Source organism: Candidatus Acidulodesulfobacterium acidiphilum, from assembly GCA_008534395.1.
In the GTDB taxonomy this organism is placed as follows: Bacteria; SZUA-79; SZUA-79; order Acidulodesulfobacterales; family Acidulodesulfobacteraceae; genus Acidulodesulfobacterium_A; species Acidulodesulfobacterium_A acidiphilum.
In genome coordinates this window covers 173,015-230,685 of the sequence record SHMQ01000001.1, presented here as the reverse complement: position 1 = coordinate 230,685, position 57,671 = coordinate 173,015, and the positions used below count along the sequence as shown (strand labels likewise).

Annotated in this window: 52 protein-coding genes, 2 pseudogenes and 1 riboswitch (2 of these 55 running past the window's edge); of the genes and pseudogenes, 9 read left to right on the top strand and 45 right to left on the bottom strand. The window is 36.1% G+C overall.

From position 1 onward, the window contains the following. Positions 1-137, bottom strand: the beginning of a protein-coding gene (locus tag EVJ48_01205) for a helix-turn-helix domain-containing protein (GenBank protein ID RZV40565.1). 229 nt of this gene lie to the left of the window's left edge; 137 of the gene's 366 nt are visible here — the first part of the coding sequence; it begins with the start codon at positions 135-137; the stop codon falls past the left edge of the window. Between the two features lie 199 nt (positions 138-336). On the opposite strand from EVJ48_01205, the gene EVJ48_01200 reads away from it, so the two are divergent. Genes EVJ48_01200 through EVJ48_01190 form a run of 3 tightly spaced genes read left to right on the top strand, consistent with a single transcriptional unit; the run spans position 337 to position 2,710 of the window. Continuing rightward, the gene (locus EVJ48_01200) at positions 337-696 is read left to right on the top strand and encodes a hypothetical protein (GenBank protein ID RZV40564.1); all 360 of its coding nucleotides are present in this window, start codon (positions 337-339) and stop codon (positions 694-696) included. A 20-nt stretch (positions 697-716) separates the two neighbouring features. After that, positions 717-2,264, top strand: a complete 1,548-nt coding sequence (locus EVJ48_01195; GenBank protein RZV40563.1) for a hypothetical protein — start codon at positions 717-719, stop codon at positions 2,262-2,264. Next, positions 2,261-2,710, top strand: a complete 450-nt coding sequence (locus EVJ48_01190; GenBank protein RZV40562.1) for a hypothetical protein — start codon at positions 2,261-2,263, stop codon at positions 2,708-2,710. Before EVJ48_01195 ends, EVJ48_01190 begins: the two co-directional genes overlap by 4 nt. A gap of 207 nt (positions 2,711-2,917) precedes the next feature. Here the strand turns inward: EVJ48_01190 and EVJ48_01185 are convergent, their stop codons facing one another. Then, the gene (locus EVJ48_01185; protein RZV40561.1) at positions 2,918-4,474 is read right to left on the bottom strand and encodes a hypothetical protein; all 1,557 of its coding nucleotides are present in this window, start codon (positions 4,472-4,474) and stop codon (positions 2,918-2,920) included. Positions 4,475-4,915: 441 nt separating this feature from the next. Here EVJ48_01185 and EVJ48_01180 point away from each other — a divergent pair, with 441 nt between their 5' ends. Beyond that, positions 4,916-5,599: a hypothetical protein gene (locus EVJ48_01180; GenBank protein RZV40560.1), complete on the top strand. Its 684-nt coding sequence runs from the start codon at positions 4,916-4,918 to the stop codon at positions 5,597-5,599. A 9-nt stretch (positions 5,600-5,608) separates the two neighbouring features. On the opposite strand, the gene EVJ48_01175 is transcribed toward EVJ48_01180, so the two are convergent. The 25 genes from EVJ48_01175 to EVJ48_01055 all read right to left on the bottom strand — a co-directional run bounded on the left by EVJ48_01175 (position 5,609) and on the right by EVJ48_01055 (position 34,275). Beyond that, complete coding sequence (locus tag EVJ48_01175; protein ID RZV40559.1) at positions 5,609-6,043, bottom strand: Rrf2 family transcriptional regulator; 435 nt, start codon at positions 6,041-6,043, stop codon at positions 5,609-5,611. 139 nt (positions 6,044-6,182) lie between these two features. Then, positions 6,183-7,199, bottom strand: a complete 1,017-nt coding sequence (gene cydB, locus EVJ48_01170; GenBank protein ID RZV40558.1) for a cytochrome d ubiquinol oxidase subunit II — start codon at positions 7,197-7,199, stop codon at positions 6,183-6,185. A 23-nt stretch (positions 7,200-7,222) separates the two neighbouring features. Further along, entirely contained in the window at positions 7,223-8,626 is a 1,404-nt protein-coding gene (locus tag EVJ48_01165) for a cytochrome ubiquinol oxidase subunit I (GenBank protein RZV40557.1), read from the bottom strand. A gap of 283 nt (positions 8,627-8,909) precedes the next feature. Next, positions 8,910-11,609: a DNA polymerase I gene (gene polA / locus EVJ48_01160; GenBank protein RZV40556.1), complete on the bottom strand. Its 2,700-nt coding sequence runs from the start codon at positions 11,607-11,609 to the stop codon at positions 8,910-8,912. Positions 11,610-11,614: 5 nt separating this feature from the next. Then, positions 11,615-12,034, bottom strand: a complete 420-nt coding sequence (locus EVJ48_01155) for a hypothetical protein (GenBank protein RZV40555.1) — start codon at positions 12,032-12,034, stop codon at positions 11,615-11,617. A gap of 20 nt (positions 12,035-12,054) precedes the next feature. Continuing rightward, the gene (locus tag EVJ48_01150; protein ID RZV40581.1) at positions 12,055-13,158 is read right to left on the bottom strand and encodes a radical SAM protein; all 1,104 of its coding nucleotides are present in this window, start codon (positions 13,156-13,158) and stop codon (positions 12,055-12,057) included. Between the two features lie 34 nt (positions 13,159-13,192). Further along, positions 13,193-14,383: a 12,18-didecarboxysiroheme deacetylase gene (gene ahbC / locus EVJ48_01145; protein ID RZV40554.1), complete on the bottom strand. Its 1,191-nt coding sequence runs from the start codon at positions 14,381-14,383 to the stop codon at positions 13,193-13,195. 14 nt (positions 14,384-14,397) lie between these two features. Continuing rightward, positions 14,398-16,011, bottom strand: coding sequence for a uroporphyrinogen-III C-methyltransferase (cobA, locus tag EVJ48_01140; GenBank protein RZV40553.1), 1,614 nt, complete (start codon positions 16,009-16,011; stop codon positions 14,398-14,400). 38 nt (positions 16,012-16,049) lie between these two features. Further along, a complete protein-coding gene (gene hemC, locus EVJ48_01135) occupies positions 16,050-17,006 on the bottom strand; it encodes a hydroxymethylbilane synthase (protein ID RZV40552.1) in 957 nt (318 codons plus the stop codon). A gap of 10 nt (positions 17,007-17,016) precedes the next feature. Beyond that, on the bottom strand, positions 17,017-18,402 hold the full coding sequence (locus tag EVJ48_01130; protein ID RZV40551.1) for a glutamyl-tRNA reductase: 1,386 nt from the start codon (positions 18,400-18,402) through the stop codon (positions 17,017-17,019). 38 nt (positions 18,403-18,440) lie between these two features. Next, positions 18,441-19,259 carry a hypothetical protein gene (locus EVJ48_01125; protein RZV40550.1) on the bottom strand — a complete coding sequence of 273 codons (819 nt, stop codon included), beginning with the start codon at positions 19,257-19,259 and terminating at the stop codon, positions 18,441-18,443. Positions 19,260-19,265: 6 nt separating this feature from the next. Next, positions 19,266-19,910 carry a bifunctional precorrin-2 dehydrogenase/sirohydrochlorin ferrochelatase gene (locus EVJ48_01120; protein ID RZV40549.1) on the bottom strand — a complete coding sequence of 215 codons (645 nt, stop codon included), beginning with the start codon at positions 19,908-19,910 and terminating at the stop codon, positions 19,266-19,268. After that, complete coding sequence (gene amrA, locus EVJ48_01115) at positions 19,910-20,482, bottom strand: AmmeMemoRadiSam system protein A (protein RZV40548.1); 573 nt, start codon at positions 20,480-20,482, stop codon at positions 19,910-19,912. The genes EVJ48_01120 and amrA overlap by 1 nt, the downstream gene beginning before the upstream one ends. Before the next feature lie 11 nt (positions 20,483-20,493). Then, positions 20,494-20,916, bottom strand: coding sequence for an OsmC family peroxiredoxin (locus tag EVJ48_01110; GenBank protein RZV40547.1), 423 nt, complete (start codon positions 20,914-20,916; stop codon positions 20,494-20,496). Positions 20,917-20,975: 59 nt separating this feature from the next. Then, a complete protein-coding gene (locus tag EVJ48_01105; protein RZV40546.1) occupies positions 20,976-21,998 on the bottom strand; it encodes an NAD(P)-dependent glycerol-3-phosphate dehydrogenase in 1,023 nt (340 codons plus the stop codon). After that, positions 21,991-24,384 (bottom strand): DNA gyrase subunit A, encoded by a 2,394-nt coding sequence (gyrA, locus tag EVJ48_01100; GenBank protein RZV40580.1) that lies wholly within the window; start codon positions 24,382-24,384, stop codon positions 21,991-21,993. Before gyrA ends, EVJ48_01105 begins: the two co-directional genes overlap by 8 nt. A 115-nt stretch (positions 24,385-24,499) precedes the next feature. Next, positions 24,500-25,552: a GTP 3',8-cyclase MoaA gene (gene moaA / locus EVJ48_01095; GenBank protein ID RZV40545.1), complete on the bottom strand. Its 1,053-nt coding sequence runs from the start codon at positions 25,550-25,552 to the stop codon at positions 24,500-24,502. A gap of 35 nt (positions 25,553-25,587) precedes the next feature. Beyond that, the gene (locus EVJ48_01090; GenBank protein ID RZV40544.1) at positions 25,588-27,975 is read right to left on the bottom strand and encodes a PBP1A family penicillin-binding protein; all 2,388 of its coding nucleotides are present in this window, start codon (positions 27,973-27,975) and stop codon (positions 25,588-25,590) included. Between the two features lie 118 nt (positions 27,976-28,093). Next, positions 28,094-29,647 carry a DHA2 family efflux MFS transporter permease subunit gene (locus EVJ48_01085; protein ID RZV40543.1) on the bottom strand — a complete coding sequence of 518 codons (1,554 nt, stop codon included), beginning with the start codon at positions 29,645-29,647 and terminating at the stop codon, positions 28,094-28,096. A gap of 134 nt (positions 29,648-29,781) precedes the next feature. Beyond that, positions 29,782-30,915 (bottom strand): HlyD family secretion protein, encoded by a 1,134-nt coding sequence (locus EVJ48_01080; GenBank protein RZV40542.1) that lies wholly within the window; start codon positions 30,913-30,915, stop codon positions 29,782-29,784. Further along, positions 30,905-32,365 (bottom strand): TolC family protein, encoded by a 1,461-nt coding sequence (locus EVJ48_01075; protein RZV40541.1) that lies wholly within the window; start codon positions 32,363-32,365, stop codon positions 30,905-30,907. Before EVJ48_01075 ends, EVJ48_01080 begins: the two co-directional genes overlap by 11 nt. 30 nt (positions 32,366-32,395) lie before the next feature. Then, positions 32,396-32,680: a transcriptional regulator gene (locus EVJ48_01070; protein RZV40579.1), complete on the bottom strand. Its 285-nt coding sequence runs from the start codon at positions 32,678-32,680 to the stop codon at positions 32,396-32,398. 128 nt (positions 32,681-32,808) lie between these two features. Continuing rightward, positions 32,809-33,159 (bottom strand): hypothetical protein, encoded by a 351-nt coding sequence (locus EVJ48_01065; protein ID RZV40540.1) that lies wholly within the window; start codon positions 33,157-33,159, stop codon positions 32,809-32,811. Between the two features lie 209 nt (positions 33,160-33,368). After that, a complete protein-coding gene (locus EVJ48_01060; GenBank protein RZV40539.1) occupies positions 33,369-33,761 on the bottom strand; it encodes a hypothetical protein in 393 nt (130 codons plus the stop codon). Between the two features lie 181 nt (positions 33,762-33,942). Continuing rightward, positions 33,943-34,275 (bottom strand): hypothetical protein, encoded by a 333-nt coding sequence (locus EVJ48_01055; protein ID RZV40538.1) that lies wholly within the window; start codon positions 34,273-34,275, stop codon positions 33,943-33,945. Positions 34,276-34,525: 250 nt separating this feature from the next. Between EVJ48_01055 and EVJ48_01050 the strand changes: the two genes are divergently transcribed. Then, the gene (locus tag EVJ48_01050; protein RZV40537.1) at positions 34,526-34,939 is read left to right on the top strand and encodes a hypothetical protein; all 414 of its coding nucleotides are present in this window, start codon (positions 34,526-34,528) and stop codon (positions 34,937-34,939) included. A 74-nt stretch (positions 34,940-35,013) separates the two neighbouring features. Here the strand turns inward: EVJ48_01050 and EVJ48_01045 are convergent, their stop codons facing one another. The 12 genes and pseudogenes from EVJ48_01045 to EVJ48_00990 all read right to left on the bottom strand — a co-directional run bounded on the left by EVJ48_01045 (position 35,014) and on the right by EVJ48_00990 (position 47,204). Next, positions 35,014-35,349: a type II toxin-antitoxin system VapC family toxin gene (locus EVJ48_01045; protein ID RZV40536.1), complete on the bottom strand. Its 336-nt coding sequence runs from the start codon at positions 35,347-35,349 to the stop codon at positions 35,014-35,016. Beyond that, a complete protein-coding gene (locus EVJ48_01040) occupies positions 35,330-35,575 on the bottom strand; it encodes a CopG family transcriptional regulator (GenBank protein RZV40535.1) in 246 nt (81 codons plus the stop codon). The genes EVJ48_01045 and EVJ48_01040 overlap by 20 nt, the downstream gene beginning before the upstream one ends. A gap of 150 nt (positions 35,576-35,725) precedes the next feature. After that, positions 35,726-36,049, bottom strand: coding sequence for a S24 family peptidase (locus EVJ48_01035; protein RZV40578.1), 324 nt, complete (start codon positions 36,047-36,049; stop codon positions 35,726-35,728). 279 nt (positions 36,050-36,328) lie between these two features. Beyond that, positions 36,329-41,052 (bottom strand): annotated as a pseudogene (locus tag EVJ48_01030) (damage-inducible protein). A 145-nt stretch (positions 41,053-41,197) separates the two neighbouring features. Further along, positions 41,198-41,287, bottom strand: a pseudogene (locus tag EVJ48_01025) (DNA-binding protein). 25 nt (positions 41,288-41,312) lie between these two features. Then, complete coding sequence (locus tag EVJ48_01020; GenBank protein RZV40534.1) at positions 41,313-42,434, bottom strand: hypothetical protein; 1,122 nt, start codon at positions 42,432-42,434, stop codon at positions 41,313-41,315. Next, positions 42,427-42,846 carry a nucleotidyltransferase gene (locus EVJ48_01015; protein ID RZV40533.1) on the bottom strand — a complete coding sequence of 140 codons (420 nt, stop codon included), beginning with the start codon at positions 42,844-42,846 and terminating at the stop codon, positions 42,427-42,429. Before EVJ48_01015 ends, EVJ48_01020 begins: the two co-directional genes overlap by 8 nt. 121 nt (positions 42,847-42,967) lie before the next feature. After that, positions 42,968-43,444 (bottom strand): hypothetical protein, encoded by a 477-nt coding sequence (locus EVJ48_01010; GenBank protein RZV40532.1) that lies wholly within the window; start codon positions 43,442-43,444, stop codon positions 42,968-42,970. A 6-nt stretch (positions 43,445-43,450) separates the two neighbouring features. Then, on the bottom strand, positions 43,451-45,004 hold the full coding sequence (locus EVJ48_01005) for an SAM-dependent DNA methyltransferase (GenBank protein RZV40531.1): 1,554 nt from the start codon (positions 45,002-45,004) through the stop codon (positions 43,451-43,453). An 85-nt stretch (positions 45,005-45,089) separates the two neighbouring features. Continuing rightward, on the bottom strand, positions 45,090-45,920 hold the full coding sequence (locus tag EVJ48_01000) for an SDR family oxidoreductase (protein RZV40530.1): 831 nt from the start codon (positions 45,918-45,920) through the stop codon (positions 45,090-45,092). After that, positions 45,917-46,435 carry a hypothetical protein gene (locus EVJ48_00995; GenBank protein ID RZV40529.1) on the bottom strand — a complete coding sequence of 173 codons (519 nt, stop codon included), beginning with the start codon at positions 46,433-46,435 and terminating at the stop codon, positions 45,917-45,919. Before EVJ48_00995 ends, EVJ48_01000 begins: the two co-directional genes overlap by 4 nt. Before the next feature lie 220 nt (positions 46,436-46,655). Next, complete coding sequence (locus tag EVJ48_00990; protein ID RZV40528.1) at positions 46,656-47,204, bottom strand: sulfite oxidase-like oxidoreductase; 549 nt, start codon at positions 47,202-47,204, stop codon at positions 46,656-46,658. Positions 47,205-47,812: 608 nt separating this feature from the next. After that, positions 47,813-47,997: riboswitch (cobalamin riboswitch) on the top strand. Between the two features lie 38 nt (positions 47,998-48,035). On the opposite strand from EVJ48_00990, the gene EVJ48_00985 reads away from it, so the two are divergent. Beyond that, positions 48,036-49,541, top strand: a complete 1,506-nt coding sequence (locus EVJ48_00985) for an APC family permease (GenBank protein ID RZV40527.1) — start codon at positions 48,036-48,038, stop codon at positions 49,539-49,541. A gap of 263 nt (positions 49,542-49,804) precedes the next feature. On the opposite strand, the gene EVJ48_00980 is transcribed toward EVJ48_00985, so the two are convergent. Next, positions 49,805-50,434: a cysteine hydrolase gene (locus EVJ48_00980; GenBank protein RZV40526.1), complete on the bottom strand. Its 630-nt coding sequence runs from the start codon at positions 50,432-50,434 to the stop codon at positions 49,805-49,807. Positions 50,435-50,612: 178 nt separating this feature from the next. Between EVJ48_00980 and EVJ48_00975 the strand changes: the two genes are divergently transcribed. Further along, positions 50,613-50,792 carry a hypothetical protein gene (locus EVJ48_00975; GenBank protein ID RZV40525.1) on the top strand — a complete coding sequence of 60 codons (180 nt, stop codon included), beginning with the start codon at positions 50,613-50,615 and terminating at the stop codon, positions 50,790-50,792. A gap of 129 nt (positions 50,793-50,921) precedes the next feature. After that, positions 50,922-51,314 carry a DUF488 family protein gene (locus EVJ48_00970; protein RZV40524.1) on the top strand — a complete coding sequence of 131 codons (393 nt, stop codon included), beginning with the start codon at positions 50,922-50,924 and terminating at the stop codon, positions 51,312-51,314. Positions 51,315-51,464: 150 nt separating this feature from the next. Here EVJ48_00970 and EVJ48_00965 read toward each other — a convergent pair whose 3' ends face one another. The 5 genes from EVJ48_00965 to EVJ48_00945 form a co-directional block, all read right to left on the bottom strand. Further along, positions 51,465-52,121 carry a nitroreductase gene (locus EVJ48_00965; GenBank protein ID RZV40523.1) on the bottom strand — a complete coding sequence of 219 codons (657 nt, stop codon included), beginning with the start codon at positions 52,119-52,121 and terminating at the stop codon, positions 51,465-51,467. A gap of 143 nt (positions 52,122-52,264) precedes the next feature. Beyond that, positions 52,265-53,347 carry a hypothetical protein gene (locus EVJ48_00960; GenBank protein ID RZV40522.1) on the bottom strand — a complete coding sequence of 361 codons (1,083 nt, stop codon included), beginning with the start codon at positions 53,345-53,347 and terminating at the stop codon, positions 52,265-52,267. Next, positions 53,331-54,833, bottom strand: a complete 1,503-nt coding sequence (locus tag EVJ48_00955) for a hypothetical protein (GenBank protein ID RZV40521.1) — start codon at positions 54,831-54,833, stop codon at positions 53,331-53,333. Before EVJ48_00955 ends, EVJ48_00960 begins: the two co-directional genes overlap by 17 nt. After that, positions 54,833-56,101: a DNA repair exonuclease gene (locus EVJ48_00950; GenBank protein ID RZV40520.1), complete on the bottom strand. Its 1,269-nt coding sequence runs from the start codon at positions 56,099-56,101 to the stop codon at positions 54,833-54,835. Before EVJ48_00950 ends, EVJ48_00955 begins: the two co-directional genes overlap by 1 nt. Continuing rightward, positions 56,098-57,381 (bottom strand): amino acid ABC transporter substrate-binding protein, encoded by a 1,284-nt coding sequence (locus EVJ48_00945; protein RZV40519.1) that lies wholly within the window; start codon positions 57,379-57,381, stop codon positions 56,098-56,100. Before EVJ48_00945 ends, EVJ48_00950 begins: the two co-directional genes overlap by 4 nt. Positions 57,382-57,558: 177 nt before the next feature. Here EVJ48_00945 and EVJ48_00940 point away from each other — a divergent pair, with 177 nt between their 5' ends. Continuing rightward, positions 57,559-57,671 carry the start of a hypothetical protein gene (locus tag EVJ48_00940; protein ID RZV40518.1) on the top strand. It continues 949 nt past the right edge of the window, so the window shows 113 of its 1,062 coding nt (coding positions 1-113); its start codon is at positions 57,559-57,561; its stop codon lies off the right edge, out of view.

Below are 57,671 nucleotides of genomic sequence, written 5' to 3'. Positions count from 1 at the left end.
AATCTTTTTACCTGCCTTAAGGATAACGAAAGCAGTTCCGCCGCTTTGGCTTGCGTAATGCCGCCTTCTAAAATCTTTTTAATTACGTGCAGTCTGTTTAGCTCTGTTCGCGTCGCCATGATAATGTCCCTTGCCATTGTATCCTCCCCATAGAATAATTACAGGAGAATATTTTATAGCATTACCTTAAAGGTGACATTATTATTTTGGTAATAAGTGACATTATCATGTTGGTAGAACAACAAAAAAGAATATATAAGTTTTAATTGAAAATATTCATCTGGATGCTATAATATAAAAGTTATATAAAATTAAAACTTTAAACGGAGATTTTAAATGACTATCAGAAAAATATTTTTATTAACTTCTTTTTTATTCTTTACCGTATTTTTATTTATCTTAGTTAAAAATAGTTTTGCTTTACATAAGAAGTCTTTCGTTAGAACCAACCGTAAACTTAATATATTAAAAGGCAAAAGAATTGTTATAAAATCGGGGTGTATCCGCTGCCATTCTTTCGTTAAAAGAAAAAGAATCGACAATATAGTAACGCTTGCCGGTTGGGGAAATAAAAATCTTTCGCTTAAGCAGACGGAAAAGGCAATTAGAAGCTGCAGAATGGATCCATACTGTTCGCAAATTTTAACAAATAAACAGGTTAAATATATTGCTTATTACCTTAATTCATTAAAATAAATGCCGGCAAAGAAACACAAATGGGCGAAACAAAGGTAAATTTACATCATCTGTTGGAAGATATACGCGATTCCTATCCTTTCCCGCAGGAAGAAGTTATCGTTACAGAACTCGTCGCTAATTCGCTCGATTCTCATGCAAGCGATATAAGGTTTATCGTCGATTCTCAAAAATATATCCTGACCGTTATAGATAACGGAAAAGGAATGAATAAAAAAGAATTGGACGGATATCACAATATCGCGTCGACGACAAAGACCAGAGGCATGGGCATCGGTTTTGCGGGCGTCGGCGCAAAATTATCCCTGCTTATAGCAAAAGAAGTTATTACGGAAACGGCAAACGGAAATTTCCGCGGCGCAACAAGATGGAAACTCGAAAACGATGAAAAGGCACCATGGAAATATATAACGCCGGCATCGACCGATTCAAAATTGCTTAATCCACATCACGGAACCGCCGTATCGATATTTTTTAAATCAAATCATTCCGAACTGCTTAACCCAGAGTTTATTAGGAAAACTATTCAAAAACATTTTTATACAATACTTGATCCGACTTTTCAAACTGCTTTAAGGTTTATTTATAAAAACGGCATAAATTTTTACGTTAATGAAGAAAAAATAAATTTATCCGAAATGATGCAGTTCGAAAAGAGCAATGCCTTTAAAATCCATTTCGGAAAAAAGGGGAAACCCGTCGGGGTAGGTTTCGTCAGAAAATATAAAGAACCGCTCGACGAAGAAAAAAGGGGCGTAGCGATATCTACTTGCGGAAAAGTCATAAAACACGGATGGGACTGGCTGGGAATTTCTGCAAAAAATCCGGATTATATATCGGGAGTAGTAGAAATGCCGGGTCTTTCGTTAATTTTAACCACCAATAAAGCCGATTTTTTAAAAGATACGGCAAGCCTTCAGAAATATTACCGCTACCGCAAAGCCGTTCAGGAAGTTATAGAACCTATTTTAAAAGAATTCGGCGAAATAAACGAATCACGAGAAAAACCCGCAAAAGAATTGCGTCCTTTGGAAAAAGAAATTCGCGGGATTCTCGATAATATGCTTAACGATTTTCCCGAATTAGATCCTTTGCTCGGCAGAAGAAAAAAATTCGAAGCCACTATCGGCGTTTTAGACGATACATCTGCTTCGGAATCAGGAACAGCCGTTGAGGAAAATCTCGAAAAAACTGCTATAAACCACGATGTTAATGATGGCAAAGCGGAAGAAAATGCAAAAAATAGAGAAAACGAAAACGGTGGTCTCCCGAACTTAGATATCGGCGAACTAAATAACGGACTGCCGCAGGAAGGAAAAAGAAAGCCGCCCGGATTAATGATCGGGTTTTACGATAATAAAGATTTGAACGAATTAGGGAAAATAGAAGAAGGAACGGTCTGGATAAATAATGAGCATCCGGCTTTCAAAAGAATTGCAAAAAGCGGCGGAGAGAAATACCATATCGTCGTTTCAACCGCATTTGTCTTATCGGGTTATCTGCAAGAACAAAAATCTTTGCAAGCATTTATAAACCGCTTTTTATCGGACTGGGGAAAAGAAGCATGAAAGAAAAAACAAAAGAAAAATTTCCTTTAAAAATAATAAAAGATAAACTCACAGGTAGATACAAAGCTGCTACTTCGATTGATAAGCTTAACGATGAGACTAAAAATATTAGGCGGGAATTAAGTTTTATCGAAACCGACTATACGATTTTATTAGGCGATATAAGAGGATTGCTGTCGGAAGCCACTATGCGTTCTAAGAAGAAAGCCGACCCCCGTTTGTATTGGCTAATAGGCGAAAATATAATACGTTTTATAGAAAGGCTTAACGACCTAGGTTTCTATCTTTTAAAGCAAAATATAACATTTGCGGCGGATATAGGTATGTCCGAAAGTTCTATCGGTAAAATAATTTCTTTCAGAAAAAGATTTTCAAAAATATCTATGTTAGACCAGAAAATATCATGGTCTAAATACAGGGATAATAAGGCTTTAACGAACCTATAACATAGAAACTTCCTCTGTAATGTCGATACTTTTTTTATACGTGGTAAAATACTTATTAAGTTTAATGAAGTAAGAAAATAAATAAATCAGATACCTTTTTTTTATTAATAACATATATTGATTATATCAAATTTTAAAACAAAAATACCCGCTTTTTAGGGCGGGTATCAGGGAGGTGCTAGAGAGAAAAGCTATTAAGTCAAGAGTCTAGAATGCAATCCTTGCCTGCATGAAAAAGGCGTTGGTCTGCCCCATCCACTGGCCGTATTCTAAATATTGCGTACTTGTCGAAGCTAAACTTCTATAATTGCTGGCATTTAAAAATTGGTAGTTCTGCCAGTCGGCGGTAAGCGTTACGTGTTTATTGAGACGGTAAGCGACGCCGGCTACGCTTCTCTGAAAATCGAAAGGATTGCCGCCGGTCAATGAATCGCCGTTAGTATTGTAATTTGTAGCCTCATAATAATATCTCTGTATAAGCCCGAAAACTCCAAATCTCGTATTAGGAATATTGTAGTATCCGAAAGCGTCGTAACCGTGTTCGACGTTATGACCGTCGTATAAACTTGTTATTGGCGGCATAGTGCTGGATGTGTAACAACCGTAAACGTCCGATTCTATTCCGCAATAACTGTCGTTATCCCCGCTTTCGCCTGCGCCCGGTTCCACGACGTGGTTTATTGCATAATCGTACTGCAGTGCGATATTTGCGTTCGGCGTTTTATAATCTAATACCGCCGAAACTCTTGTTTCTGGACTGTTGGTATTTGGACCTATAGCGGCATCTCCAAAACTTGAATTGTCTTCAGCCCAGGCATAATATCCGCTGATGCTGAGTCCGTTTAAACCGGAATCCGCTCCTAATGGATAAATAGTTAATCTTGCCTGAGGAGATTTCTGGTCCACCGTTTCGTTGGCGTGAAATGCGGCGTTATCAAAGAAACCAGCGTTATATGCAAGGTAAACCCTTCCGTTAGACCTGTATTTGCCGGAAACGCCGAGTCCCGCCTGTGTAGAGGTTACGTTTAAGAAACCCCACGGGGTTCTTTCCGCGACGTGATAACCCAATAAGCCGTCTTCCCATGCGACCATAGGGGTCGGAAACTGCCCTGCTTTAAGGTTAACCGTCCAACCGTTTGCATCGTAAACATGATTGAACTGCAAAAATGCGTATTTAAGCCTGAAATACTGGTTTCCGCCGGTAGATCCGGAATTATTCGTTTTGAAAAAATTCGGCGTAACTTTTAAGAACCAGTTGTCCTGATGATACAGGAATATTAAGTACGCCCTGTTCACGTTAAATGCATTATAGCCGTTATTGCCGCTTGCAGGCGGATTTTCTTCAAGCTGCATCGAACCTTCCGTTAATCCCGTCTGAGTATAATAACCGTAACCCATATAAATCAATGCGCCTAATGAAACATGTTTAGTCCACGCAGGAAGCGTTTGACTCTTGACGGTTTTAAGCGAAGTCTCGAGTTTCTTTTCGGTAGTTTTTAAATTTTTAATCTGCTCCGTCGTCTTTTTTGCGTTCGGTTTTAACAGCTGATTGATGACGCTCTGTCCTACTTTTACCCTGCCGGGTCCCGGCTTTAAAAATATTTCGCCGGTGTTGGGGTTTTCGTAAAGGGCCGCTCCCGATGCGTAAGCCTTCCCTGCCCCGCTGAACGCAAAGACTAATGCAAGGACTGCGGCCGTTGCAAATATAAATGTCGGCAACATGTTCAAGCGCATAGTCTTTTGTGTCTCGTTAATTTCGTACATGACTTCCTCCTCTCTTTCAATTTAAGTTGCTTAATTAATATATTTTTCCGTTTCCATACTTATTCTAACAAACAAATGTTACAAGATTATTACAATTATGTTAAATTTTCGTAACAATATTATTGAAGGAGCTATTTTACGATTTAATTTTAAATATAAAAATGCATTAGGGAGAATCTGCATAAAACGAATTTCAATAAAATAAAAAACGCCGCTTTATTTATTCTATTATCGTCCGGGGGTGTGCCGGCTGAACGATAAAAATAAAATAAAGCGGCGAAAAAGAGTAATCGTTCCGACTTTGTCGCATTTTTTATTTTTTAAAATTATTTATTTTATTAATGTGACAAAAATCATATATTAAACATTCCAAATTAGAGATAATAAAATCACAAAGATGGAAATAGATATCGGAAATCTAAATTCTAAGGAGAGATAAAAATGAAAACCGGCGAGGATGTTTTACTGCTAAAGAGCGTAGGCGAAATTGCTTCGGAAAATCCGGAAAAAATCGGGGTATTTAAAAAATACGGCGTGGATTTTTGTTGCGGCGGTTCAAAAACATTACAAGATGTATGCGAAGAATCCGGTATAGACCGCATCCTTATAGTCGATGAATTAAAAAACTATTCAGCGGCGGAAAACGACGATAATTATTCGTTAAGTAAAAAAGCTAAAGACTGGGACGTTAATTTTTTAATAGACTATATAGTTAATATACACCATACATTTTTACGGGTGCATATTCCGGAAGCCGAAGATTATGTCGAAAAAATTGCAAACGTCCACGGAAAGGGACACCCGGAACTTCTTAAAATAAGGGGGCTTTTTAATAAAATGTCGCAGGCTATGTTCCTTCATTTAGACAAAGAGGAAAAAGGGCTCTTGACCGATATAAAAGCCGGAAAAACCGAAAACATAAAGCAAGAAATAGAAGATGCGCTGTATTATCATGAATACGTAGGGCATATTCTGAAAGAGATGCTTTTTTTAAGCTCCGGCTATTCGGTTCCTAAAGACGCCTGCGCTTCTTATAAGCATGCATACGAACTGCTGAAGAATATTTCGGACGATATAATGATTCACGTTCACATGGAAAACAATATTCTTTTTAAAAAAATCTAAGCGCCTTTTTTATTGCACAGCTTCCGGTAACATATTCCCTTTTTTATCGGTTGCAAAATCGGCGATGGAATAAGAGCTTAGGGCTTTCGTCAGCATTTTTTGAATATCTGCCCACATAAAATGCACGTCGCAATTGCCTGCGTTCTGGCAGGAAGATTTATTAACTACGCATCGGTTCAAAACGATTGGTCCGTCAATAATTTCTACGACCTTTTTTATAGTGATATCTTCGGGTCGGGCGTTAAATGTAAAACCTCCTTTAGTTCCTATAAAAGAGTCGATGATACCGCTTTTTGCCAATGTTTGAAATATTTTCGACATAAAAGAAGCAGGCGAATTTGTGTTTTTTGCAATATCTTTTACGTAACACACTGTTCCAGCAGGTTGTTTTGCCATGTAAACCAATCCTCTGATAGCATAATCGCTGGCTCTTGAAATATTCATGTAAACACCTCTAAATAAGATATGAATTATCTTTATTATTATATAATATAAGGTAAAAAAATGCCCTATAAAAAATTAAGGGGGGTTAATTTTATTATAGGGCATTTTGGTAAAGGTTAAAATATATACATAAAAAAAATCAATAACTGCTGTCGTCCATTTTTACCTTTAAGCCAAACTTTTTATATGCGTAAATTGCATATATTAAAACCAGCGGCAAACCGATAATAGTCGCTATTAGCATAACTAAAAGCGTTAGATGGTTTGAAGCCGAATTATATATATTTAAACTGTATTTTGTATTAATTGAAGACGGAACTATATTCGGAAATATGCCGACGGCTAAACTTGCAACAGCGCCGATAATAGCAACGATAGAATATGCAAACGGCTTTATATCGCTTGAAGACCCTGCCGTCAGTATAACTCCTATAGCCCCTATAAACATTATAACCGGAACGAGGTCGCCTATTATGCCAAAACTGTTTCCTAGAAGCCTTGGAGCAAATATCGGCGAAATTATTAAAAACAGCAAAGTTACGATTATAAAGGCTACGGCAAATCCTTTAGCGAAAGCCCTTGCCCTCTGCTGAACCTCTCCTTCGGTTTTCATAATTAAATAAGTAGAGCCGTGCATTAAAAACATGGAAAGGGATATTAGACCGCCTACCAAGCCGAAAATATTTAAGAGGCTGAAAAGCGACTGATAATCGATATGCTCTTTATTCAGCGGAACTCCCATCAATATATTTGCTATAGCCACGCCGAGCAGTAAGGCAATACCGAGACCGGTTACGGTAATGTCCGTATCCCAAAAGTTTCTCCATTTAGCACTTTCAACCTTGCTTCTAAATTCAAATGAAACCGCCCTGAATATTATCAGCCATACGACTAACATCATTGCAAGATAGAATCCGCTGAAAATCGACGCATAAACTAACGGAAAAGCCGCAAAAACTGCGCCGCCTCCAAGTATAAGCCATACCTGGTTCCCGTCCCAAACAGGACCTATTGCGTTAATAACGTATCTTTTTTCTTCATTGTTTTTAGCTATGAAATTTAAAAGTCCGCCTACGCCGTAATCGAATCCGTCCATAACCGACCAGCCCAAAATTATAACGGCAACAAGAATAAACCATAATATATTTAAGTTCATGATAATGACACCTCCTGATTATTTTAATTTGCTGCCTTTGCAGATTCGCCGGCAAGTTCGTCTTTACCTTCAACTCTTTCCTTTAGTTCCCTTTTAAACAGATAAACCGCAAAAGAAGCCAAGGTTATATAAATCAAAACAAACATAGTTATCGACAAACCTAAATCGACTGCGCTTACGTTTTTAGAAACCGAATTAAAAGTCGTCAAAAGACCGTAAACCGTAAACGGCTGTCTTCCTATTTCTGTCGTAAACCAACCTAATTCGATTGCTATTAACGGCAAAAACGTAGAAAACGATAATAATTTTAGCATTTTCGGGCTGTCGAACAGTTTGTTTTTGAGTAAAAGATATAGAGCTATAAGCATAACTAAAGCAAAATAAAATCCAAAATACATCATTATATGAAACGACCAAAACACAATCCATACGGGCGGAAACATTGCAAGAGTCAGCTTGGTGTGATCTAATTTTGAATCTTTTTTATTGATATATCTTATAGCCGCATTTAAACCCATAACTTTTGCGGCCGGATTTAAATATGAAAGCATGCTCAACATACTCGGTATTCCGATTTGCGGTCCGTTAGATTCCGTTGCATTGTTAGGCAGGGCAAAAAGCGTTTCCGGTGCATATCTCTGGGAATGCCAGAGAGCTTCCATCATTGCCAGCTTAGTCGGCTGGTATTTTACTACTTCTCTTGCTCCGATATCTCCGACTATAATCTGACCGCAGGCAACTATTACGCCGAATATAACGGCTACTTTTAAAGCCTTCCTCATTACCGTATCTTTATTGTTTTTAATTAAAAACCATGCTGCAACGCCCGCCATAAAAAAAGCTGAATACTCCCATGCGCCCATTATGACATGAGTAAATTCCGACGGAAAATAAGGATTAAATACCATCTGCCAGAAGTTTGTCATTTTAGGTATTCCATTTGAACCTATTTTGTAGCCTGCAGGCGTCTGCATCCATGAATTTGCTACTAATATCCATACTCCGGACAAAGTAGAACCGAATGCGACAAGTATGGTAGATACCCAGTGGGCTTTAGCGGAAAGCCTGTTCCATCCGAGAAGCATAACGCCCACGAAAATAGATTCCATAAAAAAAGCAAACAGCCCTTCTATTGCAAGAGGAGAACCAAATATAGCCCCTACAAAAGACGAATACTGCGCCCAGTTCGTTCCGAACTGAAACTCCATAACGATTCCCGATGCAACGCCTACGACAAAGTTAATAGCAAATAATTTTGCAAAAAAACGGGTAATTCTTAAGTACTCTTGATCTTTGGTAAAAACGTAAGTTCCTTCGGTTATTACTAAAAGCAAGCCCAAACCGATGGTCAAGGGCGGGTAAAGAAAGTGGAAAAAGGCCGTCATTCCAAACTGGATACGCGCCAGTAATAAAGCTGTACTATCCATAAAGCACCCCTTAAAGTTAGAAAAAAATTAAATTAAAATTATATAAGAACAAATGTAAAACTCAACTCTATATCAAAAACAATTAAAATAAAATTAAATAAGTGATATATTTTATTAATCAATTAAAATTTAATATTATTTAATAAAATTTTATCTCATAATTGAAAATTGTCAAAAAAATAATCAGGATAAATTTAATCCTATTTATCTTATTTATACCACATGTAAAAAATTTGTCAAGAAAAAATATTAAAAGATGTTAAAATTATTTGGTTTTTACTTCTTAGTGAGCTTCCGCCCAGTTTTTTGCGGTACCTATATTTACGGACAGCGGAACGCCTGACAGAAGATTTTGATCGGTCATTAGGGGAGCGATGACTTTTGCGAAGCTGTTCGCTATTGATTCTTCTATTTCGAATATCAGTTCGTCGTGAACCTGCAGGAGCATTGTTGCGGAGTTTTTTAAAATTTCGTCGTTTTGAATGTATTTATAAATATTTACCATGGCAATTTTAATTATATCGGAGGCGGTTCCTTGAATAGGAGCGTTTATCGCCGCCCTTTCCGAAAACGAAGATAAATTTCTTATTCGGGAATTTATGTTTTCTATATAGCATTTTCTTCCGAAAGCCGTTCTGACGAATCCGTTTGTCTTTGCCTCTTTAACCGTTTTTTCCATATATTCTTTAATTGCGGGATGGTTTTTAAAATATAAATCTATATAATGCCTTGCTTCCTCCGATGAAATACCGAGTTCTTTGGATAAGCCGAAAGGGCTCATGCCGTAAATTATTCCAAAATTAATTACTTTTGCCTTTCTCCTCATATCTTTATCGACGGCATCGGCGCCGACACCGAAAATTTCCCCCGCAGTTTTTGCGTGAATATCTTCGTTATTTTTAAAACTTTCGATTAAGGATTTATCCCCTGAAATAGATGCCATTACCCTTAAATCAATCTGGGAATAATCCGCAGAAAGAAGAATACAGCCGTCTTTAGCTATAAAAGAGCGCCTTATTTTAATCCCTTCTTCTCCCGAAACGGGAATATTCTGAAGATTTGGGCTCTGGCTTGCAAGCCTTCCGGTAGAAGTAGTTATTTGAGAAAAAGAAGTGTGAACCCTGTCGTATTTGTCTATTTCCCTTAGAAGCACGTCGACGAAAGCCGTTTTAAGCTTAACCTTGTTCCTGTAAGATATTAAACTGTCCAAAAATAAAAGATAATCTCTTAAGGTTTTATCTTCATTGCCGTTTCCGAGAAGTATTTCAAATTCTGCTTTTAACGTCTGAAGAACTTCTATATCGGTGCTGTTTTTTTTGACGCGCTTAAAGTTCATCTCGTCGAACATAATTGCGCTAAGCTGTTTAGGCGAATTAATATTAAATTCTCTGCCTGCGATTTTATGTATTATTCCGGTAAGTTTTTTTGAGTCGGAATCTAATGATGCCGATAAAGACATAAGCATATCTTTGTCCACTTTAAATCCGGCTTTTTCCATTTCGAAAAGGACCGCCGAAAGCGGCATATCGACTTCGTTGAACAGGCGTTTTAAAGCATCGTCGGTTTCTATTTCGGCTTTCAAAATTTTATACAATCGATAGACGGTAAGAGCATAATTGTTTGATTCTTCAGATTTTAACGGCTTAAGCTTTTCTTGAAATTCCGCTTCGATATCTTCGAAAGTATGTTTGTGTTTTATAGGATTCAAAAGATAGGATGCTATTTTTATATCGAAATAAAGTCCGTTGAATTCGATTCCGTTATTTTCCAAAAACAGTTTTGCGGCATTAAGTCCGCACCCTATTTTTAAAACGGAAGCGTCTTTTAATAAATCCTTTAAACGTTTGCCTTCATAAATATCTTTAAGCCCGTAAGATACAGGCCCTGTTTCTTTAGAATAAATATATATGGGATTTGATTCGTCGTCGAATAATTCTTTCTTTTTTTCTGTAAAATCGACGTAAACAGAAAGAAATTCGCCGTCTTCTGAATAATTTTGAGAAACGGCTTGGATAGTATTCTCGGTATATTCCGTATCTTTATCCGACTCTTCCGTTTTATTATTTTCGACTCCTAAATCTTTTATAAGCGAATTAAATTCAAGCTCTTTAAAAACTTTATAAAGACCGGCCTTGTTTTTTTCTTTTAAAGCAAAATCTTCAATGACATTAAATACTTTACTATTTTCCAAAGATTTTCCCGAACCGGGAATAAAATACGCTTCATTTAAGCTAATATCTTCATAGAAAGATGCAAGCTCTAAACTTTTATAAGCATCTTCTTTGTATATTAATAAAAGTTCTTTAAGCTTAGGCTTCTTAATATTATCTATGTTTTTATAAATGCCGTCTAAATTTTTATATTCTTTAATAAGCGCAAATGCAGTTTTCTCGCCAATCCCTTTAATTCCTGGTATATTATCCGACGCATCTCCCATAAGCGCCAAAACATATCTGTATTCTTCCGGCTTGATTCCGTTTTCTTCCTCAAAAATATTTTTTGTGATAATTTTATTTTTAAGGGCATCGTACATAAAAACTTTATCGGAGAGCAGTTGTTTAAGGTCTTTATCGCTGCTAACTATACAGATAGACGCATCGCCGCCTTCAAAGTTTTTTACCGTTCGGGCTATTAAATCGTCCGCCTCGTATCCGTTAAGCTTAAACGTTTCAAACCCCAGCAGATAAGAAATATCGGTTAGGTAATCGACCTGCGAAACCAAATCTTCGGGCATTCCTTTTCTATTGGCTTTATAAGCCTCGTACGACTGCTTCCTGAAACTTTCTTCGGAATCGAACAGGCATGCGCCGTATTTTATATCCGCTTCTTTAATTAGCTTCATAAGCATCCTGGTATATCCCAAAGCGGCGCCTGTAGGTTTTCCTTTTGAATTTGTAAGCGGAGGAAGGGCATAAAATGCCCTGTAAAAATAGGAACTGGAATCTATCAAAAAAAGATCGGCTTTAATGCTGTCTTTTTCCATGTTTTTTATTTATTTCTTGGAACGTCTATTACGTGGGTAAAGGCAAATCTATCGCCGAGCCTGTCGCCTTCCGGACTTTTCATAATAAAATATATTTCCGCCGCATATATAATAGCGCCGATTACGACCAATAAAAAATACCCTACTAAAGGTATAAAAGAAAAAAGCAGGGGTACGGCAATAAAAGAATTTCTTATAATGGATTCTTTAAACTCCGGCTGTTTATTATCTATGCCGGTCGTAACTTTTAATCCTATCAGCCTTTTGCCTAAGCTAGCCCCGTCAAAAAAGCCGTCGGCAATCAGCAGATAAAGAACTCCGGCCAGATAACCGTAAGGATAAAACATCTCGCTTAAAAAACCGAATATCAGCAAATCTATAGTCTTTGCGATAAATCTGTGAAGGACGTTTGCTTTTTTATTCATAAATCAATTTATTATAGTAATTATTTATCGCCGATTAAAGCGCTTCTTCCTCTTAGCGGTTCGTAAATACAGTAAGGCTCTTCTTCCATATAATCTCCTTTTTCGTAATAAGCTCTTGCCCTGCAGCCTTCACAGACTTTTTTATATTCGCATATACCGCATTTGCCCTTTAAAAGTCCCGTATCCCTTAAATTTAAAAATACCTCGGAACCATTCCATATCTCTTCGGCAGACTGCTTTGTAACGTCTCCCGCCTGAACGGGAAGATATCCGCACGGCTGGACTATTCCCTTTCTCGATATAAACATCACTCCGCTTCCGGCAAGGCATCCTTTGGTAACTGCATTCATTCCGTGCGTTTCAGGAGTTATAGTTATGCCTGCGTCTTTTGCCTTTTTATGCATAATTCTAAAAAAATGAGGCGCGCAGGTCGCTTTTAATTCTATTTTACCTCTAAACTCCATAGTCTTGTCGTAAAACCAGGAAAGTATATCTTCATATTTCTGCTTATCGAGCATCTGGGAATCGGCAATTTGAACTCCGCAACCTACCGGCACAAGCATAAATATATGCAGGGCTTTTAAATTGTTTTTAATAGCTAATTCAAGTATATCCGGTACTTCGTCTTCATTATGCCTTGCTATAGTCGTGTTTACCTGAACTTCTATGCCTTCTTTCTGCAGATTTTTAATTCCGTTAAAAGCGCTCTCGAAAGAACCCGGTATCATCCTGAATGAATCGTGGGTTTTGGCGTTTGAACCGTCAAGACTTATAGAGACTCTTTTAATACCGCTTCCTATAATCCGCTTTGCAACTTTTTCGTCGACTAAAGTTCCGTTGGTGGCAAGCGCCACTCTTAAGCCTTTTTTAGTCGCATATTCGGCTATATCGAAAATATCTTCCCTGTAAAGCGGCTCGCCTCCCGTTAAAATAAGTATCGGACTGCTGAACTTGCATAAATCGTCTATGACGCTGAAACATTTTTCCGTCGAAAGTTCGTCTTCCTGTCTTTCCATCTGCGCTTCCGCCCTGCAGTGAACGCATTTAAGGTTGCATCTTGCGGTAAGCTCCCAGAAAACCAATCTTAGTTCGTTTTTTTTGGGCATTGCTCCGCCGTGCGTCATGCCTGCCGGATGACCATGCGGATTAGACATATGGTTATTTTGCATCGTGTATCTCCTCTTCGGTCAAATAGCAGGCCGGATCCGGCGACCATAAGTCGTCTTCTTTCGCTTCGGACCTTACTCTGAAATTTCCGTTGCATATATCGAGCCATTTACAGGTTTTACATTTTCCTTTTACGTATTCTTTTTTGTTTTTAAGCTGTTTCATTAAAGGATTTGAGGTGTCCGTCCATATTTCGCTGAATTTTCTTTCCTTCACGTTTCCGAAAGAATAGTGCCTCCAAAACTGGTCGGCATAAACTTCGCCGTCCCAGCTGACGCATCCTATGCCTACTCCGGAACTGTTTCCGCCGTTCATTTTAAGCAGGCTCATAACGTTTGCGGCTTCTTCGGTTTTGCCTTCTTTTAAAAGTTTTAAATAAATATAAGGACCGTCGGCATGGTTGTCCACCGTGAGGACTTCTTTTTGATTGTCCCTTGAATAAATCTCTTTGGTCAGTTCAAGTATGGTATCTACCGTCTGCCTCGTCTCTTCATGCGTTAAGTCCTCTTCCATAAGCTTTGTTCCTCTTCCCGCATAAACAAGATGATAAAAACAGATTCTCGGAATATTTTCTTCTTCCATGAGTTTAAAAATTCCGGGTATTTCCTCTGCATTTCTTTTGTTTATCGTAAACCTGAGTCCCACCTTAATGCCCGCTTCCTTGGCATAATTTATACCTTCTATCGCTTCCCTGAAAGCGCCCTTTTTGCCCCTGAACTTGTCGTGAACCGGTTCTAAACCGTCTAAGCTTACGCCAACGTAAGATAATCCGACTTTTTTTAATTCTTTTGCCAGTTCTCTCGTAATAAGCGTTCCGTTGGTCGAAATAACCGCTCTCATTCCTTTAGACTTTGCATAAAAACACAAGTCTAAAAAATTGGGGTGCATCAAAGGTTCTCCGCCTGAAAAAAGCATAACCGGAGAGCCGAAAACGGATATATCGTCTATAAAAGCTTTTCCTTCTTCAAGAGTAAGCTCGTTGTTGTATTGAAGGTTTTTAGACTGCGAATAGCAGTGAACGCAGTTTAAATTGCAAGTTCTCGTCATGTTCCATACTATAACGGGTTTTTTATCTTCCGAAAACTGCAAAAGATGCGAAGGAAGTTTGCTGGACATGCGCCCGTATCTGAGTGCGTCCGAGGCGTGAACCCCTCCGCAGTAAAGTTTTGAAATTCCTATCATTTATATCTTCTCCTTTAGTTTTTTTTATCTTTTTTATAATAACCTAATATTCCGTCTATAAGCGAATCTATATTAACGTCTTTAGATATTATATCAGATTTTATGCCAAATCCCAACGCATATTCGGCCGTTTTGTTTCCTATGCTTGCAAACTTAACGCCTGAAGAAACGACTTTTTTCAAAAGATTTTCGTCGATATCTTTTAAAGCGTTTGCAAAATTTTCTACGGTGGAATAGCTTGTAAAAGTAACCAGAATATTTTTTAAATCTAAATTATCCGGCAGACCTATATTTTTGCCTGTTTTTTTTAGGGAAACAAAAACTTCTTTTATAGCTTCTTTAGACTCTTCCGGCACTACGGTTTCATAAACGGGCAAATTTTCGACATGGGCTCCCTTAGAAGCAAGAAATTCCGGAAGGTCTTTGTTGATTTTTAAAGCCTGCGGAAAAAGAATCTTTTTATCTTTAATATTGACGTCCTTTAAGACATCTATTATTCCGGTCTGGGAAGGCTCGGACGGAATTATATCGGGAATTACGCCGTATTTTAAAAGCTCCGTTGAGGAAACTTTGCCTACCGAAATAATTTTTTTACCTGGAAACGCTCTTGTATCCATTCCTTTTGAAAAAAAACGGCCGAAAAATCCCGAAACTGCATTTGCGCTGGTAAAAATTAAATAATCGTACTGTTTAATATTGCCTATAACTTTATCGATTTTAGTTTCATCTATATTTTTACTTTCTTTCATTATTTTTATAAGAGGAAGATTTATTACGAATGCGCCGAGCTTCTTAAGTTTTCCCGACAGCGTTCCCGATTGCCCCTCGCCTCTGGTAACTATAACGCTTAAACCGCTTAACTGCCTCGTTTCGAACCAGTTCAGCGTATTTCTTAATTTTACTACGTTGCCCACGATTAATATCATCGGACTTTTTAATCCTTTTTTTTCTACCTCTTCGGCTATAGTGCTTAAAGTGCCTACAGCGGCTTTCTGGTTTAAGGTAGTTCCTTCCTGAATAACCGCGCAGGGTGTATCTTTATCTTTTCCTGCTTCTATTAAATTTTTAGTATTGGAATCTAAATTTTTATAACCCATTAATATGACGATAGTATCGGCTCCCGCTAATCCTTTCCAGTTTATCGTGCTTTTTTCCTTATGCTCCCCCTCATGTCCCGTAACAATAGCTACCGTAGAAGCGTAATCTCTGTGGGTCAACGGTATTCCCGCATAAGCAGGAACGGCAAAGGAAGAAGAAATACCCGGTATTACCTCAAATTCGATATTGTCTTTAAACAGCCTTTCGGCTTCTTCCCCGCCTCTTCCGAAAAGATAAGGGTCGCCTCCTTTAAGCCTTAAAACGACGCTGTTGTTTTTAGCTTTTTCTGCAAGAAGTTCGTTGATGGAATATTGAGGAAGAGTGTGGTTTGAAGATCTTTTGCCGGCATAAATTATTTCGCATCCTTCTTTTGCAAAAGATAAAATTTCCTCGGAAATAAGGCTGTCGTAAATTATTACGTCGGCTTCACATAGAATTCTTTTGGTTTTAAGCGTAAGCAGTTCGGGATCTCCGGGGCCGGCTCCCGCAAGATAAACTTTACCGGTTTTTTTTACTTCTTTAGTCTTCATATGATTTTAAATTCCTTTTTAATTTTTAATTTATTATTTTACAGATTATTTTTCCCGAGTATTCCTACTGCGCCTTTTTCGATAAGTCTTAATGCCAAGCCGTTACCGATATTTTCATAATCTTCTTTCTTGCCCTTAAATTCATCTTCTAAGTATTCCCCTGCGGTATTTGAAACAAAACCTTTTATGTAAATTTCACCGTCTTTAATGTAAGCATATGCGCCTACCGGCGAAGCGCACCCGCAGTCCAATGCTCTAATGCACGCCCTTTCCGCAAAAACCGCCTTAAAAGTGTCTTCGTCGTTTAAAGGTTTCATAATTTCTTTAATATCGTCTCTGATTGTTTTATATTCCACTGCTATTACCCCCTGTCCGCACTGGGGTATATATATGGAAGGGTCTAAATAAGCGTCTATATAAGACTGAAGATTAAGCCTGGCTAATCCTGAAGATGATAAAACTATCGCATCGAAAAAACCTTTTTTAACTTTTCCCAATCTCGTATCTATATTACCTCTTAACGGCTCGAATATAAGGCCTTCTGAATATCTGTTCAAAAGAGAGCGTCTTCTTAAACTTGAAGTGCCGACGATCGCGTCTTTTTTTAAAAGTCCGGTTAAATCTTGGATATAACCCGTTAAAGGCGATTGCGGCTTTTTCTTAAGTATTATGCAGTCGCTTGGATCATCTCTTTTAAGCGTAACGCCTATTTCCAAGCCTTCCGGAATTACTTGAGGCACGTCTTTTAAGCTGTGAACGGCAATATCTATACCGCCGTTAAAAAGAGCTTCTTCTATTTCTTTGACGAACAAACCTTTTCCGCCGAAACTGCTTAACGAAGCATTTAAAATTCTATCTCCGGTCGTTTTTACCGTTATTATTTCTACGCTAACGGTTTCATTTAAACTTTCGTAATGCGATTCCAGTATGCTTTTAACTAGATTTGCCTGATATAAAGCAAGTTTGCTTCCTCTTGTTCCTAATTTAATTTTCAAAGTTCGCCTTTTATTTTACAAGTTTTATTTTAGTTTCGTTATATGACGTATCCGATTCCGCAGCATGCTTTTTAGAGGCATCTTTGGAAATATCCTGATAATCTTCTGCATCAAGATTAAAAAGAGCCTTGACGGTTTTAATAGAATTTATTCCATCAGGATTTAAACACGACTTTTTAATCAGCATTGTCGGTTCATGAAGCAGTTTGTTTGTTAATGAATTAACAACTATATCTTTTTCTTTTTCGTCGGTTATATATCTTGAAAGTTCGGATTCAAGCAGATTTTTAATTTTATTTCTTAAAGAAATTATAACAGGAACGGCATTTAGGGACTCTTTCCAGTTCATAAACTCGCCTACCGCGGCATTTATTAAATCTATAGCCGCATCGGCTTCATGCTTCCTTATTTCCATATTGTTTTCTATCATTTTCCCTATATCGTCTATGTCGAATAAATAAACGTTGGGTATTTTATTTATTTCCGGATCTATGTTTCTCGGCATAGAAATATCGATTAAAAATAAAGGTTTCTGTTTGCGCATTTTTATAACCGGTAAGATATCTTCATACTTTAATATATAATCTTCCGAACCCGTAGAACACAAAACGATATCGGAATTCGGCAAGTTTTTGTAATATTCCGAAAAATCTATTACGTTTAAATATCTTTTTTCCTTATCTTCAAAAGATTCTTCGACGAACCTGAGCGCTTTCTCGGCGGTTCTGTTTGCTATATTGATATTTTTTACGCCGTATTTTATAAAATGTTTTACTGTAAGTTTGCCCATTTCGCCTGCACCGAGAAGAAGCACTTTTTTATCTTCCAAACCGTTAAAAATTTTGCGGGACAGTTCTACGGCGGCATAGCTGACCGACACTGGAGAAGCCGCTATTTTAGTTTCCGTTCTGACCGTTTTTGCGCAGTTAAAAGCTTTATGGAACAGTTTATTTAAAAACTGGCCGCTGGTATTAAACTTGCAAGCCTCATTATAAGCTCCTTTTAACTGACCGAGTATCTGCGGCTCGCCTATTATCATGGAATCTAAACTTGACGCTACCGTAAAAAGATGTCTTACGGCATCTTCGTTGAGATGCATATATAAAATTTTTTCCTTTTCCAAATCGTCGAAAAAATATTTTGCGATGTAATTTTTAATCGCATGTCCGCCTTTTCCCTGAGTCCAGTAAGAAAGATTCATTATAAATTCGGACCTGTTGCATGTCGTAAGAACGGCTGTTTCTTTTATAAGCTGTCTGCCTGCTTCATCTTTGAGTTCAAGCAGTTTTTCGATAAACTCCCGCCTCAGTTCCGCCGTGAGAAGTTTTTTTGAAACCGTCTCCCTTTCGTTTATATTTGAGGTCTTATGATTTAACCCAATAATTAAAATATCCATGAAATTTATTATACTATAATATGTCTTAAATTTATTAATTATTCAAATCCATGAAAAGCCGGAAAAAAATAAAAAGAGAAACTTAAGCTGGCTAATATAAGCAGAAAACCTATGATGCCGAAAACAGCCGCCCTCTTTCCTCTCAGGCCTTTTGCCATCCTTTCGTGCAATAAAACGGCATAAATAAACCATGTTATCAAAGACATAATTTCAATCGGCTTTACGACCAAAAACGTTTTAAATAAAGAACTCGACAGATAAATTCCCATAACTATTCCTATAGTTATAAACGGGAAACCTACTTTTAAGCAAATATAATTTATGTTATCCAGCAGTTCCAAATTGTAGCCCACGCCTGAAGACATATCTAAAATTTTCAAATTCTTTTTATTCTTTATTTTTCTTTCCTGAAAAATATATATTAAAGAAACTATAAAAGAAAGGGCAAAAAGAGAATCGCCTATCAATATAAGCAATATATGCGTAAGAAGAATAACTCTATCGGTATTTGCCATAATCGGCATTATACGAATATGCGGAACAAAAAAAGCTATGAACAAATTTAGCGCGACTAAAGGGGTAATATATAATAAAATATATTCCACTTTATAAAAAAAACTAAATATTACTACTACCAACATTAAAATCCATGCATTAAAAAAAACGAACTTGTCTATGTGAACAGGAACGGCAAGCCCTTTAATGCCCAAAAATGTTAAAAAAATTATGCTCTGGCATATAAATCCCGCATAAACTAAATAAGTAAAAACTTTATGGAATTTTTTATCTTTAAACGTAAAAACGACATAGGATAATATATAAATAATTAAAGGAATTAAATATAATTCTTTAAGCATTATGGTTTATGCCCTCTTGATAAAATTGCTTATAAAAAGACTCGCTTCGGAAAATCGTTTATCCTTTATAATATCGAAAAGATCAGAATTTATTAATTCTTCAAAAAGCTCCTGATTTTTATTCTGCGGATATTTTTTTAATTTAATCTCTTTCCTTATAAAACCGAGGATTTTTACGTAAGTATCGTATTCTTCTCCGTAAACTTTTTCTAAATCTTCCCTGATTTTTCTGGCAAGCCTAGGACTGTGTCCGCTAGTAAAAATAGCTATGTCGAACTCGCCCCTGGAAACAAGCGCAGGAAGCGTGAAAGTACAAAAATCCGGCTTATCGGCGACATTTATTAAAATATTTCTTTTAACGCATCTTTCGTAAAGTTTTTTTTCCATATTGGAATTTTCATCTCCAGCCGATACCGCACAGAATACGGCAAACGCTCCTTTCTCATCGCCTGCTTCATATATTCTTTCTATAATTTTTAAAGCGTTTTTATCGGCAAGTTTTTTAATTTCTTCCGATACTTCAGGGGCTATAACCGTTATATCGGCTCCGCGCTCATGAAGCCTTTCGACTTTTCTGGAAGCAACCGAACCGCCGCCGACGACTAGGACTTTTTTTCCAGCAATATTAAGGTTGACGGGATAATATTTCATCAATTTTCACCGAAAACTATAGCCGAAAAAATAAGAATTTCTGCGCCTTGCTTATATGCGTCGGAGGGAAGGCCTGCTTTCATCGAAACCGCCTCCAAAAACTGTTGCCTGTCCATACCGTTTTCTGTAGCGACCTGGGGAAGCAGAACTCCGTGGCGACCGTTTTTTATAATATATAAACCGTGTTTCCCTATTTCTATTTTTTCAAGGTCGTCTATTTTTTGAAGAGGAGTCAAAACGGATATTTCAATTTTGACGTTTTTAAGTTCGACATCGTTTAGCGGCATAAATCTTGGATCGCTGAAAGCCGCTTCTTTTGCCATGTTATAAACATTTTGATAAACGGGAATATTAAAATTAAAATTGCCTATGCATCCTCTTAATTGCTCGCCTTTTGTTTTAAGGGTGACAAATACGCCCGCGTCTGCCTTAAGATTGTCGGTCAACGAAGAAATTAAATCTTTAGAGTTAATATATAAATCTCTACTGCGGTTAAAACTGTCCTCTATCGATCGTCTGGCTATTTTTAACAAAACGGATTTTTCGTTTTCCGTTAAATCGTAATTTTTCATGTTTATCGCCTCTAACAATTTTTAATTTTATATGACCATTCTATATCTACGCACTGTTTCAGCATAGCCCAAACGCTGCAATATTTATCTTTAGAAAGTTCTATAGACCTTATGACGGCCTGTTCTTCGATATTTTCTCCGGTAAATTCATAAATTACGGTTATTTTTGTAAAAACTCTGGGATGGGTATCCGCTCTTTCGCCCGTCACGTTTACTTTAAAATCGGTAATAATTTGCTTTTTTTTCTTTAAAATGGATATTATATCCATAGAACTGCATCCGGCGAGACTTACCATAATCAAATCGGTAGGTCTTATGCCTGCTTCGTCGCCTCCGGTATCTTTAGACGTATCCAATAATATAGAATAGTTTTCGTTATGTTCGGAAACTGCTTTAAATTGTAAATTTTTTAAATATTCTAATTTTATCCCCATAATGCCTCCTTACTTTCAATTTTTTTGCGTAGTACCGGAATTCAATTCTTGTACTACAATCAGATAAACTCGTCTTTTATGTCTCTTTCCAAAAGTTTTATTATGGCATCGGAAGGCTTCAGCCCTTCGTAAAGAATGGAGTAAACCACTTCGGTAATGGGCATATAAATGTTTTTTTCTTTAGCTATATTATGCACCGATTTTGTCGTCGCAACTCCTTCCGCAACCATCTTCATTCCTTTTAAAATATAATCTATATTTTCCCCTCTACCTATCCTTAGCCCCACCGTTCTGTTTCTGCTTAAGTCGGATGCTGCGGTAAGCATTAAATCGCCTATACCTGAAAGTCCGGTAAAAGTTTGACTATCCGCCCCCATAACCTCGCCGAATCTAGTCATTTCGACGATACCGCGGGTAAGAAGAGCCGCCCTGGCATTGTTGCCGAGTCCAAAACCGTCGGAAACTCCAGCTGCAATAGCAATTACGTTTTTAAGCGAACCTCCAAGCTCTACCCCTTTAACGTCGTTTAAAGTATATACTCTAAAGTGTACCGCTTTTTTAAAAAAATTTTTTATTTCATTTAAAATTTCATTGTTTTGCGATGCAATGCATACTGCGGTAGGCAGATACCTTGAAACTTCCGCCGCAAAACTAGGACCGCTTAAAACTGCATATCTTTCTAACATTTTATCTCCGAATACGCTTTTAAAAACCTCGCTCGGCAAATTCATGGACTCGTCTCCCATCCCTTTAGCGGTGTTTAAAAATATATACGAGCCGAAATCAAATTTATCTTCCTTTTTTTTTATATCTAAAAGAGTACTCTTTAGCGCCTTGGACGGAACGGTTAAAAATATAATTTTACAATTTTTAAAAACGGTTTCATAATCGTCTGTTACCGTTATATTTTCGTCCAGCCTGACATCCTTTAGATAGTATTCGTTATATCTTTTTATTTTTAATTCTTCGGCAAACTCTTTATTCCTGCATTTTAAATAAACTTCGTCCGCAAATTTTGAAAAATTAACGGCTAAAGCCGTTCCAAAACTCCCCGAACCGATAATTCCCACGGTTTTATTCATAATCTTCCGTCATTAAATCGTTTGACGATATTACGGCGCTGACTACTCTTTCGGTTTCGTCCAAATTGACTAATTTAACGCCCATAGTGTTTCTTCCTATGCTTCTTAAATTAGACTCGTTAATCCTTATAATTTTACCGTTAGAGGTTATTAAGATTATATCGTTATCTCCCGAAGCTTTAAGCACGGAAACGACAAATCCGTTTCTCGCTCCCGTTTTAACGGCTATTATCCCCTTGCCGCCCCTGCTCTGCTTCCTAAATTCGGTCATGATAGTTTTTTTGCCGTAACCTTTTTCCGTTATAGAGACAAGATAATCGTTTTCCGAAGAAAGAACGTCCATAGACACCACCTCGTCGTTTTTTGAAAGAGCTATGCCTCTTACGCCCATAGCTCCCCTTCCAAGCGTTCTAAAATTATCCACGTCCGCGCAAAGGGATTTTCCGTTTTTCGTAGCGATAACTACAAGCTGATTTTTTAAGGCATTGTCAACTATCCTGGTACTTATGACTTCGTCGCCTTCTTTAAGTTTTATGGCTATTAAACCGTTTTTTCTGATATTTGAAAACTTATCTAAAGATGTTTTTATTATCTGCCCCTTTTTAGTTGCTATAAATATAGAGTAATTAACGTCGAAACTTTTAATAGGAAGCACTGACGAAACGGTTTCTTTTTCTTTTAAGCTAAGAAGATTTACTATCGGTTTGCCTTTCGAGGTTTTAAGAGTTTCCGGTATAGCGTAAACGTTTAATTTATACGCGTTTCCAAAATTTGAAATGAAAAGAATATTATCATGCGTATTTGCGCAAAAAGAACTTGCCACAAAATCTTCTTCTTTGGATTTTATGCCCGTCTGACCTTTGCCTCCCCTGTTTTGAGCCTTGAAAGTCGAAAGTTTGGTTCTTTTAATGTAGCCGTTTTCCGTCATCATAACTATCATTGCTTCATTGGGAATAAGATCTATCAGTTCTGTTTCGTTTTCCTCCGGCACTATCTCCGTCTTTCTTTCGTCGCCGAATTTCTCTCTTATAATTTTAAGCTCTTCTTTTATAACGTCTTTTATAAGTTTTTCGCTGGCAAGCAGTTCTCTTAATTTTTTTACTTTATCCAATATTTCTTCGTATTCTTTAATAATATGTTCGCGTTCAAGATTAGTGATTTTTTCCAATTTTAAGTCGAGTACCGCCCGTGCCTGAATTTCGGAAAAGCTGTATTTCTGCATAAGACGTTCTTTGGCGGCGGAAGGAGATGCAGAAGTTTTAATGAGTTCTATAACTTCGTCTATATTTTGCGCTACGACTTTAAAGGCCTCCAATATATGAAGACGCGCTTCGGCCTTTTTCAGTTCGAATATCGTTCTTTTCGTTACGACTTCTTTTCTGAAATCTACGAAAAGAGCCAGCATATCCTTTATATTTAAAATTTTAGGCTGGTTATTTACTATCGCAAGAAAAATTACTCCGAAAGTTTCCTCGAGTTGGGTGTGTTTAAACAGGTTGTTCATTACGACGGTTTCGTTTGCGTCTCTTTTTAGTTCTATAACTACCCTCATTCCCTCCCTGTCCGATTCGTCGCGAAGATCCGATATCCCTTCTATTTTTTTTTCCTTTACGAGTTCCGCTATGCGTTCAAGTATTTTAGACTTGTTGACCTGATATGGTATCTCCGTAATAATTATTTTTGCTTTTTCAAAATGATGTCTTGCCCTTACTTTAACTAGCCCTCTTCCCGTGTTAAAATAATTATTGATTCCCGAATAACCGTAAATAATGCCTCCGGTAGGAAAATCGGGGCCTTTAATTATTTGCATAAGTTCGTCTATAACGCATTCCGGATTATCCATATAATAAAGAACTGCATCCACGGCTTCCGTAAGATTATGCGGCGGTATATTTGATGACATGCCGACCGCTATTCCCGACGAACCATTAACTAAAAGATTCGGAAATTTAGCCGGCAAAACTGCAGGTTCTTGCAAAGAACCATCATAGTTCGGAGTAAAATCTACGGTTTCAAAATCTATATCGTCTAAAAGGAAAGACGAAAGCTTAGTCATCCTTATTTCCGTATATCTCATAGCCGCAGGCGGATCGCCGTCTATAGAACCAAAGTTTCCCTGTCCGTCGACGAGAGGATATCTTAAAGAAAAATCCTGCGCCATCCTGACGGTTGCATCGTAAACCGCCGCATCGCCGTGAGGATGATATTTACCTATAACGTCTCCGACGATTCTTGCGGATTTTTTATACGGTTTATTAAAATCATTGCCTATTTCGTTCATAGCAAAAAGAATTCTTCTGTGAACGGGCTTTAATCCGTCTTTTACTTCGGGAAGCGCCCTGCCTATAATAACGCTCATCGCGTAATCTAAGTAGGACTGCCTCATCTCGTCTTCAATGTTAATGTTGATAATGCTTGTTTGTTCCAAAATTTTTCTCCTTTGTATTTATTTATTTAAATACGGGGTAGAATGCAATTCTGTCCTCGTCACAAATTGATTATTATCCGCCGATTGAGTTCATAAAATCGTTTGCCCAAGAAATATCTCCTTTTTTTTCCGTTTTTTCTTTAAAGTTATGCTTAAAATGTTTTAACTTAACTATATTAGAAATTTTTTCGAAAACAATTTCGTCGTCGCTCTCTTTTAAAATATCTTTAATATTGTACTCCTCGTCATAAAAAAGACACAGCCTGAGATTTCCCGAGGCAGTCAGCCTTAGCCTGTTGCAATCGCCGCAAAAATGCTCGGACATAGGACTTATAAAACCTATAACCGCATCATTATCGTCAAAACCGAAAATCCTGCTTACTCCATCGTAAACGCTTAATTTATTGTCGTAAACATTTTCGTCCGATACGTTATTATATTTTATTTTTGATTTCTTAGGCTTAAAATCATCAAACTCTAATTTTATTTTTTCTTCTATCTCTTGCGACGACACTGCATCCGCTATATTGCCTCCGATTGGCATATATTCTATAAATCTTAAATTAAGTTCAAATTTTCTTGCAAAATTTACGAAATCTATAATTTCGTCGTCGTTGATTCCTCTTATTAAAACAGTATTGATTTTAATCGGATTATAGCCTATTTTTTTTGCAAGCTCTATGTTCTTCAAGACGGTTTCAAGTCTGCCGGTTCTTGTAATTTTTTTGAACTTTTCTTCGTTTAAAGAATCTAAGCTTATATTGATTCTTTTTAATCCCGCATCGAATAGACCGTGGGCATATTTATCTAAAAGAATGCCGTTAGTCGTCATAGAAATATTGTTTATATCTTTTATTTCCGAAAGTTTTTGCACAAAACCGATTAGGCCTTTTCTAGCCAAAGGTTCTCCCCCCGTGATCCTGACTTTGTTTAAGCCGTGTATTGAAAGAATGCGCACTAACCTTAAGATATCTTCGTATGAAATAATATCTTCGTGTTTTATAATGGAAACGCCGGATTCAGGCATGCAGTAAACGCATCTTAAATTGCACCTGTCGGTAACGCTTATTCTAAGATACGTTAATCTTCTGCCGTATCCGTCAACTAAATTATTAAATTTATACATTAGCGGTATATTTTATAAAAATTATTATGCGTTAATTAAAATAATCCGAAAAACGACTGCGGATTTTTAATCTTTTTCTTCTTTACGGTTTCAGTAGGCTCGGTGCCTTTAATATAAGGCATCAGTACAGGATCTTTATAACTTGAATTCGCTATTAAACCCGTATATGGATTAATCTCTGCAAAAACTATTCCTTTAGGTATAGAAAATGCCTGAGGACGAAAAATAAGAAGCGATTTGGACATATAAGAGTACCATATAGGCGCCGCAGTTATAGCTCCTACCATAAACCTGCCCATAGAATGAAAATCGTCTAAACCCGTCCAGACTCCCGTAACTAAAGAAGAAGTATATCCCATAAACACTCCGTCCCTATACTGGCTTGAAGAGCCGGTTTTGCCTGCCACGTAAGGCGTAATTTTCCGAATATTTCCAATAGTAACTCCAGTCCCGTTAGTTATGACTCTTTCCAGCATATTAGTCAATACATAAGCAACTTGAGGCGATAAAACCTGCTTGCATTCAGGTTTATAATGATAAAGCTCTTTTCCGTTCGGCGTTAATATTTTAATTATAAAAACAGGTTTGCATTCTTTTCCGCCGTTTGCAAAAGAAGTATATGCGTCCGTCAAGTCTATAAGACGGACGCTTGAAGAGCCGAGAGCCATAGTTAAGTTCCTGACTACATGATGAATGCCCATTTCATTGGCAAGATGCACGACTTTCTCAATTCCTACTTTTTTAAGCAGTTTGACCGCCACCACGTCTATAGAATGCGCCAGCCCGATAAGAAGCGTAGTAGGACCTGTAAATCTTCTCGAAAAATTGTGCGGTTTGTAATATTTTCCTGGTACTCCGGTAGGGTATATTACGGGGGTATTATTTATAATAGATGAAGGTGTATAACCTTCCGTAAGAGCTTCGGAATAAACTATTGGCTTAAAAGCCGAACCGGTCTGTCTTTTTGCGTAAAGCGCACTGTTAAACTGAGTTTGGCGAAAACTTATTCCTCCTACCATTGCCCTAACGAAACCGTTTTTAGGGTCTAACGAAACTAATGCTCCCTCTATAACGTCTTTTTCTTCCAAAGAAAAAACCGGTATATGATCTTTATTCCATCCGTCAAATTTGACTAATATTTCGTAACCCGGTTTTAAAGCCTGGTTAACGTTATTAATAGTCCTGTATGCAAAATACACGTATCTTTGAAAATGGGATGCCCATCTCATATTGGATACAGGCAGTATTCCTTTAAATTTTCCTAAGGCTACGTAAGCTACTTGACCGTTTTTAGAAATAGCCGTAACAAAACCTTTATACAAATCGCCTTTATACAAATATTTAATACGGTTTTTTTCGTTTTTTATCTTATTAAGCATTTCGCCGTAAGAATATTTATGTAAAGGTCCGGTGTAGCCGTATTCGTGGGTAAGTTTGATTAACCCTCTTTTAACCGCTTTATCTGCATACGTCTGCGCCCTTGCGCTTAACGCCGCGTATATTTTTAAGCCGCCTTCTTTATAAACCTGTTTGCCGTATTTGCTTATAATTTCCTGCTTAATAAAAGCAAGATAATACGGCGCTACGCCGTAATATTTAAAAAAATTGCTAAAAACAAGCTTTGTTTTATAAGCTTTTTCGGCCTGAGCTTTCGTTATAAATCCGTCGTTAGCCATCTGAAATAAAACATATTTCTGCCTTCTTTTAGCATCTTTATAATGAATATACGGATCTAAAAAAGAGGGGGCCTGCGGCAATCCGCCTAGCATAGCAGCTTCCGGCAGGGTAAGTTTCCATACGGGTACGCCGAAGTAAGTCAGCGAAGCCGCCTGTATGCCATAAGCATTATTGCCCAAATAAATCTGATTAAGGTATATATTTAATATTTCGTTTTTAGATAAATTATCCGCAACCCTATATGCTAAAATAGCCTCCCTCAATTTCCAAATATACGTTCTTTGATAAGGAATAAGGATAGTTTTTGCTACCTGCTGGGTTATAGTTGAACCGCCCTCCACAATATGTCCGGCAAAAAGATTAACGAAAAAAGCCCTCGTTATTGCTTTATAATCAAGCGGCCCCTGATTATAAAAATTTTTGTCTTCCGCCGCTAGAAAAGCCTCCCTTACCTGCAAAGGAATTTCGGAAAAAGGTACTACCTCTCTGTTGACTGAACCGAGATAACCTACCAATTTGCCGCTTGCCGAATATACGTAATTTACTTCCTGCGGATGATAGTCTTTCAAAGTATTAATACTTGGAACGGTAGAAGCAAGAATAAAATATAATACGGTAAGAATAACGACCGGTGCAAAAATTATAATCAGTATAGCCGAAATAATTATCTTAGTTAATTTTTTTTTCTTGGTTTTTGGTTTGCCCGAGTTTACCTCTTTAGCTTTTTTTTCGTCTTTAGTTTTCATAAAAATATTTTATATATATATTTAGTTAATTCCGCAATAAATTTACGGACATTTATATATTATACAATATTAATTTTAAGTTTGAAAGTTTGAAACGGATTTGCTGGAAATACTTATATCATTCAGGGGTAATAGAGGAGGAGCCGTTTTTGTCTTTTGCGCTTTTTGAACCCTTAAGCAGGAAAATAACCGGCATAGACACGACAAAACATACCGCCATAAATATAAATGCCATATTAAAAGCAATCATCGTAGATTGCTGAGTTACCATACCGTTAATTAATGCAAGAACCTTTTTGACGGGAGGATAAAACACAAAAGAATGCGTAATTTGAGCGGCTCTCCTTAAGGATAACATCGTCTGCGTATTGTCGCTTATATTTTGTACGAGAACGGAATGCGCCATCTGGGTATTATTATCTATCATCGTAGCCAGTATAGCTATACCTATCGAACCGGCAACCTGCCTAATCAGATTAAACAAACCTGCTCCGTCTATTTTATATTTATTTTCAAGCGTAATCAAAGAAGATGTCATAAGGGAAACTATTATCAATCCGAAGCCTAAACCCTGCGTAAACTGAGGCCAAAAAACATCCCAAAAACCCATATTAAGACTCATTGAGCCTATCTGAATCGAAGATATAATAGATAAAATAAATCCTATAAAAACTAAAATTTTTGGCCCTACTTTATTAAACAGCCTGCCTGCAAGCGGCATGCTTATAACCATAGCAAGACCCCTCGACATTATAGCAATACCTGCATCGTATGCTGAATACCCCATTATTTTTTGCAAAAACATAGGCAGAAGAAACAGGCTTCCGAATATTCCGAGGCTAAAAACCATAGACAAAAAAGAATTAGCCGATAAATTTATATCTTTTAAAACTTTAATGTTAACCGCCGGATTTTCCACTATGAGTTCAGTTATAACGAAAAGTACCGAAGCAACTGCCGATATAATTGTTAGATTCACTATATAGCTTGAAGAAAACCAGTTTTTATACTGACCGTCCGTTAAAACAATCTGCATTGCCCCGAGTCCTACGGTTAAAAAAATTATGCCGAGCCAATCTACGTTTCCTTTTATCCTCTTCATTAAAGGATGGTCTTCGATTATTAAATAAATAAGTATAAGGTTTAAAAGTCCTATGGGAAGATTAACGTAAAATACCCACGGCCAGGAATAATTCGTTACTATCCAGCCTCCGATATAAGGGCCGATTGCAGGGCCTAAAACTATCGCAAGGCTGAATATCGCCATAGCCTTACCCTGTTCTTTTTTTTCAAAATTTTCGGCAAGGTAGGTCTGCGACAAAGGTATAAGGGCTCCGCCGCCTACGCCCTGCAGGAGGCGGAAAAGAACTATGGAGTCTAAATTCCATGAAAGACCGCACAAAGCGGAACTTACCGTAAATAAAAAAACGGAAGATATGTAATAATTTTTCCTGCCGAAACGCGAACTAAAAAAACTTACCAAAGGCATTAGAATAACGCCGGAAAGCATATAACCCGTAACAACCCATGTAACCTGCTCTATCGAGGCATCCATTGCGCCCTGTATATAGGGCAGGGCGACGTTTACTACGCTCATATCCATACTGTATAGCGTAGTGCTTGGAATTACCGCTAAAACTATCAGCCATTTATTTTTTAAATTCATGTTCATAATCTAAATCCATCATTATGGAAAAGGTGGAAAAGGTGTCAGATTTTATTTTCCGCATACTAAACAGTCGATTAACAGAAAATTTGTTTCCGGAAAATTAATCTGACACCTTTTCCATAATGTTAATAAAGAGTTTATTTTTCTATTTTAACGAACGGTTCTACCGATAGCCCGGGATAAAGAGGGGTCTTAGAGTAAAATTCTTTGTTTAAATTAATTTTTACGGGAACCCTCTGCACTACTTTTATATAGTTTCCTGTCGCATTTTCCGGCGGAAGAAGGCTAAAAACCGAACCGGTTCCCGATTGAAAACTTGATACCGTCCCGTGAAAAGTAACGCCCGGATAAGCATCGACTGTTATAATAACCGGCGCGCCTATTTTTATATTATCAATGTCCGACTCTTTAAAATTAGCCACTATCCAGACTTTGCGAAGATTGACTACATTAAGGTAAGGAATGCCGGGCATAACGTAACTTCCAACGTTTACGTTCTTTTTCGTCACATATCCGTTGCATGGCGCATAAACTATCGTTCTGTGCAGATTAATTTGGGCTATTTTATAGGCGGCGCGCGCCGTCTTTGCAAAGAAAACCCTTGATTTTAAAGCCGTCCTTAATTCCGCTATGCTTGCGGCAATCTGTGTCAGATTCGCTTCGTCTGCGCCGACTTTTGCCAAAGTCATCTTGTATTTTGTAGCCATTTCATCGAACATAAGTTTTGAAGCGGCCTTTCCTTCATAAAGATTTCTGTATCTTATATAATTCTGACGGTCTAATTTTTCTAAAGCTTCGTCGGCTTTAAGCTGATATCTTGCTTTTGCAAGAGCGCTGTTCTGGACTAAAATAGAAATCGATATCTGTTTTATCTGTTTTTTGCTGGCTTTAAAACCGGCGAGCGACCTGTTTACGTCCTGAATATAATCGGATTGGTCTATTTTAAAAAGCGGCTGTCCTTTTTTTACGAACTGATTTTCTTTGACGTATACTTCTACGACTTTACCCTTGACCTGAGGAGCAACAGGCACTATAGCGCTGCTTCCGTCCACGAAAGCGTCGCTTGTCGTAACGTGGGAGAATGAAAATTCGATATTATGAAGTTCAAAAATCGTCCCGATAACTAAAACTACGATTATTGCTATTAAAACGTATTTCTTTTTTACTCTGTTTTTTTTGCCGTTGCCGTTTACGTTGCCGCCGATATTTTTATCGTCGCCATTATCTGCGTTAACGGCATTTACGGCACCTTCATTTGTTTTATTCTCCATATCTATTCCTCCCTATGTCTCTTTGAAGCTTGGCTAAATATATATCGTATCCGTAAAGCGAATCGTAATAGTTTAATTGGGCATGTTTAAGATAAGTTTCCGCGTCTAAAACTTCGGTTGACGTGGTAGTTTCCTGTATATACTGCAAATTTGTAATTTTAAGATTCTCTTTAGCCTGCCTTACCGACAATTTTGCAGCTTTAATATTTTTAAAAGCCGTCCGAAGATTTAATAAATCGCTTTTAACCTCAAGCCTGACGTCGTTTATATAAGATTTAAGGCTATATTTTAAGGCAGTCTTTTCATGCTTTTCTTTCTGATAATTATCCGACGTTTTAAACCAGTTAAACAGCGTCCATGTAGCGCTTAAACCTATTATCTTATTTTCCTGATTATTAAACGCATTATTTTCAGCAAGCCAGTTTTGGCCGGACTGAGAATATGCGGCAAAAGCCGAAACATGAGGATAATACCTGCTCTCGGCAATCTTTTCTTTAAGCGTCTCCTGCTTAATTTTAAACCTGAATATTTTTAATCCAGGTCTGTGCCTTAAGGCATAAACAAAAAGAGGGCTTAACCGGTATCTTTTAAAATTAACGTAACGTATATTTTTAAAACCGTCCTTTGCGTTAATGTTTTGATTGAGAACGGTATTGAAATTCGACACGGCAATATTTAAAGCGGCTATGGACGACGTCTTATACTGCACGGCGTCCGCAAGGGCGACTTCGGATTTCAGCAGGTCGTTATAAGGAATTACGCCCTGTTTGTAAAGGAGTTTTGCCTGCATTTCGTGGGATTTTAAAGATTTTACCTGTTCGCCCGCTACTTTTAACTGCTCCTGCGCCCTTAAAACGTTAAAATACGCCAATTTTACGCCTTCTATAACGTTTAAGACGGCTTCATGTTTTTGAACCCTCGATATATTTATGCCTATTTTTGCAAGTTCTCTTTTATCGAGAAGCGCAAAACCTGTAAAAACAGGCTGGGTTATTTGAAGGCTCCAGTTAAAATTAGTATCGGAATTCATATATATGCGGGGAGGAAAATACATATAGCCGTTTTTGCCGCCGCTTTTACTAAACGTCGGGATAGGCACGTGCGACGTCTGAAGATACGGCTGGTATTCCATTCTCGACGCATTGTAGTTAAACGAAAGTTTCGGCAGCATACCTGCGGTAGCCGCGTTAAAATTTGCCTGCGCCGCCTTAACCCTTTGAACCGCGCTTTTTATTAAATCGTTGTTTTTCAGCGCCTGCCTTACGGCCCTGTTTACGGTATATGCGCCGTTTTGAGCCCTTTGCCGCCCCATACTTATGCCGCCGTTATATTTATGCTTATTTTTAAACATTTTTTTGTTTGTTTGAGCATAAACGTTGAAAGGCAATACAAGGCTTATTATATAAACAATAATTATTAAAAAAACGGATGCAATTATATTTTTTTTCATTTTATTTTATCGCCTAATAAGCCGTTTTATTTACTTTTCGGCAGATGCCTTTTTAATTAAAGGAAGCAAATTTTTTAAAACTTCGTTTTCGCCGTTAAGGCTGTAATTCATCCATGTGCCTTTTCTTCTGGTCGTAACGAGACCGGACTTTCTAAGAATGCCCAGATGAAAAGAAAGGTTGGGCTGTGATATTTTAAAAATTTCCTGAAATTTACAAACGCACATTTCTCCGTTATCTATCAACAGGCTTATAATCTCAAGCCTAACCTTATCCGATAAAGCGTAAAAAATATCTCTAAGCCGTCCTATAGATATATCTTCGGATATATCTATAGGTTCAACATCGTTTTCGCTTTCTAAAATTTTTAACGCTTCTTTCATATTTTGTTTTCTTTAAATCTTTTATTTAAATTAAGATTTATATTATATATCGACAGTATATATCAGCAGCAGCAAGAACCTTTTTTCTGATTTTTTGCCGCTTTCTCCATGGCCTGTTTTATTTCTTCCTTGTCGATATCGCCTTCTATTTCAACGGAAAGACTTCCAAAATCTCCTTCTTTTAAAGAAATAGATTTTATTCTGGCTTTTTGCGAATCGCTAAGGCAGTCGCATTTGCCTGTATTGCAATTTTCTATGCTTTTTTCCATATCGCTTTTTGTAACTTCTTCCGCGTTCAACTCGACAAGCACGCCGTTTTCAAGATTTTTTATATCAACCACCGCTTCTTTCGGAGTAGTTTTTTTAGCTTTTCCCGACCCGCATCCGCAGGAACCCATATTGTTTCCGGACATTTATACCTCCTCGTTTAATTCAATTTAATAAAAATTAAAATAATAAATTTTTTGTTAAACAAAAATTATTTAATCATGCACAGTTAAAACATATACTATCATAATATATTTTAAGTATATAAAAATTTTTTTATATAGTCAAGCAAAATATAAAAAAAATTTTATATTTAATTTTTTATATTTTAATTACATCTTAATTTTATAGTTTATCACTTATCTTTAAGAGAAAATTTTTCTATAACCGTGTTTAAAAGAAGTTTAGACTCGTCGTCGTTATTTTTTGCTTTATCTAAAATCTCGGTCAAATTGTTTTTAAGCTCAACGTTGTTTATGCCCGATATAAGTTCTTCCGCTTTTACCGTATCTACCGAAAAAATATTATCGGAAACTTTTTCTTCCATTAATTCCTGAAATAATTTTATTAACGGATTTTCGTTCATTATCTCGTTATTTTTTTCGATTAATTTTATTAAAGACGATGACATATAAGAAGCTATTTCTTCTATATCTTTTTCTTTAAGCCTATTTAATGCCGCTCGCACCTCGGCAATCGCATGCTCCGGAATAGTTAGCTTACTTACATCTCTGCCTTCGCCCTGCATGCTCAAAAAAAATTGTATATAGGTTAAATCCAGAGCGAAAATCCTGAAGAAATATTTCGTTTTTTCCTGATTAATATAAAAATAATAGGTCAGGCCGAAATACGTCGAAGAAATCAAAAATCTGTTTAAAGTATCTTTAAGCGGCGAAAGATCTAAGCTTTTTATAATTTTTGCTTCGGAATTATAATTGATTGGCTTTAATAACCGTAAAAATAGAAATCAAATTATTAAGGAGTCCGTTAATTTCTATTAAATCTGTTTTTATGTCTTCTGTAGATTTGTGTTCGCTCGACTGCACCCTCAAACCTATAAATATAGCTATGACGGCTGCAAGCACCGCAAGGGAAGAAGTAAGCGAAGCGCTGACTTCGCCGCGCGCCTCCCACAAATTCGGATGCTTATAATCCATGAATAAAAGAATTAAAGATAATATTACCGAAAATAAACTTATAACTACTACGAATATTCCCAACTGCCACGCGTCTATTTTTTTTAAAAAATTAATTTTTCTCATTATTTTTATTATTTATTTTTTAAATTTAATTTTACATATATAATTACTTAATCGAATTTTTATATTTATAATTGCCTTATAAGTCCTTTTTTTATTATAATTATATCATATAAAAAAAATTTTATATTTAATTTTATGTTATAATTTTTTAGTGAAGATAACATAAGGAATTATAATCATTTAAAAAAATTAACTGCATGTTCAATATTTTAAATAATGATAATGTAGAAAAATAAAAAGGAGGGGGAATATGCCTTATAAAGCAGACACCGTGGCTTTTTCGGGCCTTTTGCAGTGGGAGGCCGTCGAAAAACTTATAGAAGACGTTAAAAATTCCGGCTCGCAATGGCATTACGTCTATACCCAGACGGACGACGAGAAGGGCGAAATGGACGCCGGAGCGGCAGCCGGATTTTTAAAGGAAAGAATGGACGAAATAAAAAATCTTGATAAGATTTGCGGATGGTTTTACGTCCACACAAAAGACGAACCGTCTATAATAAAAATCTACCATCCGAGAATGTCGGGAGGCGGCTGTTCTTTAACGACGCCGCCGCCCTGGATTATCGTTTCAAAGGAAAAACCTGAAGACATAGCGAATCTGGAATCTTACAAGCCCGTAATAAAACCGGCAAAGAAAGGATTGTTTAAGCGTATCTTTTAAAGAAATGGTTTAACAGTCACTTTGCTAAGCACTGATTAAATCGTCTTTGCTAAGCATGGGGTAGTGCTTTTTATTTAATGTGTATAATTTAAATTGTAATTTTTTGCCGAAGCTCCTATGATTGCATCTGCAAGCTCTATTTGATGGGACTTTCTATATTTATTTATATATATACCAGCCAATTCGCCTATTCGTTTATTTATATCTAAAAAATAAAAACTTTCTATAAGTTTACGGGTTTTTCTTTCCTCTTTGTCCGTCATTCCCGAATAAACCTCCGCAACCTGAATGGGCGTTATATATATTTTGCCTGATGTTTCTTCGGATAAGCGTTTTGCGTCAGTCACTATTGTTTCTTTACCTCTTAATATCCAAATGATAATGTCCGTATCAAAAATTATCAATTCTATTTCCCTTTCTTAATTTTCTAATAAAATAGTTAATTTTAAAATCGGGTTTGTCTTTCCACGCGCCTTTAGAACCGTCTATGGCGTTTGATATTTTATCGCTTTTATTTACCAGGTTTTTTTTGGGGTTTTCTCTTATTATTTGAGATGTACTTTTACCTAAAATCAAACTTTCTTTCTTTAAAATTTCGTATATTTCATCGTCTAAATATATTTGGGTTCTTCTCATTTAAAATTCCTCTTTTTATGAATTTAATCATTTATAATTTACTAACATGATGTATATTATAATTTATTATATATCATATTGATAAATTATAAAACTAAAATAATTATTTTCATTATTTAGTTTTTGAATTTAATTTATAAATATCGCTTATTATATGACGGAAATAAACTCCGCCACTATTTTATATTTGTTTTCGGAAGCGTTTTCCAATATGATGTTTTCAAAGTCTTTATTATCCGGAGAAAGAATAATTCTTGTATGCAACCAATTTCCGTCTTCTTCAGAATATTCTTTTTCGCTATGATATCTTTTTACCGTAAATTTTTGATTCGTTTCTGGGTCTAACTCATGCATCATTTCCGCAATCACTACTTTGCCTTCGCGCGAACCTTGCGGTTCATAGCGGAATATGCAATAACTGCCGTCAGGTATGGTCGGCTCCATGGATTTGCCGACGACTTTCGCTATAAACATATCGGGATATAATTTATGAAAATAATTTAAATTATTAACGTTTTTCCAGCCGAGCCGCTCGATGTACTGTTCTGCGCTAAACTTTGAAGCGGCGGCTTCCAAAGAATACACTGGAAGATATTCGACGAATTTCTGCTCTTCGGGAACATCGTCGTCGGGTATTACGTCAAACTTTGCAGGGAAATCGATTACGTTAGACTTTTTCGCATTATCATCGTATTTTATTGGGCTTTCAGCCGCAGATTCTGATTCGACTATCTTATATTTTGAAATTTCCTTTATTATATCAAGAGATTTTATGCTTAAATTAATTATTCTTTTTATAAGGTTGACGATATATTTGTAATCGTTAATTTCTTCAAGATATAAATTTGGGTCGTTTTTTATAAGACTGTTTTTATCGGTGTTTACCTGATATCTGTTCATTATCCATTCTATGGCCGATTTGCCGTTAACGATATAATCGTAGGATTCCAAAGGTATATTGGATAAGGTTATGTAATCGTTATATATTATCGTCGTTTTATCTTTATCCTTTCCTTTTTTGCCGAATTTCATTTTTTCTACGTGGTAAAGTTCTTTTTCCGTTAAATTTTTGGCATTTTCCGATATTATTTCCTTAACGGGATACGGTTCAATATTTTCGTAATTAATATGCAAATTTGCCAATTCCCTGCCGTATTTGCTTATGTCCTTAAACTCGGAGATAAACGGAATGCGCGGCAGCATTTTAGTCAAATCGTTTGCAAACGTCTTTTTATAATCTTCGTTATGCAATATGCCGTATATATAATAAAAAATATCCTCCTTATTTATGCCTGCGTCATGGTATTTATCTTGTATTTCTTTTAAAAATTCATCGGAAATGTTGTCTTTTTTAGTGTATTGAGTCTTATCCTGTTGCGGTTCCGAATTAAATAAACCTGGATGCGAACTATTTTCATTATTTTCATCATCGGTTTTTTCGTAGTAGTAAAGGGGAAAGGATTGAACATGCTTATGTAAATCTGGAATTAAATTTGTTATATTAACAAAGTTACCATTATTTTCAAAGTCGCTTGTTAAAATCAATAAATTATCCGAATTTTTATCCGGAAATATTTTTGGAATTTGGTAAACTCTTTCATTTAAATCTCTGTTATAATAAAGCCATTGTTTGCAAAACGGTCTATGAACGGCAGTAATTATATCTTGACTATTAAACTCTAACTTTTTTTTATTTTTTAATTTATTTTTAAGTCCATCCGACCAGCTTATTTTAGTCGGGTCGTTGTTGACGAAACTATCTATATTTTCCTGAATATTGACCGCATTGCTATATCTGTCGACTTCGCCGTTATAAAACTCAATCATAGATTTTATGTTGTTTTGAAGTTTTTCTTTTGAAAAGTTATAGCACCATGAATCTCTCTGGGTTTTTAAGCCTCCGGAGTAAATTTTAAATATCGTTTCACTTTCTAATCCTGTTTTATCGCCCATAGGAATAAATTCCGAAAATACTGGATTTCTTTTTTTAATCCAGTCATGGGATTCGTTGGGAATAATTTCCTGCCATTTTATATGGGTTATATCTTTTGTATAAGAAATATAATTCAATTTTTCGTTAGTTTTTAATTTTTCAGGTATTTCATAATAGAATATTTTATTATTTTTTGCTTTATCGGGGTTTTTTACGAGTAAGGTTATAGCTACTCCGGTTCCGCATCTGTTTCCGAAAACGTTTTCGCCTTCTTCGGCGTTATAAGCCCTGAAATTGCCTTTTAGGTTAAAACAATAAACGGCAGTAAATTCGTCTAAAAGGCTTTTGCGAAAACCGTCAAGAGCTTTGCCGTTAATATAAGAATTATTGCTGATATAGCATATTACCCCTTTATCTTTAATTCTGTCCGTCGCCCACCTAAAAGCCCGTATATATGAATCGTGAAGACTTTGTTTATTCTGGGCAATAGAATTTTTAACGTACGTGTTTATTATTTTTTCGTCCAACTTGGGATATTTATCGTTTTTATTGTTCTCATTAGCATTTCCTTGATTTGCCGAATATGGAGGATTGCCTATAATAACCCTGATATCTTGCTGTTTTTGTTTTAACGCTCTTTTACTGTTTCTTTTTAGCGGATAAAATATTTCTTCGTCGGTAGCGGATATAGTTATTTGTTGTTCTTGCGACTTATATTCGTCTTCAAGCATCTGAAAAGTATCGGTTAAAACTATACCCGTAAAAGGTTCGTATTTTCCTGCTATATTTTTGTAGGTTTCTTCTATATTAACGGCTGCTATGTAATACGCAAGAAGCATAATGTCGTTTGCATGCAGTTCATTTTTATACTTATTTTCTAATTTATCTGGACCGATTATGCCGTTATGAAGCAGTCTCGTAATAAAAGTGCCGGTTCCTGTAAAAGGGTCTAATATATGGACGTTTTCGTTTTCAAGCTTTGTAGCGAATTCTTCGTTTAAAACATGCTCTACGCTGTTAACTATAAAGTCCACTATTTCTACCGGAGTATATACTATGCCGTATTTATCCGACGATTTTGGATTTGCGAGAGAAAAGAAGTTGTCGTAAAGTTCTATTATTACCTTTTGTTTGTCTTCCGGATTTTTAATCGCGCTTACTTTATTTTTAACCGATTCATAAAACCGCTCCAATTTCTTGGTTTCGTTTTTAAGCCCTTTTTCGTCCAACAAGTTTATTATTTTATCCATAGCAAGAGAAATAGGGTTTCTTTTTACAAAGTCGGAATCGAATAATGTTTCGAAAACAGGTTTTGTAATAAGATGCTGGGATAGCATAATAATAGCGTCTTCTTCGGATATTACGGGACTTATATTCTGTCTTAATTCTTCCAAGAAAACATCGAATTCTTTCCTGTCGTTTGCGTTCTGTTTTAAAATTTCGTTTATTCTTGCGATATGGACGTTCATTATGTCTATTATATCTTTCGTCCAATTTAATAAATATTCCTTATCGCCGCATTTTTCGACTATTTTTACTCTTATGGCGTCTTTCCACATCTTTATTTTATCTTCCGGAAAGTCGAAATTAAGCTGTTCCTTCGGAATACTTACGCCGGTTCCTATTATATGTATCCTGTCGCTTTCTCCGTTGTATTTTAATTGGTTTATTTCCCTGTCCATTTTATCGTCGTGGGCGCGCAGGCTTTCGAGCGTATTCCAAACTATATTATAATTGCTGTCTTTTAAAACATCCTCCGGCGCCTTGTTAACTGGTATGGCTACCGGCAATATAATATATCCGAATTTTTTTCCTTCAGATTTCCTCATAGCTCTTCCGACCGCCTGAATAATATCTATTTCGGAATCTTTAGGATTTAAAAATATTACGGCATCTAGCGCCGGAATATCGACGCCTTCCGACAAACATCTTGCGTTCGATAATATTCTGCATTCGCCCTCCGGAATCGGTTCTTTCAGCCAGTCTATGCGATTATTTCTTTCTATAATATTCGTAGTACCGTCTATATGCTCTGCTTCACATTTTAAATCGCCTAAATTCTGCGTTATTTTCCTAAATTCTTTGGCTATTTTTTTAGAAATTTCTATTTTGCCGGCAAACATAACGGCTCTTTTCATAGGATTTGTATCGATAAATAGATTGGAATCGTCTATGCTTTTTTTGGATAACCCGTTGTAACAGCCGGTTAATTTAGACAAATCGCCTAAGTTTAGAGTATTGTCTTTTCTCGCAAGTTCCGACTGCATATCTTCGTTTATAAAATCTTGCGCCACCATATAAACCATAACCTGATAATCGGATAATAGTCCAAGTTCTACCGCTTTGGAAAAACTTAATTTATATATAGTTTCCCCGTATATTTCAGAATCGTCGTCCATAGAACAAAGCACTATGTCTTTTTTCTTAGCAGTATTTTTAACGTTTGAAGTATAAATTCTTGGGGTTGCCGTCATATACATCCGCTTTTTAGCTTTAATCTTGTCGTTGTCGTGTATCATGACGAAGTTAGAATCGTCTTTTATCGGACCCTTAATAACTCCCGTAGTCCTATGGGCTTCATCGCATATTACGAAATCGAACCCAGGCAGTCCTTTAGACTGCGCATCTTGAATTACGTCAAGCGATTGATATGTCGAAAAAATTACGGTTCTGCTTTTTATGTTGTTGCCGTTTTGAAAATTTTCTAATAATTTATCGGCATTTGTAGTAGCGGGGAAAGAAAGTTCATGCAGTCTTAAATCCTCGTCTTTGCCTATTTTAACGTCGGAGCATACCGCATATGAATTTATCTGATTTTCGGCTTCATAATTCCATTCTTTTAAGGTTTGCGATAAAGCGATATCGACGGCACTAAAAACAGTATGTTGGCGTTACCTTGCGTTATAGCTTCGGCTATTTTAAGCGAAGTATAGGTCTTTCCGGTACCGCAAGCCATAATAAGCTTTCCCCTGTCATGATATTTAAAATATTCGACGGTTTTTTCCAAAGCTTCTTTCTGATGCGGCCTTATCGTTTTTTTGGGCTTTACTTCAAGATTTTCAATTTTGTTTATATCAAATTGCAGCCAATCGATAGAACTGTTTTCCAGATCGTCCAAAGTTATCAGGCTGACGGGAACGGCCTGTTCACTAAGAGAGTCGCTTACGTTATCGCTTATACTGTTCGTGGTAACTACCAATAACCTGTCGGTAAAAATTTTTTTACCGGATGCAGTGAAAAAAGAATCAATATCTTCTTTGACTAATTTATGTCCTTCTTCGTAAACCTTGCACTGTATAGCGCAAAATCTTTCATCTCCTTCCCTAAATTCTGCTACAAGGTCAACGCCGGTGTCATTTTCTTTTAAACCATATTCGGGATGGGATATAACAAAATCTTTAAACATCCATACATTTTTATATAAAGTTTTATATATATTATCCGTCTTTAAAAAATTTAGCGTTAATTTTTCAAAAGCCGTACCCAAATCTCTTATATTAGTATATTCGGCTCTTAAATTATTTAAAACGGTTTTTATGGACATTAAACGCTCCGTATTAATTTATTGATTAATTATTTAATTAATTTTATTTAATATATCCGTATTATATTAACAATTTTTTTAAAATAATAAAACGCTTTATCTGCCTTTATTATATTTGCAATGTGCATTTTTTGCACATTGCAATAACCGATAAAATAACATCTAAATTATAAGATTCTATTTCTCGTGTTACTATTCGATTACCTTCATTTTGAACTGTTGCAATTTTTGCTATAACGATTATGTTTTCTCTTTCCGAGCTATTCACCCTCCGTTTGAGGATTTTCACTTTTCGTCCCCTCTTCTGTTAAGGATGAATGGCGAGCTCCGTCTGAAAGGGTAGTTTCCGCTTCATTTTTAGCCGGCACCCTTATTTTGCCGGACATAAGTTTGGGAAGAAGGGAGTCCCGAAGAGCGGATAGGGTTTGGATTTGTTGTAAATTAATAATCATTTTTTCAAAAATTGAATTAGAGGTTTCGTCTTCTATGGGAAACTCGAAATCAACGAACCACCGCTTATAGATTGCCTGCGCTATAGCTTCCAGTGTTTTATTCTGCTCCCGCAGAAGTTCTATTTTGTCGTCAATATTTCCTAAAATTATAGCAATTTCTTCTTGTATTGCATATTCCGGCAATAGAAATTCCAAATTCCTTAATGTGCTTGCGGTAAGTTCCTGAAATGTAGAGCCGGACGCTTGTAATTTAAGATAATCTACATTGTTTAGTAGAAGATAATAAATAAATTCAGGCGAGAAACCATTTTTAACGATAAGGTTCTTAAAGCCCTGATTAGTAGTAAGTTCGTTTTTAGCAATAGCAAGATAACCTACAGGCGCTCTGCTTGTCAATAAAACTGTACGTGGAGGTAAAAGCCTTGCGCTGCTATTTTTTAGACCTTCAAGAGAAATATTCCTTTCTCCGCGCGAAATTTCACGGGCATTATAATTAGAAAGATCTTTGGGTGTTATCCAGGGAATATTTCCATTCCAATATTCCGGAATTTCGGTTTTTGGCGTACCCCCGCTCATAACATCGGCAAAATCCGATACTTTATAATATTGCCAAACATTATTTGTTTTTTCATATGCTTTTTTTAAAACATAATAAGACTTTTCTATATTTTTTTGAAACTCCTCAGTTATACCATGCCAGTCCATAACATCAACAGTGAAAGGAAGAGAAGATTCTTCAAATGCTTCCCTGAGTTTTCCTATTCGACCTCTTTCTAATTTCTTATCGCAAACTACAACTAAATCTAAATCTGAACTATCCTTATTCGTCCATGTAACCCTTGAGCCAAAAGCTCTAACCTCGCACTCATTCACATGCTTATTTAATATATCAAGAATAGTTTTTAATTCGTGTTTTGCAACATCAATCATTTTTTTCTTCTAAGATTAAAAATAGCTGTTTTGCATCTTTTAAAAAGGTTTTTGCAACTTCAAATACATCTTCTGCTTTATCATCACCATATGTATGGGATGTTTCGTTTCGTGCTCCGTGATACTCCATCCAATTATCTACATCTTCAATGAGCCCGCTTTTATATGCCTCGCGGAAAAGTTCCCTCCTGGTAGCCCCGTCTAAATTAGCTCCGCCTATATTTATTTCAAGCCATCTTTTCATAAACTTCCAGCAAAGCTCATAAGTAAATTCAAAATTTTGGATAACCCCTGCGCGTATAACTTCTTCTTCATCCGTATTAACTCTATCTTTGATAACCCTATCGGCGACTTTAATAGCCCTTTCTAAAGAATTAACCGCTTTTTGCAAACTACTTAAATCTAAAGGCATATATTACTCCCATAATTATAATTCATATTTATTTTGACGATTACTGAAAGCTGGTTTGGTCCCCTCGAGAACATTAATAATTTTCTCTTTAATTTATGGCTAATATTATCTTGTTTTCTTGTTATTTTTTCCCACTTTCCAAAATCAGCAGTATAACACCTATCATTCTATCCTTATCTTTCGGATTGCTTTCGGCGATAAGCAAAGTAAGTGCCGTTAGCACAATAGAATAACCTTTTATAATATGCTCTTTTAATGTTGTGGTCGCCCACCGGCGAAATCTAGTGGCATTCAGCGAATTAACGCGATATCCTATAGATAAAACCAAATCTAAATTATAATATTCTATCTTTCTAACAATTTTCCTGTCACCTTCTTTTTGAACTGTTTCCAAAATGGAAACAGTTGACTCTTTTTCAAGTTCAGCCGAAGCAAATATATTTTTCACATGCTTTGAAATTGCGGCTTTCTTGATGCCAAAAAGTTGAGCAACTTGCTGTTGGGTTAATAAAAGAGTTTCCTTTTTAAAATCTATTGCTATCTCAATCGCTCCGCTTTCCGACTGATATATAGCTATTTCATTTTTAATATTTTCCATAAATTCTTATTCCAAATTTAGCCCTATTTTAGCTAATTGTATTTTTATCTCTTCGTTCAGCCTTTTTTCTTCCGCCATCTGTTTCGACAGTTCCGCCGTCAGCCGTTTCATCTTTTCTTCGAATACTTCGTCGTCTTCTTCCGTTTCTTTAGTGCCGACATATCTGCCGGGAGTTAAAATATAGCCCTGCTTTTTTATTTCTTCAATGGCCGCTGCTTTGCAGAAACCGGCAATATCTTCATACTCGCCTCCTTCACCCCTGAAAGCATGGTAAGTACCTGCGATTTTATTAATTTCTTCATCGGTAAGCTCTCTGTGTCTTCTGTCTATCATAACGCCCATTTCGCGGGCGTCTATAAACAAAACCTCGCCTCTTCTGTCCCTAAATTTATGGTTCTTTTTATCGCGGGCTATAAACCAGAGACAAGCCGGAATCATAGTGTTGTAAAATAGCTGCGAGGGAAGGGCGACCATGCAGTCCACTAAATCGGCATCTATTATATTTTTTCTTATTTCTCCTTCGTTAGAGGTATTGGAACTCATCGAGCCGTTGGAAAGAACAAAGCCCGCTATGCCGGTCGGGGACAGGTGAAAGATAAAATGCTGAATCCATGCAAAGTTTGCGTTATTAACAGGGGGGACGCCGTATTTCCAGCGGACGTCATCCTTTAAAAGTTCGCCTCTCCAATCTGAATCGTTAAAAGGAGGATTGGCAAGAATAAAATCGGCTTTTAAGGTTTTATGGGCGTCGTTTAAAAAACTTCCTTCGTTGTTCCACTGAATATCCGCTTCTATCCTGCGGATAGCAAGGTTCATTTTGCAAAGCCGCCATGCAGTCTGGTTACTCTCCTGACCGTAAATGGAAATATCGCCTATTCTGCCGCCGTGTTCCTTAACAAATTTTTCGGACTGGACGAACATTCCGCCGGAGCCGCAGCATGGGTCATATACTCTGCCCTTATACGGCTCTATCATTTCCGTAAGGAGTTTAACTATGCATCTTGGAGTATAAAACTGCCCGCCTTTTTTACCTTCCGCATCCGCAAACTGTCCTAAAAAATACTCGTAAACCCGACCCAGTATATCCTTGCTTATGTTTTCTTTCTCGCCCAAACCAATCGTGCCTATTAAATCTATAAGTTCGCCGAGGCGCTGTTTGTCTAATCCTTCCCTTGCATAATTTTTCGGAAGGACGCCTTTTAATACGGGATTAATATTTTCTATTTCGGTCATTGCATCGTCTATTAGCTTGCCTATATGCGGCTGTTTCGCATTATTCTGCAAGTAATCCCATCTGGCTTTTTTGGGAACGTAAAATATATTCTTGGATTTATATTCGTCCAAATCCTCCGGGTCGGCTTCCGCATTGTTTAATAACTCATTGTAAAGCTCGGTAAACGAGTCTGAAATATATTTAAGGAATATAAGCCCAAGAACGACGTGCTTATATTCTGCGGCATCCATATTATTGCGCATCTTATCCGCAGTCTGCCAGAGCTTGAAAGTAAAATTGATGTCTCCCGTCTGATTTGAACTGTTGTTGTCGTTAATCTTCGCCATTTATAATCCTTTTTTATAATATAAATTTAATAAATTATTATATATGTTAAATAATATTTATTGCTAGTTTTCAAAATAATTTATTTCATACTATTTCATAACCGCTTTTATTTATTAATTCTTCGCTCAGCCGCCATAATTTCGTCCTCGCATCTTTATCATAGGCTATATCGTGCGGTTTTGCAATTTTTGAATCGCTGAAATATTTTCCGGTTATGTTTTCTACATCTTTAGAAACGGCTAAATAAACCGAGGTCTTAGCCCCGTCCTGCGGACTTCTGCCGAAAAACCCTCCGACTGCGCCCCAGCCTGCTTTTAAAAGTTTCGTGTTTATGACTCCAGGATGCAGGCAATTTACGGTGATATTTTTATCCTTCAGCCTTTCGCTTAACTCGAAGGTAAAAAGAATATTGCATAATTTAGAAAGGCTGTAGGCTCTGTGCCCGTCGTATTTTACAGGTTTTACGAGATTGTCGAAATCCATTTTCGAAGCATGCGCGGTCGAACTTACGTTTATTATGCGGGCGGGTTCTCCTGCCGGTTTAATAATTGGAAGAAGATTTAACGTTAGATAAAACATCGAAAGATGGTTTATCTGAAACGTAGCTTCTATTCCTTCCGGAGACAATATGTAATCTTTCAAATAAACGCCGGCGTTGTTTATCAAGATATCTAAACTTTCATACCTTTTTTTAACCTCTTCGGAGAAGTGGCGGACTTCTTTTAGCGACAGCAAGTCGCATGCGAAGTAATCCAAATTTTTAGCACCCGTTAAAGAAAAAATTTCCCTTATGGTTTGTTTGCATTTTTCTTCATTCCTGCCGTGAATCAAGACGGAAAAGCCTTTTTGCGCAAGAATAACGGCGGTCTGCTTCCCTATTCCGTCGGTAGAACCCGTAATAAGAACGGTTTTCATAACTTAGACGTCCTTTCGGCAACGATATTTCTGACGCTTTCGCTATTGTCGTCTTTCATTAAAGACAAATATTCTTCGGGGATTCTTCTAGACACGGCTTTTCTTACTAATGCTTCGTCGTCTTTAATCATATCCTTTAAATATTTCGGGTCTATTCTTTCGGCGACCTTAATTCTTACTATCGGCTCTTTATCGCTCATTAATGAAGGCAGAAAAGATTCGTCTATTCTTTCGGCGACCGCATGCCTTACCCAGAAAGATTTGTCGTTGAGCATTTTTGGAAGCTCTTTTGCGTCTATTCTTTTTGCGACTATTAGACGTACTTCTTTATACGGGTCGTTTATAAGAGGCGTTAAATTTTTGGCGGATATTCTTGAGGCGACTTTATATCTTACGTTTTCGTCCTTATCGTTAAGAGCGTGAATGAGATAAGAGGTATCCGCCGTGCTTACGGCATTAAACCGCTCTTTGAAATCGCCGGTTTTTAGAATATTTATAAATTCGCTTTCGGTCATTTTTATATACTAACTAAACTAAATAGATAAACTTAATAAATTTTCATTCTAATTCCAATTTTAATTTTATTTATTTATATTTGTAATACATAATTAATTATATCATAGTAGGGTATTACGTTAAACTTTGCGTGGAAATCTATGATGTTAAACTTTGCGACAAACTATAATCTGCGCTTGAGTTACCAATATAATTTCATTTTGCCAATTTCCTCTTTCTCTAAGCATATCTTTCTTCTTTGAACGGGTCTGCGCCGTTGGAATAGCCTCTTTGCTCCCAGTATCCAAGCTCTTCTTTGTCTAAAAAGGTAATCGTTTTTATCCATTTTGCGCTTTTATATGCATATTTATCGGGAATAACGAGGCGAACGGGGAAACCGTGTTCCGGAGTTAAAATTTGCCCCGCATATTTTAAGGCAAATATCGAGTTGTCCTTAAGAAGGAAATCGGTATCTACGTTTGTCGTATAACCGTCGTAAGAACCTATTAAAACGTATTTTGCATTATTAAGGGGTTTGACTATAGCGGCAAGTTTCTTCGACAAAACGCCCTCCCATTCCGCCGATTCTTTAGTCCAACCGGTAACGCAGTGAAAGTCGTCGGTTACTTTATCGTTACCGATTTTTACGATGTCTTCGTAAGTGAAAATCGCCGGATTTTCGACCGATCCTTGTATCGTAAGCCTGTAGTCGTCGATGTTTACGTCCGGAATATATCCTAAATCAAGCTGAATCAGGTCTTCTACTTTTTTTTGGTTTGGCGGAATCATATAAGTTTATCTACGAATATTTTCAACGATAATTTTAGAATTTTCGCATATAAACATTTTTCTCATATTTTCTAATGACCTGCCGTGTGCTTCCTTATCCGTATCGATACAAGAAGGTATAAAACTTTTATATCCGTATCGCTGTTTATAATAACCTGCATTAAATTCTTTTATATCCATATTTTCTTCTTTTAAATTAAGTAATGCAAATATAATTTATCCTTATTTGCAGTTATGCCTTTAAGTGCAAATATAACATTTATTTATTTGCAGTTCAAGAACTAATTTAGAATATTTATAAATTCGCTTTCGGTCATTTTTATATATTAACTAAGTAGATAAACTTTAATAAATTTTAATTCTATTTATTTATAATTGAAAAATTTCATAGTTAAAGTATTAAACTGACTTGGTTATTCCTAAAACGAAGATATGGAAGATATAAATAAAATCAAAACAATCGATTCTTTTATATTTTGAGATTTTATTATTTATTGACTTTTATTAAATTTTAAAATATATTTATAGCATATTGAAAAATATTTGGGATATGTCATATATATAAAGATAGAAAAAAATAAAAACAAATTCACAACCGTTTAAAAGACAAGGGAAATAGGTTAAAAGCCTATGCTGTACCCGCAGCCGTAAGAGTTATCGTTTTTTAAGGATAATCTAATTACAATTAAGCCACTTACATAATTCATAATATAATATATGTATTTATTATACATATATTATTAGTATAAATGTTGGGAAGGCTGATTATCCGAATGCTCAAGCCGGAAGACCTGCTTTTAAATGATTTAATTTACATTTGCGGGGGGTCAAATGGAAAGAAGTAGTCTTGCCGGCGACAAAAATAAACTTCATCAGATATTAAAATTATTCGATTTATCGAGTCTTTCAATCTCAAGCGTAGCGCCCATATTTAGCATTGCAGCCGCAGGAACGAGTATGGTTCAAAGCGCGGGACTATACGTACCTTTGGCTATAGGCTTAATTGCGTTGCCGTTTCTAATTTCATCATGGATTTTTTTAGTATTAAACAAACATTTTCCTAATGCGGGCGCATCGTATCACTGGTCAAGACGAATAGTCGGCATTAATTATTCTAATTTTCAGGCTTGGATTATAATAATGGCATATTTTTGGTCTATACCGCCTATTTTAATTCCGGCATCCAGATTTACGCTTGATTTGCTGGGTTTTAATCAATTTAATGTTTCTTATGAAATCTTGTTTGCATTAATATGGACTGCTTTTGCCGGATTAGTTTTATTATACGGCACAAAATTAACCGCAATTGTTACTCAAATATTTTTATTTGTAGAAATTATAGCTGTTTTGCTTATAGGGGTCATAGGATATAGAATATGGGATAAATTTTCATACGGCATGCATAGCGGCAGTATATTTTCATTTTCTAATTTTAATTTTTCCGGAATATTAGTATGCATGATTGTTGGGGCTACGATTGTTGATGGCTGGGAAATAGATTCATATGCTTCAGAAGAATCGGAAAAGCCAAAATTAACTCCGGGTAAAAGCGGAATAATAGGCGCAATAATGGTAGTTGTTTATTATTATATTATATGGCCTATTTTACTTCATGAAACGTCTTTAAAAACATTAAAATCAAGTCCCGACGTATTACTTGCATGGGCTAATAATACTAATCCCGCTATTCTGCCGGTTATAAAATTAGCCTTAGTTGCTTCGACGGCAGGGTCTTTATGGCTTACTACTTTTATATTGTCAAGGGCGCTCTTTTCAATGTCGAGAGACAAAATAATGCCAAAATTTTTTGGATTTTTATCAAAAAAAAGAGTTCCAAAATGGTCTATATTAATACCGCTGATTCTATCTTTCGCAACGATTTTGTTAGAAATTTTTTTTCCCTCGTTTGAAAATTTTTTTAATATAGTTCTGGCGACGGCAGGATTTTTTTTAGTAGCGGAGTTTTTTTTAGACAGTTTTAATACTATAATATTTTTATTAAAATATCATAAAAACATCAAACATTCCATAACTAATCACAATCATATTATTATCTTATCCGGCGCTTTTTTTGTTTTTATATATTTAGGAACTATTCTTGCATTATTTTTTGTTTACGGACCCAAATATTTCGGTTCTTCAATTGATTTAATTACTGCTATTATGCTTTTAATGGGACTTTGCTATACAATATGGCTGCTGGTTTCTAAAAAAGAACAAAAAATATATATGGCTGATTTCGATGATTCTATTGATATTATACCGTTCGAAAAAGATAACGGTGAAACCGATGCTGCTTTGAAAGACGTATCGGACGTGGGCAAACCGTTATTTTAATTACAGAATAAATATAATTAAATATAATGAATATTTACTTATGGCCGTTTCGCTTATGTTGCCAATAAAGTTTATTGTATTATCGTAATATAATATCAATAACTGAATAAACAGCTAGTATAATTTTATCAAAATATATAGTGTGACGGTAAAAACAGTTAAAAAAGCAGATCTAATAAATTATTAAAAAATAGTACAAAAATTAGGCTAATACGAAATATCTAACGCGCTGCTTTTTTTTGATTTGGCAGAATCATATAATTTTATTTAAGAATATTTTCCACGATAGTTTCAGAATTTTCGCATATAAACATTTTTCTCATATTTTCCAAAGACCTGCCGTGAGCGTCCTTATCCATAGAAGATACGCAGTCTTCTGCGATTACAGGGTAAAATCCGCGGTTTGCCGCATCCCTTGCAGAAGATTCGACCCCTATTTCCGTGGCTATTCCGGTAAAAATAATAGTATTTATGTTCCTGTTTTTCATCATCTGCTCAAAATAAGTTCCGATAAATATGCTTGCCGTAGGCTTCTCAAGCAGTATATCGCCATCCTGCGGCGCTATATCTTCGAGAATATTTCTGTCGCTTGAACCCTTCGCCATAAAATCTGGAAGTTTAGCGGGATCGTCAACGCCGAAACGCTTCATCATAGCGTAATACGACCATGAAGACCTGAACTCTTTTGCCGCAGGGGTTATAAGGGTATATACTATGGGAATTTTACCCCTTAAGGCATTTATCAAATATTTAATATCGGAAACAAATTCCGTTTTATTATATATTCTGGAAACCAAGCCGTTTTGAACATCCCACACGACAAGGCAAGAACGCTCCGGATTCAGTATCTCTTTTAAATTTTCGTAGATTTCTACTCCGTTTGCTTTTTTCATATTATCTCCTAAAATAATTTATATCATACTAACTAAGTAGATGAACTTTAATATCCTTAACTCACCGTTAGAGACTATAAAAATTGATTTAACAAATTATAAATATTATAAATACTGCATAAACGGCATATTTTTCTGATGAAAAAGACATGCTTTTTCAATACATTCAGAAAAATATATGTTTATATCTGCTTTCGCAGATATTCCCGTCTGCGTTTATCAAAGCATGTCTTTGATGCAGACGGGAATGACACCTTTTGGGTTAAGACCTCAATCCCACCATAGTCATTCCCGCGTAGGCGGATACGTTTTAAAGCCGTCGGTATTTAGACGGCTCATCCAAATAAAGAATCCCTAACAGTGAGTTAAGGAATATATATAATATATAATTCATTATATCATACGGTAACAGTTTTTAATATTGGGCAAATTTTTATATTTTTCTGATATAATTTATTTATAATACAAATGCCCGAGGAAAAAAATTATGCTGAATATAAAAAGAATTTACGATGAACCGTCCGATGAAGACGGCATAAGAATATTAGTGGACAGGTTATGGCCGAGGGGCATAAGCAAAGAAAAGGCAAAAATAGATTTCTGGTTTAAAGATATAGCGCCGTCAAACGAATTGAGAAAATCGTTTCATGAAGCGGCAATAAATTTCAAAGAATTTAAAGCAAAATATTTGCAAGAACTTTCGGAATATAACCGTATCCATAATTCATCCGCCGGGCAGGATTTGGATAATTCGATTGCGGAAATATTAAAATTGTTAAAAACGGGAAACAAAAATGTAACTTTATTATACGGGCTTAAAAACGAAATAAACAACAACGCCGCGGTTCTGAAAGAATTTATATTAAAGCAAGCAAAATAAGATTGCCATAATATATAGAACCGAACTTATATTAATTTTTACGGAAACATTTTAAATAATATAAATAATAAACTTTTAAATAATGCCTTATAATTTTCAAGCCATTAACAGGCTGTCGAGGTTAATGACGGCCCATATTTATAAACTTTATCATTCAAAATAGTTTATGAAGTCTTCGTTTCTGAAAGTTTTTATTTCGTTTACCTTGCTTTCTTTTTTGTAGTAACCTATTGAAATTCCGAGCAGAAACTTTTTATTGTTAGGCAGTTTAAACGCTTTCCTTAAAATGTCTGGATATGCGACTAAATAAGCCTGGGGGCAAGCGCCCAAGCCAAAGCCGTGTGCGGCAAGTAAAATGTTCTGCGCTAAAAAACCGCAGTCGAAAACCGACCATATGCCTAAATTTTCATCCATATATATAAAAATGGCGGTTTGGGAATGAAAAAAAACATAGTTGCTAAGGGAAAATTCAGTTCTTTTTTCTTTGTCGTCCCTGTTGATGCCTATATATTCAAACCTGTGTCTGCCGGTTTCAAACATATTATTGTTTTGTTTTTCCGGCCAGGAATCGGGAAAAGGATAATCCGGATTAATAGGGGTGCAGTTTTTCGCAAGTTCATAAAGATTAGTTTTAATAAATTCGGAGGTTTTACCGGTAGAAACCGCTATCTCCCAAGGCTGGGAATTTGCCCATGAAGGAGCTCTCAGCGATAATTTAAGTATTTTATCTATAATCTCCTTGGAGACGGGTTTGTCTTCAAAATCTCTTTTCGACGTCCTTGAATCTATAGCTTCAAATAATTCCATTATTATACCTCCAATATTTATATCTTTAAATAATTATATCATATCAAATTGACTATTTATATTCTATTAGGAAAAAATTAAGGCTTTTTCAGAATTTATTCTAACCGAAAAGGATAGAAATTTTATTCCAATATTTTTCTAAATTATAAATTATGGACTTTCATGTCTCTATGCGGGACTATATCTGAAGCGATATCGAGGATGTGCATATGATGGGTAAAATATATAACTTGATTTTTTTTTGAAATTTCCCCGAAAATTTTTAAACACGCCTTTGCCCTTTCATCGTCAAAATTTACGAGAACGTCGTCGATTATGAGAGGCATTGGCTCATTAGATTCCATATATCTTTCTAAACTTGCAAGCCGCAATGAAAGATAGAGCTGGTCGCAGGTGCCTTCGCTCATACCTTCGACTCCTATTTCGTCTTCTATCCCCTCGGTACTTGTCCTTATGCCCACCAGAATGTTTTCGTCTTTTTGTCCGAAAGCAGCTTTTAATCCTGAAAAAGATCCCGTCGTCAGCGTCGAAAATATTTCCCCCGCCCTTTTTAAGACCGGAACCTGATTTTTAACGCGGTAATTTTCGATTTCTTTATTTAATATATCGCGGGCCAGCCGCAATTGTATATATCTTTCGGAATAATATTCTATCTGTGCCGCAACGGAAGAAGCTTTTTCCTCCAAGTCCGCCGCCGCAGAGTTTCCGTCGCATTTACTTAAAAAAGATTTTTCTTCTCCGATTTTCTGTTCATAAGCCGAAACTTCGTCTTTCAATCTTTTTATCTCGTCGTTTAAATTTAAAATTTCAACGGGAAGTTTATCTATATCGATATCTGCCGCTTCGGAAATAAATTCTTCTATTGGCATTCCGTTGGAATACCCCCGCAACTCTTTGTCTGATTGTTCTAATCTGTTTGAAATATTCAGGAATTCTTCCGATCGGTTTTCGACGTTATATACTTGATTTATATCTATACAGCCTGCTTCTTTTATAAGAGAATCGATTCTAGATCGCAAAACGGCGACGGCCGTCTCTTTTTCCTTCATTTCTTTAATATAATCCGCAAGCGATTTTTTATAATTTTCAAGTACTATGTTTTCCTTGTCGGCTTTTTCAAGTTCGGAATGCAAAGTAGTAACTATAGCGCTTACCTGACTTTTTGTTATTTCAGGCATAATTTTTTCGCAAAGGTTTAAAACGTCTTTTTCAAATAATTTCCGCATCCGTATTTTCAAACTCATTTTCGTATCTTTCTACCGTTTCGATTAACGGTAACTTAAGTTTTTCTATTTCTTCTATATTCCACCGGCATAACGGAAGTTTTGAAAGTTCTATACTGCACGAATTTTCTGCTTTTTTTAGCTCTTCCGTTTTTTTATACAAAACTTTTTCCAAATCGCCGTCTTTTTGAATATTCGACAAAATCTTTTTTAATCTGTCGTTATTGAAATATTCTCCGTTCTCGGTCTCTTTTAATTTATTTTTGGCGGATAACGCCTTTAAATTTGTTTTGTTTATTACGTCGGAAATTTCTGAGATTTTGTCTTCAAGTTTAATATATTTATTTGCTAAAGAAGATATGCTTTTACTTTTTTGCAAACTTACCGTTAATTGCGAAGTTTCGTCTAAAGGGGTTTCCGGTCTTATTTGGGAAGATAAATATTTAATTTCAACGATAAGCTCGTCTCTCTGGGATAAAAGCGCAGGTAAATCTTTAGTTTCTTTAAGATAACTTCCAAATCTAACATAAATATCGTCTATAAGCTTTCTATTTTCTATAAACTTTTCCGGTATTACTATTTTTTTTATGTTTGCTTCAAGATTTTCAATTTTTTCCTTTATTTTATTTGCTTCAACCGATGAAACGTCCAAATCCCTCATTAAATTTATTCGTTCTTCTTTAAAATCTTTTCTAAGAATTAAAGTTTCGCCGAGGGCATCTTTTTTTTGTATTAAGTTTTTTCTTTCTGCAATAATAGGCAATGCGTCGCTTATTCGCTTAAACTTGTTAAGTTTTGCACTAAAAGAATCTATATTTCTGTTTAAAAATATTTTTTTAGCTTCGGCGTTTTTAAGATTTTCTTCATGCTCCGTCCAAATTTTTGGTTGAAGCAAAATATCGTTTATTTTCTTTTTTAAAGATTCATATTCCGAAACATATTTATTTATAAGGGATGTGGGACTTCTTTTTTTAAAAAGATTTTGCGATTCTTCTTCTAAGTCTTTTAATATTTTCCTAAATCCGCCAATGCCTGTTCCTGCGGCAAAAAGACTTTGCCCTATATCCCCTTTGCCTAAAACTATGTCTTTTCCGCCGTTTACCAAATCATCTCTGCTGAATCCAAACATATTGACGAAAGAAGATTCGTCTAACCCGTAAATAAATTTTTTAAGGATTGATATATCCAATTCGTTTCCGTTTTCGTCAAGAAACGTTTTTGAGTGCCCCTTTCGTCTTTGAAAAACTAAACTTTCGCCGGATGAATTTTCTATTTTTGCAAATATTCTTAATTTATTTCCGTCAAATTTAAAACTGTCGGCAGTTCTTTCTTTGATTCCAAAAAAAAGAGATTTAACTGCCCTCAAAGTCGTTGTTTTCCCAGATTCGTTATGTCCATAGACTATATGGAAATTTTCCCTGCCTTCAAAATTTATAGTTTTATCTATAAAAGGTCCGTAAGGCTTTAGTCCCATCCAGATAATTTTCATTAATCCGCCGTCGTTGACGATAACAAACGGGATAACAAAATTTGTCTGGCTTCGTTCGTAATCTCCAAAATGTTTTCGCCGTTATCGAAAAAATTATTGTTTTTCAATTCCCGAGGAAGTTTGTCTTTTAAATCAGACGATATTCCGGATAACATATCTTTAATTTCCTGGCTTTGCTCGCCGTTTAAAGAATCTATATACCGCATTAAGTCTCCGACTGCATCTTTTCTTTTTTTCAACTCTTCCATATCTGCTTTTACGGATGTTTTTATATTTATCTTTTCAAGCCATACGGAGCTTTTGCAAGAATTTGCCGCTTCGAGCCGTATTTCGTTTTTCCACTTTTCCGGATCGGATAAAAGAGCGTTATGCGCCCTGCAAGCGCCTTTAATGGATATTCTTGCCGCGGTAAACATGCCTTTATTTTTTGAAAGTTCGTTTTTAACGCTTATGTTTACTTTTTCGACTACTTCTTCCGGAGACTCGGCGCCGGTTACGTCGGTTTCGCAGTAAGACCAAACTATGGAACATAAACTCTTAAACTCCGCCGAAACATTGTAATCATCGTCGATGCTTACTACCATGCATCCTTTAAAACCCGTTTCTTTAATATGCCTTCCTTGAATATTGCCCGGGAAAACTATTAAAGGATTTTCGCTTAAAACTTCTCTTTTATGGATATGTCCGAGCGCCCAATAATTATAACCTTTAGATTTAAGATCGTCGATAGAGCATGGCGCATAGTTTTCATGCCCTGCCCTGCCGTTAACGGAAGTGTGCAGAATGCCCACATTAAACATGCCTTTTTCCGCTTGCGGGTAATTGGAAGCTAAATTTTCTTTTACGGCAGGAGAGGAAAAACTTTGTCCATGAATCGCTATATTGAAGTTTTTTAAATTTAAATAAAACGTTTCCGGTTTTTTAGAAGAAAATATTTTTATTCCTTCAGGCGGTTTTAAATTTTTGGTTATCTTGCTTTCTGCGTCATGATTGCCTTTGGCTATAAAAACATTAATGCCGTTTGACGCCAGCTTGGATAATGTGTTTAACAAAAATAAACCGGTATTGTAATCTTTCCAGTCTCCATCATACATATCGCCTGCTATTACGACAAAAGACGCCTCTTCCTCTGCCGCTAAATCTACAAGTTCAGACAGGGCCTTTCTTGCCGCCCCCCTAATTTTTTCAACCGGAGCGCCTTCATAATTTTCAAGCCCTATTAGCGGGCTGTCGAGATGAATGTCCGCAGCATGTATAAACTTAATCATTCAAGAGGATTTTTTAATATATAAATTTTCCCGTTTTTATAATTAAAAAGATAAAGCGATTTATGAAATATATTATTTTTCAGGTTAATTACTCCGCATACGCCTTTAATTTTTTTTATTTTCAATATGGCTTTATAAAAACTTACGCCTTTAGGTGCTTTTTGATTTGACGGGCTTGAACCGACGGCGTTCGATTCTAATGCTGATGCTTTTATAACGATTTTCCCTATATCGTAACCTTCGGCGCTAAGTATATTTGGAGCTTTTCCATATGATTTTTTATAAGCCGACGAAAATTTTTTTACTATAGCGTTATGGGCATGCTTAAAAAAACCGTCCGAAAAAAAAGAATTCTCCATATAAAAAGCATTTTTTTCCATAAAGCGCCTCGAGTCTATAGAACTAAGCGCAAATAAAGGGAATCCCGTGATATTATAATAAACTAACTGAGTTAAAATTAGTTTAAGCTTGGACTTTCCGCCTAACACAAAAAGACCCCCAAATGGGATATTAGGTTTGGACTTTGTTATGCCGTTCATGAGGTCATATTTTGTAACACCGAGTTCGGCTCTTTCGGCTGCAGTTACGTTACGGTTTGTTATAGCGTTAAAAATAACTAAGTTTTCAAAATTATTAAAAAAATCTACCGTATTTCTATTATATGCAGTTTTATTTAATAAAGTTATTCCAAATTTTTTAGCATAAAAGATAATATACTTTAAAGTTAAAGGTCCATATCCGTAATAAGGATATATGACGGAAACGGACTTAATGCCGTGTTCATATGCATATTTCATATTCGTTTTTATTTCCTGTTTCAAAGTCATTCCATAGCTGAATACAAAATGGGATAAATAATTTTTGGGGACTACAGGCGAAGGAGTAATGACCGGAATTTTAAATTCATCGGAATATTTTGCAAAATATTTCAACTGTCCGGCAAAAAGCGGTCCGATTATAGCAGAAACGCCTTGTTTGTTTAAAGATTTGAACAAACCGGATATGCTTGTTTTGCCCGCGCTTAAAGGCAGATTGACTATAATGAATTTTACCTTAGACGCTTCTTTTTTCTTTAAACTCAAAAGCATTCCGTTTACAAACTGCTTTCCGAAAAAAGCATAACTGCCTTCTACCGGCATTACCAAGGCAATTCTTATAACCGATTCTTTATTTGATGCATTACCATTTTTGGCGGCAGCGCTTTTGCATGTATATAACGAAAATATAAAAACGGTAAAAAAAATTACCGAACATAAAAATAAAATTTTTATTCTATTCATATTGTATTTTGATGGCAATTTAATTATTATTATATTTATAATTGTTCTTTTTATTATTTATACAACTTATCTTTGCTTCAGTCAATCCAATTTATTTTATTTTCTTTAAAAGACTATAAATTATATAATTTTTTAAATTTTTTTATTATTATTCTTATGAATGCCGAATATTGTGAATTGTATAAAAATTACAGGATATATATAAATGCAAAACGGGAGGGACCCGCAAAAGAAACTGCCGATAAAAAAAAGGCTGCGGTCAATATCTCCGATTTAAAAAAGTACGATTT

Excerpts from the sequence above, each read along its gene's own strand:
- EVJ48_01200 (RZV40564.1), top strand. The coding sequence starts at position 337 with ATGACTATCAGAAAAATATTTTTATTAACTTCTTTTTTATTCTTTACC.
- EVJ48_01195 (RZV40563.1), top strand. The coding sequence starts at position 717 with ATGGGCGAAACAAAGGTAAATTTACATCATCTGTTGGAAGATATACGC.
- EVJ48_01190 (RZV40562.1), top strand. The coding sequence starts at position 2,261 with ATGAAAGAAAAAACAAAAGAAAAATTTCCTTTAAAAATAATAAAAGAT.
- EVJ48_01185 (RZV40561.1), bottom strand. The coding sequence starts at position 4,474 with ATGTACGAAATTAACGAGACACAAAAGACTATGCGCTTGAACATGTTG.
- EVJ48_01180 (RZV40560.1), top strand. The coding sequence starts at position 4,916 with ATGAAAACCGGCGAGGATGTTTTACTGCTAAAGAGCGTAGGCGAAATT.
- EVJ48_01175 (RZV40559.1), bottom strand. The coding sequence starts at position 6,043 with ATGAATATTTCAAGAGCCAGCGATTATGCTATCAGAGGATTGGTTTAC.
- cydB (RZV40558.1), bottom strand. The coding sequence starts at position 7,199 with ATGAACTTAAATATATTATGGTTTATTCTTGTTGCCGTTATAATTTTG.
- EVJ48_01165 (RZV40557.1), bottom strand. The coding sequence starts at position 8,626 with ATGGATAGTACAGCTTTATTACTGGCGCGTATCCAGTTTGGAATGACG.
- polA (RZV40556.1), bottom strand. The coding sequence starts at position 11,609 with ATGGAAAAAGACAGCATTAAAGCCGATCTTTTTTTGATAGATTCCAGT.
- EVJ48_01155 (RZV40555.1), bottom strand. The coding sequence starts at position 12,034 with ATGAATAAAAAAGCAAACGTCCTTCACAGATTTATCGCAAAGACTATA.
- EVJ48_01150 (RZV40581.1), bottom strand. The coding sequence starts at position 13,158 with ATGACGCACGGCGGAGCAATGCCCAAAAAAAACGAACTAAGATTGGTT.
- ahbC (RZV40554.1), bottom strand. The coding sequence starts at position 14,383 with ATGATAGGAATTTCAAAACTTTACTGCGGAGGGGTTCACGCCTCGGAC.
- cobA (RZV40553.1), bottom strand. The coding sequence starts at position 16,011 with ATGAAGACTAAAGAAGTAAAAAAAACCGGTAAAGTTTATCTTGCGGGA.
- EVJ48_01130 (RZV40551.1), bottom strand. The coding sequence starts at position 18,402 with ATGGATATTTTAATTATTGGGTTAAATCATAAGACCTCAAATATAAAC.
- EVJ48_01125 (RZV40550.1), bottom strand. The coding sequence starts at position 19,259 with ATGCTTAAAGAATTATATTTAATTCCTTTAATTATTTATATATTATCC.
- EVJ48_01120 (RZV40549.1), bottom strand. The coding sequence starts at position 19,910 with ATGAAATATTATCCCGTCAACCTTAATATTGCTGGAAAAAAAGTCCTA.
- amrA (RZV40548.1), bottom strand. The coding sequence starts at position 20,482 with ATGAAAAATTACGATTTAACGGAAAACGAAAAATCCGTTTTGTTAAAA.
- EVJ48_01110 (RZV40547.1), bottom strand. The coding sequence starts at position 20,916 with ATGGGGATAAAATTAGAATATTTAAAAAATTTACAATTTAAAGCAGTT.
- EVJ48_01105 (RZV40546.1), bottom strand. The coding sequence starts at position 21,998 with ATGAATAAAACCGTGGGAATTATCGGTTCGGGGAGTTTTGGAACGGCT.
- gyrA (RZV40580.1), bottom strand. The coding sequence starts at position 24,384 with ATGAGGCAGTCCTACTTAGATTACGCGATGAGCGTTATTATAGGCAGG.
- moaA (RZV40545.1), bottom strand. The coding sequence starts at position 25,552 with ATGTATAAATTTAATAATTTAGTTGACGGATACGGCAGAAGATTAACG.
- EVJ48_01090 (RZV40544.1), bottom strand. The coding sequence starts at position 27,975 with ATGAAAACTAAAGACGAAAAAAAAGCTAAAGAGGTAAACTCGGGCAAA.
- EVJ48_01085 (RZV40543.1), bottom strand. The coding sequence starts at position 29,647 with ATGAACATGAATTTAAAAAATAAATGGCTGATAGTTTTAGCGGTAATT.
- EVJ48_01080 (RZV40542.1), bottom strand. The coding sequence starts at position 30,915 with ATGGAGAATAAAACAAATGAAGGTGCCGTAAATGCCGTTAACGCAGAT.
- EVJ48_01075 (RZV40541.1), bottom strand. The coding sequence starts at position 32,365 with ATGAAAAAAAATATAATTGCATCCGTTTTTTTAATAATTATTGTTTAT.
- EVJ48_01065 (RZV40540.1), bottom strand. The coding sequence starts at position 33,159 with ATGTCCGGAAACAATATGGGTTCCTGCGGATGCGGGTCGGGAAAAGCT.
- EVJ48_01060 (RZV40539.1), bottom strand. The coding sequence starts at position 33,761 with ATGCAGGGCGAAGGCAGAGATGTAAGTAAGCTAACTATTCCGGAGCAT.
- EVJ48_01055 (RZV40538.1), bottom strand. The coding sequence starts at position 34,275 with ATGAGAAAAATTAATTTTTTAAAAAAAATAGACGCGTGGCAGTTGGGA.
- EVJ48_01050 (RZV40537.1), top strand. The coding sequence starts at position 34,526 with ATGCCTTATAAAGCAGACACCGTGGCTTTTTCGGGCCTTTTGCAGTGG.
- EVJ48_01040 (RZV40535.1), bottom strand. The coding sequence starts at position 35,575 with ATGAGAAGAACCCAAATATATTTAGACGATGAAATATACGAAATTTTA.
- EVJ48_01035 (RZV40578.1), bottom strand. The coding sequence starts at position 36,049 with ATGTTTATAGCGAAAGTCGTCGGCAAATCCATGGAGCCGACCATACCT.
- EVJ48_01020 (RZV40534.1), bottom strand. The coding sequence starts at position 42,434 with ATGATTGATGTTGCAAAACACGAATTAAAAACTATTCTTGATATATTA.
- EVJ48_01015 (RZV40533.1), bottom strand. The coding sequence starts at position 42,846 with ATGCCTTTAGATTTAAGTAGTTTGCAAAAAGCGGTTAATTCTTTAGAA.
- EVJ48_01010 (RZV40532.1), bottom strand. The coding sequence starts at position 43,444 with ATGGAAAATATTAAAAATGAAATAGCTATATATCAGTCGGAAAGCGGA.
- EVJ48_01005 (RZV40531.1), bottom strand. The coding sequence starts at position 45,004 with ATGGCGAAGATTAACGACAACAACAGTTCAAATCAGACGGGAGACATC.
- EVJ48_01000 (RZV40530.1), bottom strand. The coding sequence starts at position 45,920 with ATGAAAACCGTTCTTATTACGGGTTCTACCGACGGAATAGGGAAGCAG.
- EVJ48_00995 (RZV40529.1), bottom strand. The coding sequence starts at position 46,435 with ATGACCGAAAGCGAATTTATAAATATTCTAAAAACCGGCGATTTCAAA.
- EVJ48_00990 (RZV40528.1), bottom strand. The coding sequence starts at position 47,204 with ATGATTCCGCCAAACCAAAAAAAAGTAGAAGACCTGATTCAGCTTGAT.
- EVJ48_00985 (RZV40527.1), top strand. The coding sequence starts at position 48,036 with ATGGAAAGAAGTAGTCTTGCCGGCGACAAAAATAAACTTCATCAGATA.
- EVJ48_00980 (RZV40526.1), bottom strand. The coding sequence starts at position 50,434 with ATGAAAAAAGCAAACGGAGTAGAAATCTACGAAAATTTAAAAGAGATA.
- EVJ48_00975 (RZV40525.1), top strand. The coding sequence starts at position 50,613 with ATGTTTATATCTGCTTTCGCAGATATTCCCGTCTGCGTTTATCAAAGC.
- EVJ48_00970 (RZV40524.1), top strand. The coding sequence starts at position 50,922 with ATGCTGAATATAAAAAGAATTTACGATGAACCGTCCGATGAAGACGGC.
- EVJ48_00965 (RZV40523.1), bottom strand. The coding sequence starts at position 52,121 with ATGGAATTATTTGAAGCTATAGATTCAAGGACGTCGAAAAGAGATTTT.
- EVJ48_00960 (RZV40522.1), bottom strand. The coding sequence starts at position 53,347 with ATGCGGAAATTATTTGAAAAAGACGTTTTAAACCTTTGCGAAAAAATT.
- EVJ48_00955 (RZV40521.1), bottom strand. The coding sequence starts at position 54,833 with ATGAAAATTATCTGGATGGGACTAAAGCCTTACGGACCTTTTATAGAT.
- EVJ48_00950 (RZV40520.1), bottom strand. The coding sequence starts at position 56,101 with ATGATTAAGTTTATACATGCTGCGGACATTCATCTCGACAGCCCGCTA.
- EVJ48_00945 (RZV40519.1), bottom strand. The coding sequence starts at position 57,381 with ATGAATAGAATAAAAATTTTATTTTTATGTTCGGTAATTTTTTTTACC.